Annotated in this window: 50 protein-coding genes and 1 tRNA gene (1 of these 51 running past the window's edge); 38 read left to right on the top strand and 13 right to left on the bottom strand. The window is 42.0% G+C overall.

Annotation, left to right across the window (positions count from 1 at the left end):
- On the top strand, nucleotides 1–118 hold the 3' portion of the coding sequence (locus ACQRBH_RS04335) for an ABC-2 transporter permease (RefSeq protein ID WP_427760994.1). Its footprint begins 539 nt before the window's first position; only the last 118 of its 657 coding nucleotides appear in the window; the start codon falls outside the window, past its left edge; its stop codon occupies nucleotides 116–118.
- 54 nt (nucleotides 119–172) lie between these two features.
- On the opposite strand, the gene ACQRBH_RS04330 is transcribed toward ACQRBH_RS04335, so the two are convergent.
- The 4 genes from ACQRBH_RS04330 to ACQRBH_RS04315 form a co-directional block, all read right to left on the bottom strand.
- On the bottom strand, nucleotides 173–910 hold the full coding sequence (locus ACQRBH_RS04330; RefSeq protein WP_427760993.1) for an energy-coupling factor ABC transporter ATP-binding protein: 738 nt from the start codon (nucleotides 908–910) through the stop codon (nucleotides 173–175).
- Nucleotides 911–973: 63 nt separating this feature from the next.
- Nucleotides 974–1,783, bottom strand: coding sequence for a cobalt ECF transporter T component CbiQ (cbiQ, locus tag ACQRBH_RS04325; protein ID WP_427760992.1), 810 nt, complete (start codon nucleotides 1,781–1,783; stop codon nucleotides 974–976).
- Nucleotides 1,780–2,778 carry an energy-coupling factor ABC transporter permease gene (locus ACQRBH_RS04320; protein ID WP_427760991.1) on the bottom strand — a complete coding sequence of 333 codons (999 nt, stop codon included), beginning with the start codon at nucleotides 2,776–2,778 and terminating at the stop codon, nucleotides 1,780–1,782. Before ACQRBH_RS04320 ends, cbiQ begins: the two co-directional genes overlap by 4 nt.
- A 101-nt stretch (nucleotides 2,779–2,879) precedes the next feature.
- Complete coding sequence (locus ACQRBH_RS04315) at nucleotides 2,880–3,479, bottom strand: TetR/AcrR family transcriptional regulator (RefSeq protein ID WP_427744551.1); 600 nt, start codon at nucleotides 3,477–3,479, stop codon at nucleotides 2,880–2,882.
- A gap of 171 nt (nucleotides 3,480–3,650) precedes the next feature.
- On the opposite strand from ACQRBH_RS04315, the gene ACQRBH_RS04310 reads away from it, so the two are divergent.
- From ACQRBH_RS04310 to ACQRBH_RS04280, 7 genes are all read left to right on the top strand, one after another.
- Entirely contained in the window at nucleotides 3,651–5,723 is a 2,073-nt protein-coding gene (locus ACQRBH_RS04310) for an efflux RND transporter permease subunit (RefSeq protein WP_427744552.1), read from the top strand.
- 22 nt (nucleotides 5,724–5,745) lie between these two features.
- Nucleotides 5,746–7,815 carry a hypothetical protein gene (locus tag ACQRBH_RS04305; RefSeq protein WP_427760990.1) on the top strand — a complete coding sequence of 690 codons (2,070 nt, stop codon included), beginning with the start codon at nucleotides 5,746–5,748 and terminating at the stop codon, nucleotides 7,813–7,815.
- 159 nt (nucleotides 7,816–7,974) lie between these two features.
- Nucleotides 7,975–8,733, top strand: coding sequence for a class I SAM-dependent DNA methyltransferase (locus tag ACQRBH_RS04300; RefSeq protein WP_427760989.1), 759 nt, complete (start codon nucleotides 7,975–7,977; stop codon nucleotides 8,731–8,733).
- A gap of 30 nt (nucleotides 8,734–8,763) precedes the next feature.
- The gene (gene hslO / locus ACQRBH_RS04295) at nucleotides 8,764–9,639 is read left to right on the top strand and encodes an Hsp33 family molecular chaperone HslO (RefSeq protein ID WP_235232064.1); all 876 of its coding nucleotides are present in this window, start codon (nucleotides 8,764–8,766) and stop codon (nucleotides 9,637–9,639) included.
- An 18-nt stretch (nucleotides 9,640–9,657) separates the two neighbouring features.
- The gene (locus tag ACQRBH_RS04290; protein WP_427760988.1) at nucleotides 9,658–11,580 is read left to right on the top strand and encodes an NAD(+) synthase; all 1,923 of its coding nucleotides are present in this window, start codon (nucleotides 9,658–9,660) and stop codon (nucleotides 11,578–11,580) included.
- Between the two features lie 42 nt (nucleotides 11,581–11,622).
- Entirely contained in the window at nucleotides 11,623–12,042 is a 420-nt protein-coding gene (locus tag ACQRBH_RS04285) for a C-GCAxxG-C-C family protein (protein ID WP_235232066.1), read from the top strand.
- 1 nt (nucleotide 12,043) lies between these two features.
- On the top strand, nucleotides 12,044–12,511 hold the full coding sequence (locus tag ACQRBH_RS04280) for an HAD family hydrolase (protein WP_427760987.1): 468 nt from the start codon (nucleotides 12,044–12,046) through the stop codon (nucleotides 12,509–12,511).
- Between the two features lie 43 nt (nucleotides 12,512–12,554).
- Here ACQRBH_RS04280 and ACQRBH_RS04275 read toward each other — a convergent pair whose 3' ends face one another.
- Complete coding sequence (locus ACQRBH_RS04275; protein ID WP_235232068.1) at nucleotides 12,555–13,256, bottom strand: S1 RNA-binding domain-containing protein; 702 nt, start codon at nucleotides 13,254–13,256, stop codon at nucleotides 12,555–12,557.
- A 191-nt stretch (nucleotides 13,257–13,447) separates the two neighbouring features.
- Between ACQRBH_RS04275 and ACQRBH_RS04270 the strand changes: the two genes are divergently transcribed.
- A complete protein-coding gene (locus tag ACQRBH_RS04270) occupies nucleotides 13,448–15,094 on the top strand; it encodes a putative manganese-dependent inorganic diphosphatase (protein ID WP_427760986.1) in 1,647 nt (548 codons plus the stop codon).
- 37 nt (nucleotides 15,095–15,131) lie between these two features.
- A complete protein-coding gene (locus tag ACQRBH_RS04265) occupies nucleotides 15,132–15,716 on the top strand; it encodes a flavin reductase family protein (protein ID WP_427760985.1) in 585 nt (194 codons plus the stop codon).
- A gap of 46 nt (nucleotides 15,717–15,762) precedes the next feature.
- Here the strand turns inward: ACQRBH_RS04265 and ACQRBH_RS04260 are convergent, their stop codons facing one another.
- Complete coding sequence (locus ACQRBH_RS04260) at nucleotides 15,763–17,145, bottom strand: MATE family efflux transporter (protein ID WP_427760983.1); 1,383 nt, start codon at nucleotides 17,143–17,145, stop codon at nucleotides 15,763–15,765.
- 136 nt (nucleotides 17,146–17,281) lie between these two features.
- On the opposite strand from ACQRBH_RS04260, the gene ACQRBH_RS04255 reads away from it, so the two are divergent.
- The 4 genes from ACQRBH_RS04255 to ACQRBH_RS04240 are packed head-to-tail and all read left to right on the top strand — an operon-like array spanning nucleotide 17,282 to nucleotide 20,517.
- Complete coding sequence (locus tag ACQRBH_RS04255) at nucleotides 17,282–18,001, top strand: polysaccharide deacetylase family protein (RefSeq protein ID WP_427760982.1); 720 nt, start codon at nucleotides 17,282–17,284, stop codon at nucleotides 17,999–18,001.
- A 59-nt stretch (nucleotides 18,002–18,060) separates the two neighbouring features.
- Nucleotides 18,061–18,786 (top strand): tRNA threonylcarbamoyladenosine dehydratase, encoded by a 726-nt coding sequence (locus ACQRBH_RS04250; protein WP_427760981.1) that lies wholly within the window; start codon nucleotides 18,061–18,063, stop codon nucleotides 18,784–18,786.
- Nucleotides 18,787–20,103, top strand: a complete 1,317-nt coding sequence (locus ACQRBH_RS04245) for a replication-associated recombination protein A (protein ID WP_427760979.1) — start codon at nucleotides 18,787–18,789, stop codon at nucleotides 20,101–20,103.
- A 6-nt stretch (nucleotides 20,104–20,109) separates the two neighbouring features.
- Nucleotides 20,110–20,517, top strand: a complete 408-nt coding sequence (locus ACQRBH_RS04240; RefSeq protein WP_427760978.1) for a metal-sensing transcriptional repressor — start codon at nucleotides 20,110–20,112, stop codon at nucleotides 20,515–20,517.
- A gap of 139 nt (nucleotides 20,518–20,656) precedes the next feature.
- Here the strand turns inward: ACQRBH_RS04240 and ACQRBH_RS04235 are convergent, their stop codons facing one another.
- The gene (locus ACQRBH_RS04235) at nucleotides 20,657–21,331 is read right to left on the bottom strand and encodes an ATP-binding protein (RefSeq protein ID WP_427760977.1); all 675 of its coding nucleotides are present in this window, start codon (nucleotides 21,329–21,331) and stop codon (nucleotides 20,657–20,659) included.
- Nucleotides 21,332–21,415: 84 nt separating this feature from the next.
- Between ACQRBH_RS04235 and ACQRBH_RS04230 the strand changes: the two genes are divergently transcribed.
- The 6 genes from ACQRBH_RS04230 (at nucleotide 21,416) to dnaJ (ending at nucleotide 28,065) form a co-directional block, all read left to right on the top strand.
- Nucleotides 21,416–22,075, top strand: a complete 660-nt coding sequence (locus tag ACQRBH_RS04230; protein ID WP_427760976.1) for a Crp/Fnr family transcriptional regulator — start codon at nucleotides 21,416–21,418, stop codon at nucleotides 22,073–22,075.
- Nucleotides 22,076–22,180: 105 nt separating this feature from the next.
- Entirely contained in the window at nucleotides 22,181–22,474 is a 294-nt protein-coding gene (locus ACQRBH_RS04225) for a hypothetical protein (protein WP_235232077.1), read from the top strand.
- A 569-nt stretch (nucleotides 22,475–23,043) separates the two neighbouring features.
- Nucleotides 23,044–24,087 (top strand): heat-inducible transcriptional repressor HrcA, encoded by a 1,044-nt coding sequence (gene hrcA / locus ACQRBH_RS04220; RefSeq protein WP_235232079.1) that lies wholly within the window; start codon nucleotides 23,044–23,046, stop codon nucleotides 24,085–24,087.
- 17 nt (nucleotides 24,088–24,104) lie between these two features.
- Entirely contained in the window at nucleotides 24,105–24,806 is a 702-nt protein-coding gene (gene grpE, locus ACQRBH_RS04215) for a nucleotide exchange factor GrpE (RefSeq protein ID WP_427760975.1), read from the top strand.
- A gap of 38 nt (nucleotides 24,807–24,844) precedes the next feature.
- On the top strand, nucleotides 24,845–26,740 hold the full coding sequence (dnaK, locus tag ACQRBH_RS04210) for a molecular chaperone DnaK (RefSeq protein ID WP_427760973.1): 1,896 nt from the start codon (nucleotides 24,845–24,847) through the stop codon (nucleotides 26,738–26,740).
- A 137-nt stretch (nucleotides 26,741–26,877) separates the two neighbouring features.
- Nucleotides 26,878–28,065, top strand: a complete 1,188-nt coding sequence (dnaJ, locus tag ACQRBH_RS04205; RefSeq protein ID WP_427744586.1) for a molecular chaperone DnaJ — start codon at nucleotides 26,878–26,880, stop codon at nucleotides 28,063–28,065.
- Nucleotides 28,066–28,086: 21 nt separating this feature from the next.
- Here the strand turns inward: dnaJ and ACQRBH_RS04200 are convergent, their stop codons facing one another.
- From ACQRBH_RS04200 to ACQRBH_RS04190, 3 genes are read right to left on the bottom strand one after another with little or no spacing between them, the layout of a single operon-like run.
- On the bottom strand, nucleotides 28,087–29,241 hold the full coding sequence (locus tag ACQRBH_RS04200) for an ABC transporter permease (RefSeq protein ID WP_427744588.1): 1,155 nt from the start codon (nucleotides 29,239–29,241) through the stop codon (nucleotides 28,087–28,089).
- Nucleotides 29,228–30,370, bottom strand: a complete 1,143-nt coding sequence (locus tag ACQRBH_RS04195; RefSeq protein WP_427744590.1) for an ABC transporter permease — start codon at nucleotides 30,368–30,370, stop codon at nucleotides 29,228–29,230. The genes ACQRBH_RS04200 and ACQRBH_RS04195 overlap by 14 nt, the downstream gene beginning before the upstream one ends.
- 10 nt (nucleotides 30,371–30,380) lie before the next feature.
- On the bottom strand, nucleotides 30,381–31,310 hold the full coding sequence (locus tag ACQRBH_RS04190) for an ABC transporter ATP-binding protein (RefSeq protein ID WP_235232084.1): 930 nt from the start codon (nucleotides 31,308–31,310) through the stop codon (nucleotides 30,381–30,383).
- Between the two features lie 124 nt (nucleotides 31,311–31,434).
- On the opposite strand from ACQRBH_RS04190, the gene ACQRBH_RS04185 reads away from it, so the two are divergent.
- The 6 genes from ACQRBH_RS04185 to ACQRBH_RS04160 all read left to right on the top strand — a co-directional run bounded on the left by ACQRBH_RS04185 (nucleotide 31,435) and on the right by ACQRBH_RS04160 (nucleotide 37,928).
- A complete protein-coding gene (locus tag ACQRBH_RS04185) occupies nucleotides 31,435–32,529 on the top strand; it encodes a sensor histidine kinase (RefSeq protein WP_347376047.1) in 1,095 nt (364 codons plus the stop codon).
- Nucleotides 32,526–33,149 carry a response regulator gene (locus ACQRBH_RS04180; RefSeq protein ID WP_427760972.1) on the top strand — a complete coding sequence of 208 codons (624 nt, stop codon included), beginning with the start codon at nucleotides 32,526–32,528 and terminating at the stop codon, nucleotides 33,147–33,149. The genes ACQRBH_RS04185 and ACQRBH_RS04180 overlap by 4 nt, the downstream gene beginning before the upstream one ends.
- 16 nt (nucleotides 33,150–33,165) lie before the next feature.
- Complete coding sequence (gene glgX / locus ACQRBH_RS04175; RefSeq protein WP_427760971.1) at nucleotides 33,166–35,298, top strand: glycogen debranching protein GlgX; 2,133 nt, start codon at nucleotides 33,166–33,168, stop codon at nucleotides 35,296–35,298.
- Nucleotides 35,299–35,394: 96 nt separating this feature from the next.
- Nucleotides 35,395–36,204: a MetQ/NlpA family ABC transporter substrate-binding protein gene (locus ACQRBH_RS04170; RefSeq protein WP_427760970.1), complete on the top strand. Its 810-nt coding sequence runs from the start codon at nucleotides 35,395–35,397 to the stop codon at nucleotides 36,202–36,204.
- 72 nt (nucleotides 36,205–36,276) lie between these two features.
- Complete coding sequence (locus ACQRBH_RS04165; protein WP_427760969.1) at nucleotides 36,277–37,272, top strand: methionine ABC transporter ATP-binding protein; 996 nt, start codon at nucleotides 36,277–36,279, stop codon at nucleotides 37,270–37,272.
- The gene (locus ACQRBH_RS04160) at nucleotides 37,257–37,928 is read left to right on the top strand and encodes a methionine ABC transporter permease (protein ID WP_427760968.1); all 672 of its coding nucleotides are present in this window, start codon (nucleotides 37,257–37,259) and stop codon (nucleotides 37,926–37,928) included. Before ACQRBH_RS04165 ends, ACQRBH_RS04160 begins: the two co-directional genes overlap by 16 nt.
- A 90-nt stretch (nucleotides 37,929–38,018) precedes the next feature.
- On the opposite strand, the gene ACQRBH_RS04155 is transcribed toward ACQRBH_RS04160, so the two are convergent.
- Nucleotides 38,019–39,059, bottom strand: coding sequence for a uroporphyrinogen decarboxylase family protein (locus tag ACQRBH_RS04155; RefSeq protein WP_427760967.1), 1,041 nt, complete (start codon nucleotides 39,057–39,059; stop codon nucleotides 38,019–38,021).
- On the opposite strand from ACQRBH_RS04155, the gene ACQRBH_RS04150 reads away from it, so the two are divergent.
- From ACQRBH_RS04150 to ACQRBH_RS04135, 4 genes are read left to right on the top strand one after another with little or no spacing between them, the layout of a single operon-like run.
- Nucleotides 39,051–40,445 carry an MATE family efflux transporter gene (locus ACQRBH_RS04150; RefSeq protein WP_427760966.1) on the top strand — a complete coding sequence of 465 codons (1,395 nt, stop codon included), beginning with the start codon at nucleotides 39,051–39,053 and terminating at the stop codon, nucleotides 40,443–40,445. The two genes, ACQRBH_RS04155 and ACQRBH_RS04150, sit on opposite strands and share 9 nt — an antisense overlap.
- Entirely contained in the window at nucleotides 40,445–41,398 is a 954-nt protein-coding gene (locus ACQRBH_RS04145; RefSeq protein WP_427760965.1) for an ornithine cyclodeaminase family protein, read from the top strand. Before ACQRBH_RS04150 ends, ACQRBH_RS04145 begins: the two co-directional genes overlap by 1 nt.
- Before the next feature lie 2 nt (nucleotides 41,399–41,400).
- Nucleotides 41,401–41,775, top strand: coding sequence for a RidA family protein (locus ACQRBH_RS04140; RefSeq protein ID WP_427744287.1), 375 nt, complete (start codon nucleotides 41,401–41,403; stop codon nucleotides 41,773–41,775).
- A gap of 56 nt (nucleotides 41,776–41,831) precedes the next feature.
- The gene (locus ACQRBH_RS04135; protein ID WP_427761031.1) at nucleotides 41,832–42,665 is read left to right on the top strand and encodes a P-loop NTPase; all 834 of its coding nucleotides are present in this window, start codon (nucleotides 41,832–41,834) and stop codon (nucleotides 42,663–42,665) included.
- A 287-nt stretch (nucleotides 42,666–42,952) separates the two neighbouring features.
- On the opposite strand, the gene glgB is transcribed toward ACQRBH_RS04135, so the two are convergent.
- On the bottom strand, nucleotides 42,953–44,743 hold the full coding sequence (glgB, locus tag ACQRBH_RS04130; RefSeq protein WP_427744285.1) for a 1,4-alpha-glucan branching protein GlgB: 1,791 nt from the start codon (nucleotides 44,741–44,743) through the stop codon (nucleotides 42,953–42,955).
- Between the two features lie 176 nt (nucleotides 44,744–44,919).
- Here glgB and ACQRBH_RS04125 point away from each other — a divergent pair, with 176 nt between their 5' ends.
- The 4 genes from ACQRBH_RS04125 (at nucleotide 44,920) to ACQRBH_RS04110 (ending at nucleotide 50,064) form a co-directional block, all read left to right on the top strand.
- A complete protein-coding gene (locus ACQRBH_RS04125; protein WP_427760964.1) occupies nucleotides 44,920–45,462 on the top strand; it encodes a TetR/AcrR family transcriptional regulator in 543 nt (180 codons plus the stop codon).
- Between the two features lie 108 nt (nucleotides 45,463–45,570).
- Nucleotides 45,571–46,914, top strand: a complete 1,344-nt coding sequence (locus ACQRBH_RS04120) for a putative DNA modification/repair radical SAM protein (RefSeq protein WP_427760963.1) — start codon at nucleotides 45,571–45,573, stop codon at nucleotides 46,912–46,914.
- A complete protein-coding gene (locus tag ACQRBH_RS04115) occupies nucleotides 46,889–47,653 on the top strand; it encodes a TIGR03915 family putative DNA repair protein (protein ID WP_347376065.1) in 765 nt (254 codons plus the stop codon). The genes ACQRBH_RS04120 and ACQRBH_RS04115 overlap by 26 nt, the downstream gene beginning before the upstream one ends.
- Before the next feature lie 47 nt (nucleotides 47,654–47,700).
- On the top strand, nucleotides 47,701–50,064 hold the full coding sequence (locus ACQRBH_RS04110) for an ATP-dependent DNA helicase (RefSeq protein WP_347376059.1): 2,364 nt from the start codon (nucleotides 47,701–47,703) through the stop codon (nucleotides 50,062–50,064).
- Nucleotides 50,065–50,098: 34 nt separating this feature from the next.
- Here the strand turns inward: ACQRBH_RS04110 and ACQRBH_RS04105 are convergent, their stop codons facing one another.
- A complete protein-coding gene (locus tag ACQRBH_RS04105; RefSeq protein ID WP_427744280.1) occupies nucleotides 50,099–50,971 on the bottom strand; it encodes a LysR family transcriptional regulator in 873 nt (290 codons plus the stop codon).
- Between the two features lie 96 nt (nucleotides 50,972–51,067).
- On the opposite strand from ACQRBH_RS04105, the gene ACQRBH_RS04100 reads away from it, so the two are divergent.
- The 4 genes from ACQRBH_RS04100 (at nucleotide 51,068) to ACQRBH_RS04085 (ending at nucleotide 57,573) form a co-directional block, all read left to right on the top strand.
- Entirely contained in the window at nucleotides 51,068–51,778 is a 711-nt protein-coding gene (locus ACQRBH_RS04100) for a TIGR01906 family membrane protein (RefSeq protein ID WP_427760962.1), read from the top strand.
- Nucleotides 51,779–51,876: 98 nt separating this feature from the next.
- Nucleotides 51,877–55,644, top strand: a complete 3,768-nt coding sequence (locus ACQRBH_RS04095; protein WP_427744277.1) for a phosphoribosylformylglycinamidine synthase — start codon at nucleotides 51,877–51,879, stop codon at nucleotides 55,642–55,644.
- Nucleotides 55,645–55,934: 290 nt separating this feature from the next.
- Nucleotides 55,935–57,269, top strand: a complete 1,335-nt coding sequence (gene gdhA, locus ACQRBH_RS04090; RefSeq protein WP_427744276.1) for an NADP-specific glutamate dehydrogenase — start codon at nucleotides 55,935–55,937, stop codon at nucleotides 57,267–57,269.
- Nucleotides 57,270–57,500: 231 nt separating this feature from the next.
- A tRNA-Val gene (locus ACQRBH_RS04085) sits at nucleotides 57,501–57,573 on the top strand.
- The last annotated feature ends 98 nt before the right edge of the window (nucleotides 57,574–57,671 follow it).

Genomic DNA, 57,671 nt, shown 5'->3' with positions numbered 1-57,671 from the left:
TTCCATCTTTGAGGCGAAATTGTCGACAACAATTATTGCAATTATATTAATCTGTATAGCATCAACGATCATTTCATATCTGATTTCATTGAAAATTATTAAGAAAAAAGAATTTTAAGTCAAAAAGGTACAGGGCATTTTGCAAATGGGGACGTAGTATTTTTACAAAATACTACGTCCCCATTTGCAACGGCAGCTCTAATCCGTTTGCTTCTAACAATTCTTTATTCGACAGGATTTCTTTCGTTGGTCCATCGCAGATGATTCTTCCATTTGCCATTAATATGGTTCGCTCGCAGGTGTCCCAGATCATGTCGAGATCGTGGGATGCGATGATCTTCAGGTGTTCGAAGGAGTTTAGGATATGGATCAGGTTCCTGCGGTTTCTGGGATCCAGTGCGATGGAGGGTTCATCCATCAGGATGATGTCAGGAGTCATGGAGAGGATGGTGGCAATGGATGCCAGTTTTTTCTCGCCGCCGGACAGTTTGTAGATATGCTTATCTTTCAGGTGGCTGATTCCGGTCATCTCGAGGGCTTTTGCAACTCTTCTGTGGACTTCTTCTTCCGGGAGACCATAGTTCCTCGGGGCAAATGCGATATCTTCGTAGATGGTTGACATGAAGAGCTGGCTATCGGAATCTTGAAATACATATCCGATTTTTTCTCGGATCTGAGGAAGAGTTTCTTTTTGTACTGGGATTTCTTCGATGCGGATGCTTCCGTCAAAGTCTAAGTACAGCCCGACAAGTATTTTTAATAGGGTGGATTTGCCGACTCCATTTGCCCCGACCAGGCCGATGGCATCGCTTTCTGAGGCGTGAAATGAGATGTCTTTCAAAATCCGATTTTCTTCTCCAGGCTCATAATTAAAAGATACATTTTTAACGTCAATATGTATGTGACACATAGAATGCAATCCTCCTTGATAGTTATCAAACATGTAATCAAAATATGTACTCAGAATCCATAATTAAAATAGATGACCTATCGCCTGTCCGATTATGACAAGCATTGGAAATCTTCGAAAGAGTAGAATGATGCTCAGCCACAGGAAAAAGGATACAAAGTCCTGAGGTTTCCAGCACACTTTTTCATTTATATAATGAAAGTCTCCGGTATATCCCCTGAGAGTCATACTTTCATATACGTTACTGGCACGATCCATGCTCCGAAGTAACAATTGACCGGTAAGAGAGCCCCAGACTTTAAAGTGAACCCCTTTTTGCTTTGGCGCTCTTAAGGAGTATGCCTGTGTGATGCGGTTCACTTCTTCTAATAAAAGGGAAATGTAGCGGTATGTGAGCAGAATTTGCGTGACCAGAATCTGTGGAATATGAATCAAGCGAAATGCGTAACATAGCTGTTCGATAGAAGTCGTTGCAATCAACAGGTAGGATGCCAGGACACTGAAGACTCCTTTCATCATGAGTGTAATCATAGATAATACTCCGGCATTGATACGAAATGTGCCGATGTACACAGGTATTTTGTCAAAAAATGGATTCAGGATTCCAATCAGGCATATGAGAGGCAGAACGACCCGGAGGCGCTTCAGGCTGTCCTTGAAAGACAAATCAGCCAGTAGAAATGTAGCCAGAGGATAGACGAACATTCCGGCGAGTCCAATGACGTCATATTTTGAAAATGAAACCACGGTTGTAATGTAAAGAACAGTCAGAACAAATTTAACCAGTGGGTGAAGATGGTTCACCCACTGGTCTCTTGATGAAAGTATGTCCATATGATGAATCTCATAGATTGCGTTACCAATTTTGCTCATGATACTCGTTTCTTCCTGAAAAATTTAAATATATAACATGCTCCGACACAGACAACTATAACGACTATGCCGCCTACGATTCCTGCAAATGTTGTTCCAAAAGAAGAATCAGAATCTTTGAAAGCATAATCTGGAAGCAATGCGGTGGCTTCCTGTATGGAACCGGCTTTTTCATAGATATCGCCTTCAGATTCTATTTCCGTAGAACCGGTAATCTTTTCGATGGACCACTCCAGACCATCTGGGTAAGAGGATGCTGACAGAGATAATCCACCGCCGATTACGATTGCAAGAACGGCAAGAATAGTTACCGTCTTTTTAAATGAAAAACGACCTTTGGAGACTGCAGATTCCGCTCCATGATACAGCATCTCAGGACGTGCATCGTGTACAAATACCAGAATGGATGCAGTAATAAGTCCTTCCACAAAACCGATAGCAAGGTGAATCGGCTGCATGGTTGCTGCAAATGTAGTAAATGGAAGCTCCGTTATGCCAGAAACGAGAGTTTCCAGTGTCACACTGAATGCTCCAAGCTGTAGGGTAAGAACACAACCTAAGATGGAGGCAGCAATAATCTTACCTTTTGTAAATCCTTTTTTTATGATTGGCTTCCAGATAAGAAGGGCACCAATGAAACATCCGTAAAATGCCATGTTCCAGACATTACATCCGAGTGCCAGAAGACCGCCGTCTGCAAATAACAGACACTGGATGAGCAACACTCCAATCATGGTGAGGAATCCAGCGTATGGTCCAAGCAACGCTGATAGTAGCATACCTCCGCATAGGTGTCCACTGGAACCAGTGCCCGGAATGGTGAAATTAATCATCTGGGTCGCAAATACGAATGCACCCATTACGCCCATAACGGGAATCTTCTTTGGATCGCTTTCTAATTGTACCTTTTTTACTGAATAAGCTGCTGCTGCTGCGGAACAGGCGTACATAGTTCCTGCCACTGCCGATGAGACCAAAGCATCAGCCATATGCATAGAGAACCGCTCCCTTCACTCTCGAAATAACCTTTGGTGTTAACACTATATTATGTTACCAGGATGAAGGAAAACAAGCCCCCATGGGGGTGAAAAACAGATTATTTGATGCGATGACTTTCGATGATCAGTCTGACGGTACGATATAAGAATGGCTTATATTGCTCGATGGAAAGAGGCTCTTCGTATATGACAGAATTATAGGCAGTAGAACCAGCAAGCTCGATGATCGTAAACAGCATGACATCTATATCTTCATAGGAGTATGCATCCTGCTCGACCATTTTGAGAAAGGCTTCATATAATTCTGTGTCTGAGTCTTCACCGGTCAGCAGTGCAGATTTCAGTGCGCCCATGACAAGATTCTTAGAAATGAAGTTTAAAAGAGATTTGTTATCTTTTAAGGCATCAATGACATGATTAATGATAAAAATCAACTGTTCTTCCAGTCCTTGAACATTGGATGCAGCTAGTGCGAGGTTGGCGGCATGGAATAATTCATGTGTCTTGTGGGCAATGAGTTTATTCTTGATGTCGTATTTGTCTTTAAAATACAGATAGAATGTACCCTTTGCAACGCCTGCTTTTTCTACGATGTCAGAGATAGCAGTAGTATTGAAGCCTTTTGTAGTAAATAATTCATATGCAGTATTAAAAAGTGCATCTTTTTTCTTACGTTTATTTTCGTCAACTTTTCCCATAATCTTTCTCCTTGTTCTTTATTATAAACAGAGTTTTTGGCTGTTGGCAAGAGGTTTATACAAAAAAATGACCAAAAGTCAAAAAATATATTGACTAACAGTCATTTTTGATGTATAGTGCATATCGTAATAAATGACTAATAGTCAAAAAATGAAAAGGAGCAAATGAGTATGGTTAACTTTGGAAAAAAAGTAGTGAAGTACAGAGTGCCGATACTGATCATAAGTATCTTATTGTTGATTCCATCTGTACTGGGGTATGTCAATACCAGGGTCAATTATGATGTTCTTACTTATCTGCCGGATGATATTGAGACTATGCAGGGTCAGGAAATCATGACGGACGATTTCGGGATAGGAGCATTTTCCATGTTTATTGTAGATGGCATGGAAGACAAAGATGTAGCAGCATTGAAAGCAAAGATTGAAAAAGTAGACCATGTGGCAAATGTCCTGTGGTACGATTCCATTGCGGATATATCTATACCAGAGAGCATGCTGCCGGATAATATTTATGAGGTATTTAATTCAGATACAGGAACGATGATGGCAATCTTTTTTGATGAAGGGACATCTTCGGATGGAACAATGGAGGCCATAGAAGAGATTCGATCCATCGCCGGAAAGCAGTGCTTTTTAAGCGGAATGTCTGCAATTGTAACTGATACGAAGAATCTCGCTGAGAAGGAAACGCCGCTTTATGTATTAATCGCAGTGGCTCTTGCATTACTTGTTCTCGGAATTACAATGGATTCCTTCTTTGTGCCGGTACTGTTTCTGTTGAGTATCGGAATGGCAATCTTATATAACCTTGGAAGTAACTATTTCTTAGGGGAAATCTCTTATATTACGAAAGCACTGGCCGCAGTGCTGCAATTAGGAGTAACGATGGACTATTCCATTTTCCTGATGCATAGTTATGAAGAACAGCAGATTCGTTATAACGGTGATAAAGAACGTGCGATGGCACATGCGATTTCGCAGACATTTTCTTCTGTAATCGGAAGTTCTGTCACTACAATCGCAGGATTCATTGCGCTTTGCTTCATGACATTCACACTTGGCCTGGATATCGGTATTGTTATGGTAAAAGGCGTTGTCTTTGGAGTAATTGCCTGTGTTACGGTTCTTCCTTCTCTGATTCTTTGTTGTGACAAATTGATCGAGAAGACGAAGCATAAACCGTTATTGCCGGATATTGGAAAGATATCGGAACGGGTTACCAGACATTATCTTGTATATGTTGCAATTTTCCTGGTGCTTTTATTTCCGGCAATTTACGGAAATAGCCATACGAGCGTTTACTATAACCTGGATGCATCTCTTCCGAAAGATCTGCCAAGTGTTATTGCAAATGAGAAATTAAAAGAAGACTACGATATGAATACGACTCATATGATTCTGGTCGACGGTTCTGTTCCATCTTCAGATGTGAATAAGATGATGAAGGAAATCGATAAGGTAGATGGAGTGAAGTGGGCACTTGGTCTGGATAAACTGGTCGGTCCCGGGATTCCTTCTGATATGCTGCCGGATTCTGTAACCAATATGCTGAAGAATGACAAGTATCAATTATTGTTGGTGAATTCACAGTATAAAGTAGCTTCAGATGAGATTAACGGACAGATTACGGAGATTAATCAAATCTTGGATAAGTATGATAAAGGCGCAATGTTGATCGGTGAAGGACCGCTGACCAATGATCTGATTGAAATTACGGATAAAGATTTTAAGACGGTCAGTGCAGTATCGATTGGAATTATATTCATCATCATATTATTGCTTTTCAAATCCATTTCGCTGCCGATGATACTGGTTGGAGTCATTGAGTTTGCAATCTTTGTAAATATGGGAATTCCGTTCTATACCGGAACGACGCTGCCGTTCGTAGCCTCTATCGTTATCGGAACGATTCAGCTGGGTTCGACGGTGGACTATGCAATCTTGATGACAACAAGGTATAAACGAGAACGAAATCATGGAGCAGGAAAATATGATGCAATTACGACCGCACATCGAGCTTCGGCTCGTTCCATCATGGTAAGCGCATTCAGTTTCTTTGCAGCAACGATAGGGGTAGGATTTTATTCCAATATTGATATGATCAGTTCTCTGTGTGTTCTGATGGCAAGGGGAGCATTGATCAGTATGATCGTGGTTGTATTTGTTCTGCCATCTATGTTTATGGTATTTGATAAGGTAATTGTTAAGACAAGTAAAGACTTTTTGCCGAAAAAGGCGTAGATCTGGTTAGGAGGTAATCTTCATGAAGAATAAGAAAGCAAAAAAAGTAATGGCAGGCTCTATGGCGGTGGTTATAGCAGCAGGACTTGCAGGAACTTGTGGATATTATAATCATGCATCTGAGGTTCAGGCCGAAGAAGATACAGAAGTATTGCAGGAAACGGCAGAACAAGTTCTGGGAGACAGTGATACGGGTAATGATGGAGAATTTTATAAAGAAGAATCCGTTTATGTGAAGGCTGACGCTTCTGGTCATCCAATGAAGACGACAGTTACGGAATGGCTGAAGAATCCAGAAAAAGGAACATTTGAAGATTCGACAGAAATCAATGACATCAAAAATATTAAAGGAGAAGAGAGCTTCAATGAAGGAACGGATGGCTCTTTGCAATGGCAATCTGAGGGAAATGACATTTATTATCAGGGAACGATAGACAAAGAACTACCGGTGGATGTAAAAGTATCCTATAAGTTGGATGGAGAAAGCATTTCCCCAGAGGAACTGGAAGGAAAAGACGGGAAGTTAGAAATTCATTTTGAATATGAGAATAAATCCAAAGAAACGGTAGATGTAGGTGAAGAAAATGTGGAAATGTATACACCGTTTACCATGGTCACAGCGATGATGCTTCCAACGGATGGTTATAAAAATGTGACGATTGATAATGGTAAGATTATTTCAGACGCTGATAAAGATATTATTGTCGGGGTGGCATTCCCGGGACTGGAAGAGAATATGAATCTTCAGAATCTAGATGTAGATATCCCAGATAGTGTAACGATTACGGCCGATGTAGAAGATGCATCAGTGGAACCGACCATTACACTTGCCTCTGCAGAACTTTTGAATGAAATAGATTTGGATAACATCGACAGTTTTGATGATCTGGAAGGCTCCATCGAGCAGTTAGAGGATGCAACCAATCAGTTGGTAGAAGGTTCGAAATCTGCAGCCGATGGGGCGAAAGAACTGGCCGATGGATCTAAGACCTTATCTGACGGTGTGAATATGCTGAATGATAAGAGTGGTGAATTGACAAGTGGAATGAATACTCTGGCAGATGGAGTGAATGCGTATGTAGGCGGAGTAAGCCAGCTCGCAAGTGGAAGTACTTCTGTGGCAAATGGAGCAGCAGCTTTAAAATCTGGTGCACAGACAGCACAGGCAGGCATTTCTTCTGTAAAAGTCGGAGCAGACCAGTTGGTAGCCGGATACACTGGAGTCGGAACAGAAACAGGAGTAGGTGTTGTTACAGCCGCACAGTCAATCAGTGATGGGATTACGCAACTTAATCAAGGGTTGTCTTCGAATGAATCTTTATCCGTAAGCCTGACAGAAGAGCAGAAAGGCCAGATTCAAGTATTGGCCAATGGAATGGCAGCTAGCGCGGCAAATGCAATGCTACAGGCAAATCCAGATGCGTTTGAGGGAAGTGATGATATAAAGAGTCAATATATTGCAAGTCTAAGCGAATGTTATTATCAAGAACTTCTAAAGCATTTTACCAATACTGCGAATGAAGCAGCAAATCAAGCAGTTGCAGGTACAAAAGCACAAATTCAAAATAGTATTGCTCCATTAGTTACAGGAGCGCCAGCACTAGCAACCGGAGTAAATCAATTGTATGCCGGAACTGTAGATTTACAGAATGGTTTAAGCCAGCTCAATGATGGAAGTGCATCATTAGTGCAAGGAACTTCAGACCTGTATGAAGGAGCAGTTGCATTACAACAAGGAGCAGCAAAACTCAATGAAAGAAGCAGCCTGTTATCTACAGGAACACAGTCTCTAAAAGCTGGCGGTTCCCAACTGACGTCCGGCGTTGGCCAGCTTGCAGACGGCGCCGGGCAGGTCGCAGATGGCGCAAGTGCACTGGCAGACGGAAATCAGCAGCTTTCAGATGGTATGGCAGAATATAAAGAATCCGCCATCGATAAATTAATAGAACTATTCAACGGAGATATCCAGAATGTAACATCACGAATTGATGCTATGAAGACATTAAGTCGAAATTACAAATCCTTCGCAGGAATCAAAGATGGTGTCAATGGAAGTACAAAATTCATCATTGAGACAGAAGGAATAGATTAACAAAATAACGCGTTTGGGTACACCGCAAATGACGAATGGGTACACCACATTTTTTAATTGGGGACGTAGACTTTTTTCAAAAGTCTACGTCCCCAATTGTTAAAATGAAGCTCTCATGCTATAATAAGTCCAGTCATATTACGGAAAGGATGGAATATCATGGAGGCTTATACAAGTTTTGCGGCGGTTTATGATACGTTCATGGATAATGTCCCATATGAGGAGTGGGCTGATTATTTGTGGAGATTATTGCAGGAATATGGTATTGCAGATGGACTGGTATTGGAGCTGGGTTGTGGAACAGGCAGTATGACGGAACTTCTGGCATCGAAGGGGTATGATATGATTGGCGTGGATAATTCGGAGGATATGCTGGAGCTTGCGATGGAGAAACGAATAGAGAGTGGACATGATATTCTGTACTTGTTGCAGAATATGCAGGAGTTTGAATTGTATGGTACGGTGAGAGCTGTGGTCAGTGTCTGTGATTCGGTGAATTATGTGACGGATGAGGAGGAGTTGACGGAGGTCTTCCGTCTGGTGAATAACTATCTGGATCCTCAAGGTGTATTTATCTTTGATTTTAATACAGAATATAAGTATCAGGAGATTCTCGGAGAGCAGGTGATTGCGGAAGAACGAGAAGAATGTAGCTTTATTTGGGATAATTATTATGATGAAGAGCAGAAAATCAATGAATATGAACTGACGTTGTTTGTACAGAGTCAGGAAGATCCTGAGTTGTATCGCAAGTACCAGGAGGTTCATTATCAGAGAGCATATACTTTGGAGAGAATAAGGAATTTGATTGAAAAAGCAGGACTTCGTTATGTGACAGCGTATGATGCATACACGAAGGATGCTCCATTGTATACAAGTGAGCGTATCTGTGTGGTAGCACAGGAATGTGGAAAATAAGAAGATTGAAATAAGAAAGGCAGATAGAAAATGAAAGATTATATTGTAAGAGCAACTGCGGCAGACAATCAGATCCGGGCGTTTGCTGCGACAACAACACAGGTGGTGGAGATTGCAAGACAACACCATAATACCAGTCCGGTAGCAACAGCAGCGTTGGGACGTCTCCTGACAGCAGGAGCTATGATGGGAAGCATGATGAAAAATGATACGGATATGTTGACCTTACAGATTCGTGGGGATGGACCGATTCAGGGAATTACAGTTACAGCAGATAGTCATGCCAATGTGAAAGGGTATGTAGGAAATCCGGATGTAGTATTGCCACCTAAAAATGGTAAACTGGATGTTGGCGGAGCTGTTGGAATTGGATTATTGCAAGTTATTAAGGATATGGGACTCAAAGAACCATATTCTGGACAGACGATTCTGGTGTCCAGCGAGATTGCAGAAGACTTGACTTATTATTTCGCTAATTCTGAACAGGTTCCGTCTTCAGTAGGTTTAGGAGTCTTGATGGAGAAGAATAATACCGTTCGTTGTGCCGGTGGATTTATTATTCAGCTTATGCCATTTGCAGAAGAAAAGACGATCAGTCAGTTGGAAGAGAACTTAAAGAATGTGACGTCGGTGACAGCACTTCTGGATCAGGGATATACACCGGAGCAATTGTTGGAAACGTTGCTTGGCAATCTTGGATTGGAGATTACAGATACAGTGCCAACTCAATTCTACTGTAATTGTTCGAAAGAAAGAGTGGAACAGGCTGTGGTCAGTATCGGGCGCAAAGAGATTCAGGAGATGATTGATGACGGAGAGGACATTGAAGTGAAGTGTCATTTCTGCAATACAGCGTATCGATATACGGTAGATGAATTAAAGAATATTATAAAACGAAGTAAATAAAGAGGTGGGGAGAAGAAGATGAGACATGGATTTGTAAAAGTGGCGGCGGCAACTCCAGATATTAAGGTCGCAGATGTAGCATACAATACAGAGCATATCTGTAATCTGATAGATGAGACGGTTCGGGAAGATGCTAAGATTATCGTATTTCCAGAGTTATGTATTACCGGATATACTTGCAGCGATCTATTTATGCAGGATGTTTTGTTAGAAGATGCGCGGCAGGCACTTCATATGATTGCGCAGCATACTGTAGGCAAAGATGCTTTGATATTTGTTGGAGTGCCACTGGCAATAGACGGGGAATTATATAATGTAGCAGCAGCTTTAAATCAAGGAAAGATTCTGGGCTTGACGACTAAGACATTTCTTCCGAATTATGGAGAATTTTATGAGATGCGTCAGTTTCGGCCAGGACCGAAAAAAGCAAGAGAGATTCTGTTTGATGGGGAAATGATTCCGTTTGGTCCTCAGTTGTTGTTTACAGCATCTTCGATGGAGTCGTTAATCGTATCAGCAGAGATCTGCGAAGATGTCTGGTCGCCGATTCCTCCAAGTATTGAAGCTGCAAGAGAGGGGGCGACATTGATCGTTAACTGTTCTGCCAGTGATGAAACGATTGGAAAAGACTCTTATCGCAGAAGTCTGATTGAGGGACAGTCTGCCCGTCTGATCTGCGGATATATTTATGCAAATGCAGGAGAAGGGGAGTCTACAACGGACCTTGTATTTGGTGGACATAATATCATTGCTGAGAATGGAACGATATTGGCTTCCAGTAAACGTTTCCATAATGGGGCAATTTATACAGAGTTGGATATGAAGCGTTTGTTGAGTGAGCGAAGAAAAAATACAACGTTTCAGACGACAGGAGAACGGAAGCTGATGCGTATTCCGTTTGAATTAAAATCCACTGAGACAAAGCTGACCAGAACATTTCCTTCACGCCCGTTTGTACCAAGTGTGCAAAGTGAACGCGCAAGACGCTGTGAAGAGATATTGACAATTCAGGTAATGGGATTGAAAAAAAGGTTGTCTCATGCATGGGCGAAGAGTGCAGTAGTTGGAATCTCCGGGGGCTTGGATTCTACGCTGGCATTGCTGGTTACAGCCAAGGCATTTGATGCGTTGGGGATGGATCGGAAAGGAATCGTAGCTGTGACTATGCCATGTTTTGGAACGACAGACAGAACATATCAGAACGCATGTAAGATGTCACAGAAGTTAGGTGCAACTTTAAGGGAGATTCCAATTGGGGAAGCAGTAAAACAACATTTTAAAGATATCGGACATGATCCAGAAGATCATAGTGTCACTTATGAAAATTCTCAGGCCAGAGAACGTACGCAGGTATTGATGGATGTGGCTAACCAAACCGAAGGAATTGTTATCGGAACTGGTGATATGTCTGAACTTGCTCTTGGATGGGCGACTTACAATGGAGATCATATGTCCATGTATGGTGTTAATGCATCGGTGCCGAAGACATTGGTAAGACATCTGGTACATTATTATGCAGATACTTGTGAAGATGAAGACCTTAAGGTTGTTCTCTATGATGTGTTGGATACACCAGTAAGTCCAGAACTTCTTCCTCCAAAAGATGGTAAGATTGCGCAGAAGACGGAAGATCTGGTGGGACCATATGAATTGCATGATTTCTTCTTATATTATCTGCTTCGGTTTGGGTATGAGCCAAGTAAGATTTATCGAATTGCCAGATATGCTTTTGGAGGAGAGTATGATGATGTAACGATATACAAGTGGTTGGAAACTTTCTGTCGCAGATTCTTTACGCAACAGTTTAAGCGTTCATGTCTGCCGGATGGACCAAAAGTTGGAACGGTAGCGTTATCTCCACGAGGAGACTGGAGGATGCCAAGTGATGCCTGTGTGGCAAACTGGCTACGTGATCTGGAGCAGATGAAGCCTGAAAAATAGGGAAACTATGATTTGGATTCTGAGATAAAGGGAGAAGAAAAAATGGAAGCGAAGAAAGAAATTGCAGTACAGAATTTCAAAAAAGGCTATAATTGCTGTCAGGCAGTTGCCTGCGCATATTGCGAAGAACTGGGCGTTAAGAAAGAAGATATGTTCAGAATGACGGAAGGATTTGGTCTGGGTATGGGAGGTCTGAAAGATACTTGCGGTGCAGTGACAGGAATGTTCTTGATTATCAGCCTTGCGAACAGTGCCGGGGATATGGAAAAACCATTGGCGACCAAGATGGATACTTACGCGAAGTTCCGCGAAGCAGCAGAAAAGTTCCGTGAAAAGAATCGTTCGATTTACTGCAGAGATCTGAAAAATATGGAGGGCCCTCAGCCATTGGTATGCTGTACACAATGTGTTGAAGATGCGGCGGCATTGGTGGATGAATATTTTAGGGAGAAGCAGAAGTAGTATGAGAATTGAAATTCCAGGATATAAAGTATTAACACTGGATTATCTGGTTCTGGATTATAATGGAACGATTGCAACGGATGGAAAAATTCCAGAAGATGTAAAAGAGAAGATTAGATGTCTGGCAGAATTCTTTAAGATATACATTCTGACAGCAGACACCCATGGAACTGCCAGTCAGATGTGTGAGGATATTCCAGTTACAATTATGACATTTTCCGGGGATGATGCGATGAAAGAAAAGCTTCGTATTGTCACAGAATTGGGCGCGAAACATTGCATTGCAATTGGGAATGGGCGAAATGACTGTCAGATGTGTGCTGTTAGTGGCCTGTCCATTGCGGTGACAGACCGGGAAGGAATGTACGGAAAGCTGATTCTGGAAGCAGATATCTGTGTTACTTCTATTTTAGATGCCTTGGAATTGTTCGAATATCCCAAACGTTTGATCGCAACCTTACGGGGATAGAGAAAAAGAGGACAGAGAGAATTCTCCTGTCCTCTTTTTGGAATTATAATTTGATGTTCTTGAAGAGATCTCCCAGGCTGGTTCCAATGTTTTCAGACTTTGGAATGACAACTTTTTCTTCTGGTTCCTCCTGAACTTCTTCTAAGGCTTTCATGCTCAAACTAATCTTACCGTCTTTCACACCGATGATTTTAACGGTCACTTCATCGCCTTCATTCAATACATCTTTTGGTGATTTTACACGTTTCTGGCTAATCTGGGAAACGTGAACCAGTCCGGACAGTCCGTCTTCCAGACGAACAAATGCTCCATAGTTTTGAAGACTTTCTACTTTGCCGGTAACAACACTGCCAACTTTTACATTAGCAATCTTTTCTTCCATAGCCTTTTTCTCTTTTTCTTTCAATATCTCACGTGCAGACAGTACCAGACGGTTGTTAGCCTGGTCAACATCAATGACTTTCACTTCGATATCTTTTAACAGGTAGCTTTCCAGATCTTCAATATAAGATAAGGATAATCTTGAAGCAGGGATGAATCCACGAAGTCCTTCTACCATCGCAATAGCACCGCCATTGACGATTCCTTCGATTTTCACAGGAAGCACCGTGCCTTTTTCCATGTAAGATTCTACAAGATTCCAAGGGTTTGCATCATCAAAGTGATCTTCCAGATCTGCCATGGTCTCTGCTGCAGCATCAGCAACAGGTTCTGTTGTTGTTTCTCGTAATAATTCTTCGCTCATTGTAAAATTCCCTTTCTATATATCGAGACTCTACGTTCTCACATGATATGTTCAGTATAGCATAAAACCAGGGAGATGTTCAAAGAAAAAAACAGAAGAACCAAGAATTTATGGTTGACGAAAGTAAGAAAAAATGGCACTCTTACTATGGGAAGCAAAATAAAATGAATAAAAACTAAGGATGTGAATATATGGGAAAGAAAGCAGGAAAGGTATATGTAGTAGGACATAAGAATCCAGATACTGATTCTATCTGTTCTGCAATTGCATATGCACACCTGAAAAAACAGCTGACTGGCAATGAATATGTGGCTAGAAGAGCCGGACAGATAAATGAAGAGACGCATTATGTTCTAAAGAAGTTTAAAGTGGATCCACCGGATTTGTTGTCCAACGTGAAATTGCAGGTAAAGGATATGGATATCCATAAGATGGAAGGTGTGGAACCAAATGTATCCATTAAAGATACCTGGGCAAAGATGAAGGAACAGAATGTCAAGACACTTCCGATTCTGAAGGACGAGGAATTGGTGGGTGTGATTTCTACCGGAGATATTGCAACTTCTTATATGGAAGTCTATGATAATCGAATTTTGTCTTCAGCAAAAACACAGTATCGTAATATTGTAAAGACTTTAGATGGAACGTTAATTACCGGAAATGAACATGGATATTTTACCAAAGGGAAAGTAACGATTGCAGCATCCAATCCAGATCTGATGGAAGAATTTATTGAAAAAGATGATCTGGTTATTCTGGGAAACCGTTATGAATCTCAGAGTTGTGCGATGGACATTGACGCAAGCTGTCTGGTAGTCTGCCAGGGAGCAGAAGTATCGGAAGAATTGATTCAACGTGCAGAAGAACAGAGTATTGTGATTATTAGCACTCCGCATGATACATTTACGGCAGCACGTCTGATCAATCAAAGTATTCCGGTTAAGCATTTTATGACAAAGACACCACTGGTTACTTTCCAGATGAATGATTATGTGGAAGATATCAAGGAAGTCATGACAAAAAAGAAATTCCGTGATTTCCCAATCCTTGATCGTCATGGACGTTTTAAAGGTCTGATATCCAGACGTCGTTTTATGGATGTCAGCAAAAAGAAAGTTATTCTGGTAGATCATAACGAAAAATCTCAGGCGGTCGATGGAATTGAAGAGGCTGAGATCGTTGAGATTATAGACCATCACAGACTGGGAAGTATCGAGACGATGGGGCCTGTATTTTTCCGTAACCAGCCAGTAGGATGTACGGCAACAATCGTATGTCAGATGTATGAGGAATCTGGTGTGAAGATTACGCCAACGATTGCTGGACTATTGTGTGCAGCAATTATTTCCGATACATTGCTGTTCCGTTCACCAACCTGTACGAAAGTCGATGAAAAGGCGGCGAAGAAGCTTTCCAAGATTGCAGGCATTGATATGGAACAGATGGCTGGAGAAATGTTCAAAGCAGGAAGTAATCTTCAGGGTAAAACTGCGGATGAGATCTGTTTCCAGGATTTCAAACAGTTTACGGTAAATGATACAGTGTTTGGAGTGGGTCAGATCAATTCTATGAATAAAGAAGAATTGGCAGAAATCCGGGAAATTATAGAGCCACATCTGCCGAAGGTGTTAGAAGAACAGAATCTGCAGATGATTTATTTTATGCTGACGGATATTCTGGATGAATCTACGGAATTAATCTGCTGTGGCAACAATGCCAAAGAGTATATTATTGATGCATTTGATTTAAAAGGGGGTACAGACAAGATTATATTAAAGGGAGTGGTATCCAGAAAGAAGCAGTTGATTCCAACGTTGGTAGGTGCTTTGCAGCAATAAAACAGCACTCAAAACTAAAAACAGTGAGGGATGAGATATGGGAAGACAGATATGGAGACCTGGCAATATGTTATATCCCCTTCCGGCAGTCATGGTAAGTGCGGCAGACCGTGAAGGAAATTCTAATATCCTGACGGTTGCATGGACAGGAACCATCTGCTCAGATCCTGCGATGTTATATATATCCGTAAGGCCGGAACGCTATTCATACCACATGATCAAAGAAACCGGAGAGTTTGTAGTGAATCTGACTACGGAGAAACTGGCCTATGCTACAGACTGGTGTGGGGTGAGATCAGGAAGAGATGTGGACAAATGGAAAGAAATGAAGCTCACAAAAGGGAAGGCAGAAAAGCTGGAGTATGCTCCGATTATTCAGGAAAGCCCGGTCAATATTGAGTGTAAAGTAACGGAAGTAAAGGAACTGGGATCACATCATATGTTTCTGGCAGAAGTGAAGGCTGTCCAGGTGGATGAAAAATATATGAAGAAAAATGGAAAGTTTGAATTGAATTCTACAGGACTTCTGACATATTCACATGGAGAATACTTGAGTCTGGGAACATCTTTGGGAACATTTGGATGGAGTGTCAGGAAAAAAGAAATGAAGAAAAAGAAATAAAATGCAGGAACGGGACGATAGAGATACATATCGTCCCGTTTGGTGTTTATTCATCTAAAGGTTTGATTTTCTGAAGATAGATATGGCGAAGCAGGATTGTAGACAGAATGACGGAGACAATCTCTGCAATCGGAATCGCCCACCATATTGCAGAAAGCCCGAATAATCTTGCAAATGTATAAGCGACCGGAAGAATCACAAAAAGTTGTCTGGCCGCAGATACGATCAAACTATAGATTCCATTTCCCAGTGCCTGGAATACGGAACCTGCAATGATACAATATCCGGCAAACAGGAAGCTGAGGCTGATAATCCGAAGCGCCGGTACGCCGATTGCCAGCATATTTTCTGAGGCATCGAACAGATTCCTAAGCAGAAAATCAGGAAGTGTCTGGAAGATTATGAGTCCAATCAGCATAATGGATATGGCAATCAGAACACTGAGTTGAATTGTCCGAATGATTCTTTTCTTATTTCTGGCACCATAATTATAGGCAATGATCGGAATCATGCCGTTATTCAGACCAAAGACAGGCATGAAAATAAAACTTTGTAATTTAAAATATACGCCGAATACAGCAGCAGCTGTTGAAGAAAAAATCAAAAGGATTTTATTCATGCCGAAAGTCATGACAGAACCGATTGCCTGCATGATAATAGAAGGGATTCCGACTTCGTAGATGGTCTTAATGGTCTGTAGATGCGGACGAAATCCTTTCAGGCTTATATTAATTTCCTTATTTTTTCTGATATTAAAGTAAAAAGACATGAATACAGCTGTAATCTGTCCGATAATTGTAGCAATGGCAGCACCTGCAACTTCTAATCTTGGGAATCCAAACCAGCCGAAGATCAGAATTGGATCCAGAATGATATTGATAATAGCTCCAGTGCCCTGGGTCATCATATTGTAAATGGTCTTTCCGGTAGACTGCAATAGCCGCTCTGAAGTAATCTGAAGGAAAATGCCGGCGGAACATAACGTAATAATGGTCAGGTATTGTGTACCATAGGTAATAATCTTTGTGTTATCTGTCTGAATTGTGAAGAAAAAGTGTGAGCCAATTCCGCCAAGCATGGCAAAGATGATACAACTTACGATACCAAGAAAAAGTCCGTTTTTAGCGGCATTATTAGCCCCGGTATAATTCTTTTCGCCGAGATTTCTGGAAAGAAGGGCATTGATTCCCACACCAGTTCCAGATGCAACAGCAATCATCAGAGACTGGATTGGGAAAGCGAGAGATACAGCAGTCAGAGCCTCTTCATTTAACTGCGCTACGAACATACTGTCAATTACATTATAAAGTGCCTGCACCAGCATAGAGATCATCATGGGCAGCGACATGTTGATTAATAATTTTGGAACCGCCATGGTTCCCATCTTGTTCTCCTGTACGGGAGTATCTTTTGTCTTAGTGTCTGACATTATAGAACCTCCTTGTAGACCTGAAACGTAGTGCTTATAGCATAGCATTAACATATATAGAATGCAATGAATCACATACCAGTTTCTGATGAAACATATAAATTAAAGAAAGAATAGATAGACGGGGTAATGTTTCGTGAAGAAAATTAGGCATTATAAGATAAAAATTCTGTGTGGATTGCTTTATACATTTTGCCTGCTCCAGATTTTGGGGATTTCGGTGTACTATGAAGAGAAAAAAGAAAGTGTGACAAAGTTGGATGATGCAATTGCCTTTGTCAGTTCCTCTATGGTAGAAGAGCCGCCGAAGATAGCGATTACATTTGACGATGGCCCAAGCAGTCAATGTACGGGAAGATTGCTAGACGGATTAAAGGAGAGAAATGTAAAGGCTACATTTTTCCTGATCGGAGAGAATGCCAAAGAGAATCCTGAACTGGTGAAACGACTGGATGAAGAGGGGCATCTGATCGGGAATCATACGTATCATCATGTAGAGATTACAAAGGTTTCTGATGAAGAAGCAAAAAAGGAAATTCTGGATACAAATGAAGTAATCACATCAATTACTGGAAAATCAGTGGAATATATGCGGCCGCCGTTTGGCCTGTGGCAACGTAATCTGGAGATGGAGATCGAGGTTCTTCCGGTCATGTGGACCATAGATCCTCTGGACTGGACGACGGAAAACGTAGATGAAATAGTAAATAAAGTAGTGACGGAAGCAGAAGAAAATGATATTATTTTGTTACATGATTGTTATGATTCCAGTGTGGATGCCGCACTTCGAATCATTGATATCCTGCAGAAAAAAGGATTTGAATTTGTAACAGTGGATCAATTAATTATGAATTAAAAGATCTGTCAGACCAAAGAATAAGAATATAAAAAAACAGACGGAACAGGAAGAAGAATATGGCGGTTCATGAATTTTCCAGAACGGAATTATTAATAGGAGAAGAAGGATTACAGAGATTAAGACATGCAACGGTGATGATACTCGGCGTCGGCGGGGTCGGGTCCCATTGTATCGAGGCGCTTGCAAGAAGCGGTGTGGGAAAGCTGATCCTGGTGGACAATGATACGGTGTCTCTGACCAATATTAACCGGCAGTCCATTGCATATCACAGCACAGTCGGACGATATAAAACCCGTGTGATGAAAGAGAGGATTGTAGATATCTGTCCACAGACGGAAGTGATTACTTATGAAATGTTCGTATTGCCTGAGAATATGGAGCAGATTTTTGAACAGAGACCAGATTATATTATTGATGCGATTGATACGGTCACAGCTAAGATCGCGCTGGTTGAAAAAGCTCTGGAATTGGATATTCCGATTATCAGCAGTATGGGAACAGGAAATAAACTCCATGGGGAGCTGTTTGAGATTACGGATATCAGCAAGACCAGTGTCTGCCCATTATGCAAAGTAATGCGTAAAGAATTGCGTGCCAGAGGGATTTATCATCTGAAAGTCGTGTATTCCAGGGAGAAGTCGATAGATGTGTCACAAGGAACGACGGACGAAGAGAAAGGAAGCAGAAGGTCATTGCCGGGAAGTGTGTCATTTGTTCCTCCAATCGCAGGACTTCTGCTTGCCGGTGAAGTGATCCGAGAGCTGATGGAAGAGGTGGAATAGATGGATTTATTTGATTATGTCAGAGAAAAAAATATGGATAAGGAAGCACCGCTTGCTTCCAGAATGCGTCCCACAACTTTGGAAGAAGTAGTGGGACAACAGCATATTATCGGAAAAGGGAAGCTTTTATATCGTGCGATTAAGGCAGATAAGTTAAGTTCCATTATATTTTATGGTCCTCCGGGAACCGGCAAGACAACACTTGCAAAGGTGATTGCACATACGACCAGTGCAGAATTTACCCAGATCAATGCCACAGTAGCCGGAAAAAAAGATATGGAAGAAGTTGTACTTAAAGCAAAAGAGATGCTGGGCATGTATCAGAGAAAGACGATTCTGTTTGTAGATGAGATTCATCGTTTTAACAAAGGGCAGCAGGATTATCTGCTTCCGTTTGTGGAAGACGGAACGATTATTCTCATTGGAGCAACGACAGAGAATCCATATTTTGAGGTAAATGGAGCGCTGATTTCTAGGTCAAGTATCTTTGAGTTATATCCGCTGGAGAAAGAAGATATTAAGACATTACTGCGTCGGGCAGTCTATGATGTAGAAAAAGGAATGGGAAGCTATGGTGCGGTAATTGAGGAGGATGCTTTGGAATTCCTGGCAGATGTCTCCGGGGGAGACGCAAGAAACGCACTGAATGCAGTGGAGTTGGGAATCTTGACGACGGAGAGAAATGGCGACGGAAAGATCCATCTTACACTGGATGTGGCTTCGGAATGTATCCAGAAGCGTGTGGTACGTTATGATAAGACGGGAGATAATCATTACGATACGATTTCCGCATTTATTAAAAGTATGCGGGGATCTGATCCGGATGCGGCGGTGTATTATCTGGCCAAAATGCTGTATGCAGGAGAAGATATTAAATTTATTGCAAGAAGGATTATGATCTGCGCTTCGGAAGATGTGGGAAATGCAGATCCTATGGCACTTACTGTGGCAGTATCAGCAGCCCAGGCCGTGGAACGGGTTGGAATGCCGGAGGCCCAGATTATTCTGTCTCAGGCAGTGTTGTATGTGGCAACGGCACCGAAAAGTAATTCTGCCTGCAATGCCATCTTCAGTGCAATGGAGAATGTAAAATCCCACAAGACAACGGTTCCGCCGCATTTGCAGGATGCTCACTATAAAGGCTCTCAAAACCTTGGACATGGAATCGGATATAAATATGCACATGATTATCCGGATCATTATGTAAAGCAGCAATATCTTCCAGATGAGATTCAGGATGCAAAATTCTATGAGCCAAGCGATAATGGACATGAAAAAGAGATCAAAGACTGGATGAAGTACCTTCGAAAGGAATGAGAAATAATGATACAAGATGAATATACAGATTCCCAGAGTTTGATTTCCGGCAGGGAAGAGATAGACCATGCATATCTTCATGAGCATGGAATAGAACATTGCCATGAACATAGTCATAGCCATGAGCATATGCATGACCATGGTCATGTTCATAGTCCGGAAGAGAAAAAAGCAGTGATAAACCGTCTGTCAAAAGCCATTGGCCATCTGGAAGCAGTCAAGCGTATGGTCGAAAAGGACGCAGACTGCAGTGACGTTCTGATCCAATTGGCAGCAGTACGTTCTGCCATCAATAATACCGGAAAAGTAGTACTGAAAAACCACTTGAATCACTGTATTGTAGAAGCAGTAGAAGAAAATGATATGGAAGCCATTGAACGCCTGAATCAGGCAATCGATAAATTTATGAAGTAGTGTCGTTTTGCAGTTGGCGAAAACGGTTGATGACGATGCGGAGGAATCCTTTTTGGTTGGAAAAGTTTGGCGATTGGGAATGTCAGGCGCAGGGATAGAATCAATCTATCCCTGCGCCTGACATTCCCAATCACAAAACCTAATCAACCAGATTCCCATCAATCCCAATGGTCACGACTTGCCAGGGGATGAATTTTCCACTTGTTTTTAGTGCTTCGGTTGCTGCCCGTTCAATTCCACCGCAGCAGGGGACTTCCATGCGGACGATAGTAAGACTTTTGATGGAATTGTTTTTAATGATCGCTGTTAATTTCTCTGTATAATCGCCTTCGTCTAATTTGGGACAGCCGATTAAGGTAATGCGGTTTTTGATGAAGCGATTATGAAAATCCCCATAGGCATATGCGGTACAGTCTGCCGCAATTAACAGGTCTGCATTTTCAAAATATGGTGCATTGACCGGAACCAGTTTGATCTGAACAGGCCACTGATTAAGTTGGCTTGGTGAAGGAGTGCATCCTGCGAATTCTGTTGGCTTTTCTTCTTTTGGTTCCCTCATTTCTGCAATCATTTTCTTGATATTCAGATGCTTTTGTACTGCTTCTTCATCGTATGCTGCGGCCTCTCGTTCTTCCAAAGTGATTGCGTTGGTCGGGCATACCGGAAGACAATTGCCGAGACCATCGCAATAGTCATCACGGATCAGCTTTGCTTTCCCGTCTATCATAGCAATGGCGCCCTCATGGCAAGCGGCAGCACAGGCTCCACATCCATTACATTTTTCTTCGTCTATATGAACCATTGTTCTTAGCATATAAGTACCTCCTTGATTTGTTGTATCTAATTTACTACAATTATAAAATAAAATATGTTGTTTTTCCAACGATTGGAGGAGCTTATGAAAATAAATATTGATATTTTGAAAAAATCTCCGTTGTTTATGGGAATTGAGCAGGAAGAGATAGAGAAGATAATGCCTGTTTTAGAAAGTAAGATGAAAGTATATCAGAAAAATGAGATGATACTTGGAGAGGAGGAACCGGTAGAGAATCTTGGGGTAATTCTAGAGGGATTTGTACAGGTAATATGTGAAGATGTATTTGGTAACCGTTCGATATTGGAACAACTTGGTCAAGGAGAACTGTTTGGGGCAGCATTTTCTTGTGCAGGAATCAAAAAAAGTCCAGTCAGCGTTGTGACAGTGACGGATTGTACTGTTTTACAGGTTCCTGTGAAGAAAATATTTGAATTGTCTGCTGAGGGTTCTCTATTACAGCAGAAGTTCTTTATAAATATGGTACAAATATTTGCGAGAAAAAACGTGATGCTGGGAGAAAAGATCCGCCATATTTCAAAACGAACTACTAGAGATAAATTATTATCTTATCTGTCCGAACAATCAAAAAGAGCAGGAAGCAGGCATTTTACCATTCCATTTAACCGACAGGAATTGGCAGATTATCTCTGTGTGGAGCGGAGTGCGATGTCAACGGAACTGGGGAAACTAAAAAAAGAAGGTATTCTTGATATGTGCAGAAGTGAGTTTTGGCTAAAGTAGAAAAAACATTGAGTTTTTATTATTTAAAATGTATAATCAGTTATAGAACGAATTGGGGAATGCTTCGCTGGAAGATTCCTAATTTACATTTTAGGAGGGAATATCATGAAAGTTTACGATTCAGTAAAAAAGGAAGAATTAGAAGTGGATGGAACAAAAGGATTGATCCAGATCATGAAGGATGGACGTCAGGTAGATTTATATCTGAAAGAAAAGAAATCTGACGCAGATGGTTATATGAGCTGGGATGTAGAACACTGGTCCAGTATTGATCCAAAGAGATTTATTCGTTGCTACTCATTAGAAGGAAGAGTATTGGGTGAATCTACCGGACATAATATCTATGACCTTGAAAATGAGTTTAAGCCGGAAGAAGCAGAAAAAATCGAGCTTAGTTAGGAATTTAGATGCGTTAGTTGGTAATTGAGGAGTGTACGGCAAAAGGGAGCTGGAGCGGCTGGCCTGTATCCGGTATCCTTCGCTTGGAATCCATAACAGAACAAAGAGCTGCAATTTCGTGACCGGACTGATTCACCGAGAAATTTGGATAATTTCTCGATTCAGCAGTCCTTTCGAATTTGGCTGGATGCCAAATTCTCACACGGAATTGCAGCTCTTTGTTCTGTAACGGATCCTAGCGCTTGGCTAGACGGATACAGGCCAGATGCTCCAGCTCCCTTGCGCCTGACATTCTCAATTACTGAACGATCTCATCCGAGAGGTATTCCCAGTGCGTAACACAATGGGGAACGATGTTTTTATATTATTCATCGTTATTTCGATAGATTTTTGATAATACTTTTCCACTTTTCATCATGCGCAGGAATCCTCCCTCATCTAAATTCATTTTATAAAAAATATGTAAACTATGTTGACAAATGAAAACCATAGTGATACATTAATAGTCGAAGATGTTAGCACTCCTTAAATTCGAGTGCTAACAGGGAAATCCGAAAGGAGGAGTACAGATGATAGCGGATCATGGACTTAGTGATCGTAAATTAAAAATTCTGCATGCAATCATTCAGAATTATCTTGAGACCGGCGAGCCTGTTGGTTCCAGAACGATTTCAAAATATACGGATTTGAATCTGAGTTCTGCAACGATTCGTAATGAGATGGCTGATCTGGAAGAGCTTGGTTACATTATACAGCCACATACGTCTGCTGGACGAATTCCTTCGGATAAGGGCTATAGACTTTATGTTGATATGTTGATGGAAGAGAAGGAACAGGAACTGAATGAGATGCAGGAGCAGATGCTGGATAAGGCAGACAAGATGGAACAGCTTCTGAAGCAGGCAGCGAAAGTTCTTGCCAGTAATACGAATTACGCAACAATGGTCTCTACACCAATGAACAGCGCGAATAAAATTAAGTTCATTCAGTTGTCTATGGTAGACGAGGAACAGATCATTGCGGTGATCGTACTTGGCGGTAATGTGATTAAGAACAAGATTATTAATATAGATGAACCACTCAGTAATGAAAATTTATTGAAGTTGAATATGCTTCTTAACACAACGTTAAATGGTATGTCTATTGAAGAGATTAATCTTGGATTGATTGCAAGGCTGAAAGAGCAGGCTGGAATACACAGTGCAGTGATTGGAAATGTTCTGGATGCAGTAGCGGATGCCATTCAGATCGATGAAGATATGCAGATCTATACAAGTGGTGCTACGAACATATTTAAGTACCCGGAATTGAGTGATAATCAGAGTGCTCAGGAAATTATCAGTGCTTTTGAAGAAAAGCAGCAATTGACGGAACTAGTGACACAGACGCTGGCAAAAGAAGATAATACAGGGATTCAGGTATATATTGGTGATGAGACACCGGTACAGACTATGAAGGATTGTAGTGTTGTCACCGCAACTTATGAATTGGGAGATGGCATGAAGGGAACCATAGGTATTATCGGACCAAAAAGAATGGATTATGAACATGTATTGAAATCTATGAAACGGCTTCAGAATGAGCTGGATCGGATGTTTCATAAAAAAGAATAAGAAAGGTGGAATAACCCTTGGAAAATAATCAGGAGAAGAGCCAGGAAGAGATGGTAAAAGAAGCAGTTGAGGAGGCAAAGAAAGCTGTTGCAGAGCAGACAGAAGCCGACGAAAAAGCTGCAGAAGAAACTGGCGACGAAAGAGATAATGAAGTAGAATCAGAAGCGGACGCTGCTACAAAAGAAGATGCTGAATCAGATGAAATTGCTGACGAAGCAGAAGCCAAGAACAGTGATGAATCCAAATCTGAAAAAAAGATATTTGGCAAGAAGAATAAAAAAGATAAAAAGGACGAGAAGATCGAAGAACTGACAGACAGACTTACTCGTCAGATGGCTGAGTTTGATAACTTCCGCAAGCGTACAGAAAAGGAAAAATCCCAGATGTATGAAATAGGAGCGAAAGATATCATAGATAAGATTCTTCCGGTAGTTGACAATTTCGAGCGTGGGCTTGATGGTGTCAAGGAAGAAGAAAAGAACGATCCCTTCATCCAAGGAATGGAGATGGTGTATAAACAGTTATTGACTACACTGGAAGGAGTAGGGGTCAAGCCTATCGAAGCGGTAGGCAAAGAGTTCAATCCTGATTTCCATAATGCAGTGATGCATGTGGAGGATGAAAACTTTGGTGAGAATATTGTAGCCGAAGAATTCCAAAAAGGATATATGTACCGTGACTCTGTAGTGAGACACAGTATGGTAAAAGTAGCAAACTAAATTGAACTTCATTTTAAAATAATTAGGAGGTCTTTATAATGGGCAAAATTATAGGTATTGACTTAGGAACAACAAACAGTTGTGTAGCTGTTATGGAAGGTGGCCAGCCAACGGTCATCGCAAATACAGAAGGTGCAAGAACAACACCATCTGTTGTAGCATTTTCAAAAACAGGAGAGCGTCTGGTAGGTGAACCTGCAAAACGTCAGGCAGTAACAAATGCTGAGAGAACAATCTCTTCTATTAAGAGAGAAATGGGCAGCGATTACAGAGTTACAATTGATGACAAGAAATATTCTCCACAAGAGATTTCTGCTATGATTCTTCAGAAATTGAAAGCAGACGCAGAAGGATATCTTGGAGAAAAGGTAACAGAAGCTGTTATCACAGTTCCTGCTTATTTTAACGATGCTCAGCGCCAGGCAACAAAAGATGCTGGTAAGATTGCAGGTCTTGATGTAAAACGTATCATCAACGAGCCTACAGCTGCAGCTCTGGCATATGGTCTTGATAATGAAAAAGAACAGAAGATCATGGTATATGACTTAGGTGGTGGTACATTTGATGTATCAATCATCGAAATTGGTGATGGTGTCATCGAAGTATTGTCTACAGCTGGTAATAACAGACTTGGTGGTGATGATTTCGACCAGAAGATCACAGATTATATGATTGCTGAATTCAAGAAACAGGAAGGTGTTGATTTATCTACAGATAAGATGGCACTTCAGAGATTAAAAGAAGCTGCTGAGAAGGCTAAAAAAGAATTGTCTTCTGCAACAACAACGAATATTAACCTTCCATTCATCACAGCAACAGCAGAAGGTCCAAAGCACTTTGATATGAATCTGACAAGAGCAAAATTTGATGAATTGACACATGATCTCGTACTGAAGACATCTGAGCCTGTACAGAGAGCACTTTCAGATGCAGGAATCACAGCATCTGAGTTAGGTCAGGTATTATTGGTTGGTGGTTCTACACGTATCCCGGCTGTACAGGAAGAAGTAAAACGTCTTACAGGTAAAGAGCCAAGCAAATCTCTGAACCCAGATGAATGTGTAGCACTTGGTGCTTCTGTTCAGGGTGGTAAACTTGCCGGAGATGCAGGAGCTGGAGACATCCTTCTTCTTGATGTAACTCCATTGTCACTGTCTATTGAGACTATGGGTGGTGTTGCTACAAGACTGATCGAGAGAAATACAACAATTCCTACCAAGAAGAGCCAGATCTTTTCTACTGCAGCAGACAATCAGACAGCCGTTGATATCAATGTCGTACAGGGTGAAAGACAGTTTGCAAGAGATAACAAGTCTCTCGGACAGTTCAGACTGGATGGAATCGCACCGGCTCCACGTGGAGTACCGCAGATTGAAGTTACATTCGATATTGATGCAAATGGTATCGTAAATGTATCTGCGAAAGATCTTGGAACAGGAAAAGAACAGCATATTACCATTACTGCTGGCTCTAATATGTCCGATGAAGATATTGAAAAAGCTGTAAAAGAAGCAGCAGCATTCGAAGCTCAGGATAAGAAACGTAAAGAAGGAATTGATGCTAAGAACGATGCAGATGCATTACTTTTCCAGACTGAGAAGGCACTTGGTGAAGTTGGGGATAAGATTGATGCAGCAGACAAAGCAGCAGTAGAAGCTGACTGCAAGGCATTAAAAGAAGTCCTTGATAAAGTAAATATGGATGATATTTCAGATGCACAGGTCGCAGAGATGAAAGCTGCAAAAGATAAACTGATGGAAAGTGCACAGAAAGTATTTACAAAGATGTATGAGCAGGCTGGAGCTGCGGCAGGTGCAGGCCCGAATCCGGGCGCAGGCGCAGGTCCAAATCCAGGCCCGAACCCAGGAGCAGGTCCGGCACCGGACGGTTTCCAGGGAGACGATGTTGTAGATGGAGATTATAAAGAAGTCTAATACACTTGGCGAGGTTCTTGTAAGCTTGGTGTGAAGGCTGTTCCGCGGAACTCAGTAATACCAGACAGAGCTGAGCTTCGCGGAACTTCCTTATGTCTTGAAATAAATCTTAAGATTAGAGAAGAAAGGGATAGACGATGGCAGAATCAAAGAGAGATTACTATGAAGTGCTTGGCGTCAGCAGAGATGCGGACGAAGCGACTTTAAAAAAAGCATACAGACAGGTTGCCAAGAAATATCATCCTGATATGAATCCCGGTGATGCAGAGGCTGAAAAGAAGTTTAAAGAAGCTTCGGAAGCTTATGCAATTCTGAGTGATCCGGAAAAGCGTCGTCAGTATGACCAGTTCGGCCATGCGGCTTTTGAAGGCGGTGCCGGCGGAGCTGGTGGTTTTGGTGGATTTGATTTTAATGGAGCAGATTTCAGCGATATTTTCGGTGATATATTTGGCGATTTATTCGGGGGCGGCGGACGCAGAGGCCGTGCCAGCCAGGGCCCAATGAAGGGTATGAATATCCGTAAGAGCGTAAGGATTACGTTTGAAGAGGCAGTGTTCGGATGTGAGAAAGAATTAGAAGTTGTATTGAAAGATCCATGTCCAAAATGTGGCGGTACCGGTGCAAAAGCGGGCACTTCGCCAGAGACTTGTCCAAAATGTGGCGGAAAGGGTCAGGTTGTATATACGCAGCAATCCTTCTTTGGAACTGTTCAGAATGTGCAGACTTGTCCGGATTGTGGTGGAACAGGAAAAATCATTCGTGAAAAATGTCCGGATTGTGGCGGAACAGGATATATTTCCAGCAAGAAAAAGATATCTGTTACTATTCCGGCAGGTATTGATAATGGTCAGAGTGTTCGCATTCGTGATAAGGGTGAGCCTGGAACAAATGGCGGACCAAGAGGAGATCTGTTGGTAGAAGTGGTTGTATCCAGACATCCAATCTTCCAACGCCAGGATATGCATATCTTTTCAACTGTTCCAATTTCATTTGCACAGGCAGCGCTTGGAGCAGATATCCGAATTAAGACAGTGGATGGAGAAGTCATCTATAACGTGAAGCCAGGAACTAAAACGGATACCAAAGTACGCCTGAGAGGAAAGGGTGTTCCATCCGTACGGAATTCACAGGTTCGTGGAGATCATTATGTAACGCTGGTCATCCAGACACCAGAACACTTAACTGCTGAAGCCAAAGAAGCACTCCGCAAGTTCGATGAGCTGTCAGGAAATTCACTTCATGCAGCAGAGGATCATTCGGAACATAAAGGAACCAAAAAGAAAAAAGGATTTATGGATAAAGTTAAGGAAGCCTTTGATGAATAAGTCATCAAGGGCTTCCTTTTTCTATATTTGCCGTCTGTGGCGTCCAATTACCAGTGCGGCAACGAGAAAGGCTGCCGCAAAGAGAAGCTGGATACCATAACCGGTCAGAAGTGAATGGAACTGACTTTGACTCAGATGCCCATTGGAAGCGAGGAGACTATTGTTGATTTCATACCAGTATGCTGGAAGGAAATGTGCCACTGTTTTGATGCCTTTGTTTAAGATATCTATACTTACGAAGACACCACAGAGAAAGGACATGCCCAATGTCAATACATTGACAACGGCGCTTACGGTCTCTTCCCGGTGTACCAGTGTTCCTACAAGAAACGCCAGTGTCAATGAGACAAGAGTCATGATCAGGCTGTTGATCAGGTAGTAGGGCAGATGTGCGTCCTGAAGAAAATTTTTGCCGTATACCAGAATCGGGAGGAAGGCGCAGATAGCCCATACGACAAAACCAATTACCATAAATCCTAGAACGAGCTGAAGATTCTGGCTGTTGCTGGAGACAGCAGAACAGAGCATTCGTTTTCGGATATCGGGTTTATTAAAAGCAATCATGATAAAGCTTAATGCATAACAGAGGATGCTCATCAATATATATGGCATATACTGGAACATAAAAGCATGACCAGGCATCTGTCCGCCAAGTCCATTTTTATCTATCATAGAGACGTCTGATTCAATAGAAGTATTGTTCTGGACTTCGCTGATTGCCTCTGTTAATGAAAAACCACAGGATGTCAGAATGCGCACATCATTTAAAAATGTATTGATCTGTTGGTCTACATAATATCCGCTGTTACTTCCGGGAACCTTTGTGACAGAAAGTTTTTCGTCACCGTTTAGACAGAGTTCTTCAAAATCATCCGGTATGGTAACCACATAATAGATTTCGCGGTAAAAAAGTCTTTCCTGCAGGATACTTTTATCATCTGGTAATTCCTTAATATTATGATAATGAGACAGGTACTCGGTAAGTCCTTGGGCAAGTGCTTTGCCGTCATGGTCAATGACAGCTATGTCCAGTCTTTCTGCTTCAAAAGTAGTCTGAGTGTCTCCACCGGTTATTTTCTGAATGGTCAGGCAGATGGTCAGAAAGATGGCAAGATACATGATGAGTGTGCCGATATTTTGTTTTGCAACGGTTAGAAATCCTTTAAATACTGTCATAACGTTCCCTCCTGACACTGAAAAATGCAACCGCCAAAAGCAGAATACTCATAACGGCAAGTATGAGAATACAGCGAGTAAAACGCTGCATATCGTTGTAGATTCCCATGCAATAGAAGGCATCACTCAATACAGCGGCCGGATTGATGCGGTTTATGATTGGACAGTGAAGCTCAATGATATTCTTCATATTTCCAAACATCAGACCTGCCAGGAATCCCGGGAATAAAGTAATGGCGACTGTGAGCCCGTATTTCAGGTCTATGGATAGCCGGCTGACACATCCCAGTGTAATTCCAATACATACACCAATGATACTTCCCATCAGGTTCACCAAAAGAAGTGCTGGCAGATTATCCCCCAGGCTGATTCCCAGAACCTTTGTGATATAGAGATTCAGAATCAGCATATTGATAAAGTGGATGGCAACCAGTACAAACATATCAATGCATATTAATGTCAGGCGATGGGTGGGTGTGATACTCCGGCGCATACCGAGCGGACTTAAGTTTGCCTGGGAGTCAAAGCTTGACCGGATTCCCAGAAATGCGCCTGACAGGCATGCATAGGCGATTAAAGCAAAGAAATACTGGACAGATGGGTTCATAGATTTACCGCCTAATGAGGTCTCCTTTGTCATCTCTTTGTAGTCACTCATTACTTCTAGTGCGTGTTCTAGATGTTCTGGATGTGAGGAGGTGATTTTCTGAAGCATGGCAGCGCTCTGGTTATAATTATCCAGAAGTGCAGTCAGGATACTTTCATTGAGTCCGCTCTTGCTGACCGTCAGTGCAGGTGTTTCGCGTACGTAGAAGATCCCTGTGATATCCCCTTCATTCAATGCATGGAGAGCAGCTGATTCTGATGAAATGTCCTGGATATTCAGTGTTTCCGGATCCAGTTGCTCTAAAAAGGAAAGGAACACAGAAGCATTCTCGGATGAGGAATCTTCTTCAATCACTGTGACTTTCACAGGTTCCCACTCGGCTTCTCCTGTAGATGCAAGACCGGAAGATGCAAAAGCAAAATAGAAAAAGGTTCCAAGAATAATCGGGAAAGCCAGTGCCCAGAACATAGAACTTATATCTCTTAGATTCTGTTTGAATCGATATTTGATCAAATGCAGCATAAAGTACCTCCTAATCTCTGAGTTCTTTGCCGGTGATTTCGAGGAAGACGTCATTCAGCGTCGGTAGTTCGGAAAAAACACGCCCAAAAGAAATGTCTCGTTCTTGCAGGTAATTTAATATACGTACAAGATTGTGCTTGGCGCCGCTTAAACGGATTTTCAGTACCTGGTTATCATAAATCACATCAAATACATGTGGAAGTGTACGGATATCCGTCAGAAGTTCTTCGTCCAATGCAATCGCTTCTATGGTAATCGTCTCTCCTGTCTTAATCATTTTCTTTAATTCTTCGGTTGTTCCGGTTGCCAGAACCCGTCCGTGGTCGATAATTGCTATCCGTGAGCAGATTTGTTCCACTTCTTCCATGTAATGAGAAGTATAAATGATGGTGGAGCCCTGACGATTCAGAGAGAGGATTCCTTCCAGAATCTTGTTACGGCTCTGTGGATCTACGGCGACAGTTGGCTCATCCATGATGATAAGCCGAGGTTTGTGGACGATTCCGCAGGCGATATTCAGCCTTCTTAAAAGACCGCCGGATAGTTTTTTGGGGCGCATTTTCTGGAAATCTTCCAGTCCTGCGAATTCGATGGCTTCTTCTACCAGTTCTTTCCTTTTGGATTTATCTTTGACATAAAGCCCGCAAAAATAATCGATATTTTCACGGACAGTCATCTGGTCAAAGACTGCTACATTTTGCATGACGACACCGATATTTTTCTTGATGTCATAGCTGTTCGGCTGCATCTCTTTTCCGAAAATCGTGATAGTTCCCTTGTCGTATTTCAGTAGGGCAAGCATGCAGTTGATTGCGGTTGTCTTACCGGAGCCATTCGGTCCTAACAGTCCGAAGATCTCGCCCTCTTCAATGTCCAGATTTAAGTGATCTAATGCCACCAGATTCCCGTAACGTTTTACAAGATTTTCAATATGAATCATGGCAATGCCTCCATTTCTCAATGTTTTTCGGATACTTGTAGTATAAGAAAAACTTGTTTATAATGATAGTGTCAAGTGTCAGAAATGACATGTGACAAATGTCATATTATGAATGGAGAAAAGGATGAGACGAATTGTTGATCAGACCTTGTTAATCATATATTGCTTTGTGATACTTCTTCTGGTTCCGGTCAATACGGCATATATCAGCGCGTTTCTTATATCAGTTATCTTCGCCTGTGCCAATGAGTATCTATTTTCAAAGAAATGGAACGGAGTTTTGACGATATTGTATATAGCTGCTTCCTTCTTCTGGCCAGAGTTTCTGTTTTTTACTCCAGTCATCTTGTATGGTGTGTTGAGGGTATCTAATTTTTTTCTTGGCATAATATTGGTCATCTTGGCATTGTATACATATTTCCCTGGTCAGATCAAGATTCTGTGTGTGCTGGGGATTGGCTATGGAATGGCGGGGATTTTGCAGGAATATGCAAAAAATTATGAAGCATTGGAAGAAAAGCTAAAGATGACGCAGGATAACAGTGCAGAGCTGAATATTCTCCTGAAAGAGAAGAATCAGAATCTCCTGAAGCGACAGGATTATGAGATCTATACGGCTACATTGCGGGAACGCAATCGGATTGCAAGAGAGATTCACGATCATGTTGGTCATATGTTGTCTCGGGCAATTTTGATGGTAGGGGCAATGAAAGCAATTTCAAAAGAAGAGAATATGAAAGAACCGTTAGACCATCTGGAAGACACGTTAAATGTTGCTATGACAAATGTACGTGAAAGTGTCCATGATCTTCATGATGACGCAGTGAATCTAAAAGAAGTATTAGATAATCTGATTAAAGAATATACATTTTGTCCAGTGCAATTGATCTATGATATGGGATATTATGTACCAAGAGAAGTAAAATACAGCTTTATTGCGATTGTGAAGGAAGCATTGAACAATGTAATGAAACACAGCGATGCTACAAAAGTTCAGATCGTAGTACGGGAACACCCTGGGTTATATCAGTTGATTGTGGAAGATAACGGAACTGATTGTTTGAAAAAGGAAGTTGTGGAAAGATCGGAGATTCACAGGGGAATCGGACTTCGTAATATGGAAGAACGAACGAAAGCATTACAGGGAACGATGCAGATATCGGTGAAGCAGGGATTTCGCATATATATTACCATTCCCAAGAAGGAGGAGACGGCGTGAAGATCATAATTATAGATGATGATGTGTTGGTGGCTGGAGCATTGAAAACTATCTTAGAGATGGATAGCGAGATACAGGTGTGCAGCACCGGACAGGATGGAAAGGATGCAATAGTGTTATATCGGACATTCCGGCCAGATGTACTTTTGATGGATATCCGTATGCAGAATGTAAGCGGACTGGAGGCATCCAGACAGATATTAGAAGAAGATCCTCAGGCAAGGATTCTTCTGCTCACTACATTTTCTGATGATGAATATATTGTGAAAGCCTTGACTTATGGCGTGAAGGGGTATCTTTTGAAGCAGGATTATCAGAATATTCTGCCGGCTATCAAAGCGGTGTATGCCGGGCAGACTGTATTTGGAACAGAGATTGTCTCCAGAATTCCAGAGCTTCTGCAAGAGAAAAAGACCTATGACTGGAAAGCGCATGATATCAGTGAAAAAGAACTTCAGGTCATTGCATTGGTGGCAGAAGGACTGAGCAATCGGGAAATCGCAGGGGAACTGTTCTTAAGTGAAGGAACTGTGCGAAATTATATCAGTAGCATTCTGGATAAAATGGGATTAAGAGACCGGACACAGCTTGCGGTCTATTATCTGAATACGCAAAGATAAAAGAAAGGAACAAGATATGGAAAAAGAAAAATATCTCTCCGGTGAATTAACAGCGATACTTCCTGTCAATGGACAGATCTTGAATATGGAACCACTGGAGCAGGTCAATGGATATCAGATATGTCCGGGATTTTATATGTTTGACGGCGCAACACCGATTCCTGAGGGTGTGAATTTTACGATACATTCCCAGGGAGCGACGGCCTGTGAGTTATTGTTATATCACCGGAAAGCAGAGAAACCCTATGCTGTCATACCATTTCCAGAGAATTATCGGATCGGCAATGTATATTCCATGATCGTCTTTGGATTAAATGTGGAAGAATTCGAGTATGCGTATCGTCTGGATGGTCCTTACGATCCGAAGAAAGGATTGCTCTTTGACAAGGAACATGTTCTTCTGGACCCTTATGCCAAAGCTGTTACCGGGCAGAGTACCTGGGGAAAGCGGGTCAGTCCGGCCGGATACCGCGCCAGAGTAGTGCGTAATAATTTCTACTGGGGAGCTGAGGTATGCCCCAAGATACCAATGGAAGAACTGGTTATCTATGAGTTGCATGTGCGTGGTTTTACGAAGATGGCAAAGGATGTGAATGCCCCGGGAACCTTTGCCGGAATTCAGGAGAAGATTCCTTATCTGAAGGAACTGGGCGTTAATGCCATTGAACTGATGCCGATTTTTGAATTTGATGAATTGAGTGAATGTCGCACAGTGGACGGCAAAGAACTGTTAAATTACTGGGGATATAATACGGTCAGCTTTTTTGCGCCCAATACCAGTTATGCTTCTGCTGTGGAATACAACCGGGAAGGTACAGAGTTAAAACAATTAGTAAAGACCTTGCACGAGAATGGAATAGAGGTCATTCTGGATGTAGTGTTCAATCATACGGCAGAAGGAGATAAGGATGGGCAGTTTATTTCGTTTAAAGGCTTTGACAATAATATCTATTATCTTCTGACTCCAGAGGGGGAATATTATAATTTCAGCGGTTGTGGAAATACCATGAACTGTAATCATCCCATTGTGCAGAACCTGATCATTGACTGCCTTCGTTATTGGGTGACAGATTATCGGATTGACGGGTTCCGGTTTGACCTGGCTTCTATTCTTGGGAGAAATGAGGATGGTTCTCCGATGGAAGTACCGCCGCTTTTAAGAGCTCTTGCACAGGATCCATTGTTAGGAGATACGAAACTGATCGCAGAAGCCTGGGATGCAGGTGGATTGTATCAGGTAGGGAATTTTCCTGCATTTAACCGCTGGTCAGAATGGAATGGAAGATATCGGGACGATATGCGGGAATTCTTAAAAGGCGGTCTGTGGAGTGCCCAAGGAGCAGCGGAACGATTGATTGGTTCCCCGGATCTTTATGATCCGGCTGTTCGCGGAAAGAACGCTTCTGTTAACTTTATGACCTGTCATGATGGATTCACTTTGTATGATCTCTATTCTTATAATGTGAAGCATAATGAAGCCAATGGCTGGAATAATACGGATGGAAGTAACGATAATCGCAGCTGGAACTGTGGTGTGGAAGGTCCGACTGATGATCCAGAAGTCTTGCAACTTCGAAAGCGCATGATCTGGAATGCGTGTGCTACATTGATGGTCAGCAGAGGCGTTCCCATGTTTCTCGCTGGGGATGAATTTGGAAACACACAGTTTGGCAATAACAATGCTTACTGTCAGGACAATGAAGTCTCCTGGCTGGATTGGGAATTGCAGGAAAAGAATCAGGATATCTGGAAGTTCTTTCAATACATGATTCATTTTCGTAAGAACCACCCAAGTATTCTGGGAATATGTAAACCTGCCAGATGCGGTCTGCCGGAGGTGAGCCTTCACGGAGAACATCCATGGAAAGATCACTATAATGACCAGACGAAAGTGATTGCTGCAATGTATGCTGGATATGATTCGGTAAAAGGACAGGATGATATCGTATATGTCATTATCAACGCATTCTGGGAACCGGTGGAGGTTACGCTTCCAACACTGCCGGGAGGAATGGAGTGGAAGATGGCAGTAGATACAGGGAATGAGAAGAAGGGATTTTATGAAGAGCCGGTTGTGATTGGGCAATCAGAGATAGCGATGAGAGAAAGAACTGTGATGGTAGTGACGGCATATAGATATAACCTATAATTAAGTATACATATAAGAATCACCGATTTGTGTGAATATAAATAGCAGGTATATAATATTACTATGTTATTTTATATAAGCATGAGGAGGATACTTATGAAAAAGAAAATGTTAAGTGTATTATTGTGTGTTGCAATGATCGCTGGCCTGGCAGCAGGATGCTCAGGGAAAAAAGAAGAAGAAAAGACTGAGGAAGAAAAGACAAAGCTTGTGATTGGTACATCTTCCGTATCTGTTGATCTGGCACAATCTGGAGTGGAAGCCCTGGAAGAGATGGGATATGAAGTAGAGGTAAAGGTATTTGACGATTATTTTCTCCCAAATGAAGCGTTAGCAGAAGGTTCTCTGGATGCAAATTTATATCAGCATGAACCATTTATGGATACATATAATGAGGAAAAAGGAACTGACATCATCATGATGGAACCAAAGTTATGGAACTTCTGGGCAGGACTTTATTCTGCGAAAGCTGATAAAGTGGAAGATCTTCCAGATGGAGGTATCATCGGTGTTGCAGAGGATGCTTCCAATTTAAGTGAAGATTTGAAACGTCTGGAATCTCTGGGATTAATTAAACTTACAGATGAAGAAAAGGATCTGTATGATATTGCAGATATTGTTGAAAATCCACATAATTATGAATTTGTACGTGGAGACCACAGTAAGTATCTGAACCAGGATGATTATACAGCTATTATTGGAACATCTAATACAATGGCATCTGCCGGTGTTGATCCTACAGAGCATCTTTTGGAAAAATTTGTAGATGATTCTCTGGCACTTGGTATGTGTATTATGGCAGAGAATAAGGATACACAATGGGCAAAAGATATAATGGAAGCTTATACATCAGACAAAGCAAAGGAAGCTGTAGATCCTTCAACAGGTTTTGAAGCGTTATTTTAATAACTAAACGAATAAGTAGGGATGCCTGGTAAAACAGACATCCCTTATTTATACAGTGATAAAGGAGACATTATGATTGAAATACGGGAGTTACAAAAGTCATTTGGTGACTTGCAAGTATTAAAAAATATTAATCTTACAATTGAAGACGGAGAAATCTATGGACTTGTTGGAAAAAGTGGGGCAGGAAAATCTACATTGCTTCGGTGTATTAATGGATTGGAACATTATTCTTCAGGCAGTCTTAAAGTTGATGGAGTTGAAGTGAAAGATTTGGATAGAAAGGGTCTTAGAGATTTCCGCAAAGGAGTATCTATGATATTTCAGCATTTCCCAATGCTTTCCCGTAAAACAGTATATGAAAATATCGCATTTCCAATGCGTTGCTGGGGATATGATAAAGCAACAATAGATAAAAGGGTCAGAGAACTTGCAGAATTGGTGGGTATTTCAGAAAAACTGAATCAACGGCCTCGCCAGCTTTCAGGTGGACAACAACAGAGAGTGGCAATCGCGAGAGCATTAACTATGGAGCCGAAAATTCTTCTTAGTGATGAAGCTACTTCTGCGCTGGATCCAGTGACGACACGTTCTATATTAAAGCTTTTAAGGGATATCAATGAAAAGCTTGGTATTACCATTATTATTGTTACGCATCAGATGTCAGTGATCAAAGATGTATGTCAGAAAGTATCTCTTCTTGATCAGGGATGCCTGGTTGTCTCTGGAAAAGTAGATGAATTGTTTATGAATCAGCCGGATGAATTAAAGACCTTTTTAGGAGAAGAGAAATTTGAGGTTGACTGTGAGGGAATTAATGTGCAGATTATGTTATCGGAAGAGGATGATTCCCGGAATATTGTAAGCAGGATGTCAAGAGAACTTGGAATTGACTTTACCATTATTAATGGAGAAATGGAGAGGTACAGGGATAAATATCTGGGGTCCATTTTAATTAATTTTCCGAAAGAGCAGAAAGAAAAGGTTGAGACATATCTGAAAGAAAGTCATGTGATCTGGCGTTATTATCATACAGATAAGGAGGGAGAAATATGTCAAGATTCTTAACGGAATATCAATTGAATTTTTGGGAAAGAGTGCTGTCCCCGGCGTTTTTGGATACGATTGAGATGGTTGCTATTACGACATTGTTTGGTACGATATTTGGTTTTTTGATAGCCGTTATATTGTTGGTCAGCAATAAGGATGGTATCCGTCCGAATAAATATATATATGGAGTGGTTAGCTTCCTGGTAAATGTGATTCGTTCTTTTCCGTTTTTGATTTTGATGATTCTTTTGCTTCCGTTTACAAAACTTGTTGCAGGAACCTCCATTGGAGTAAGAGCTGCGGTGGTTCCGTTGATTGTCTCTGCGGCAGCTTTTATCGCGAAGCTGATAGAGAATGCAATGCAGGAAGTTGACCGAGGACTGATAGAAGCTATGAAGTCGTTCGGAATATCGGAAGCCCAAGTTGTATTTCGCGTAATGTTAACAGAAGCTCTTCCGTCAATTATATCTGGAATTATTCTTGCAATGGTATCTATTCTTGGATGTACTGCTATGGCAGGAGCGATGGGAGCAGGAGGAATCGGATCGGTTGCGATTACATATGGCTATCAGAAGTTCAATTATCCAGTTATGGGATTAACGGTTGCGATTTTGATTATTTTTGTAGAGATTATAGAAGCAATTGGAAAATGGGTTTATCGGAAAATGAAGTGATTCTAAGGGGCAGTTCGTATGAGCTGCCCCTTATTAAGTGATATGTGTTGTATCGATTGCTGGTGCAGATTTTTTTGGATACAAGCGAAGTTATTCCCAGTTTGATGGCTGAACTGGATATTTTGCACATTGTCTTGCTGCGCGCATATAAGCATCGATATTTTCAAGAGGTGCCTTGACTGGGATATCACATCCGGGAGCGATAGTGAATCCACGTGGATTGTCCCAACATTTGGCGAAACATTCTTTGACTGCCTGCTCGATGGAAGCCGGTGTCCCTTCCAGGATTTCCACAGGAGAGACATTTCCCATAATGGATAATTTATCGCCTATTGTTTCTTTGGCATAGCCAATATCTACAGCACTATCGATACTGATTCCGCGAATACCCATCTCGGTAAAACATTCCAGAAGCTTGGAAGTGTCACCGCAGATATGGAAGCCGGCGCCACGGCATCCCCATTCTTTCCACTGTTCCATGACTTTTTTATAATACGGTGTAACAAATTCCTGAAATTGCTTTGGGGATACCAGTGAAGCGGTAGGCTCAGCCAGACCGATACCAATCTGATTTTCTACAAATTTTCTGCCTACTTCAATGGTCGCATCAGCTGCAAAGTCCAGAAGTTTGTGAAGTCCTTCGGGATCTTTTCTCATTGCTTTTAATACGGTAGTAGTCCCGGCAAGGTTGGCAGCGGTGGTGAATGGTCCCATAAATCCTACGCCAGTGAAGATCTCATCATTCAATTCATCCTGAATGATGCGGACGGCATCAAAAGCTATCTGAGCATTCTTATCATTTTCAAAGCGCAGGTTTTCAAGATCAAGCTGGTCTACATCGGAAATGTCTTTTAATATAGCATTTTTAATCATTGGAATACCTGTCGGATCATAGGTGGATTCTGCACCGAAAGCTACCGGAATACCGTCAAGCCGATAGTTAACGCTAAGGCCATCCTGTCCAAAACGCCTGTAACTTTCCATCAGCCAATGGGCGCGGGATTTGGCTTCTGTAAAGGCTTCATCATATAGATAGAATATTTTTAAAATTCCTATATTTCTTTTGTGTCTTATGTTACAATCTTTACTGGATGTATCAAATGAGAAGAGGATAGAGAGGTTATGACACAACAGGATTCGGCAAATCTGAATATTAACTGGCGAGTTTTTTATCGAAATGTATTTGCACTGGTAGTACCGATGGCACTTCAGAATCTGATTAATGTTGGTGTTACGGCGATTGATGTTGTTATGCTTGGAAAGGTCGGAGAGACGGCTCTTTCAGGTTCTTCGCTGGCAGGACAGATTCAGTTTATTATGATGCTTCTGTTTTTCGGGATTACTTCGGGAGCTACCGTGCTGACTGCGCAGTATTGGGGAAAGAAAGATACCAGAACCATTGAGAAGATATTGGGAATGGGGCTGTCTGTTTCTCTTGTGGTAGCTGCTGTATTTACCATTGCGGCGCTTCTGATTCCAGAGACACTTATGCGGATATATAGTTCAGATGTTGAAGTGATTACAGAAGGTGCAAGATATCTTCGTATTGTTGGGCTTTCTTATCTATGTATTGCTGTGACTCAGGTGTACTTGAATATTATGCGAAGCATTGAGAGAGTGTTGATTGCTACTTTTGTGTATTTTATGTCGCTGGTTGTAAATGTGGTGGTAAATGCATTGCTGATTTTTGGTCTGTGTGGTTTCCCAAAGCTTGGGATTGTAGGTGCAGCCATTGGTACTTTGTGCGCAAGAATCACAGAGACCGTGATTGTTCTTGTCTATGCCAGAACAAGGAACCGTGATGTCCGTATCCGTCTGTATGATATGTTTCACATTGATAGAGTATTGCTGAGAGATTACATGGTATATGCTATGCCGGTTGTGTTAAATGAACTGATGTGGGGTCTGGGAAGCTCTGCCAATACAGCCGTCATTGGACATATGGGCAGTGCTGCGGTGGCGGCTAATTCCGTGGCACAGGTAGCAAGGCAGCTGGCTACGGTTGTTGTGTTTGGAATCTCGAATGCCACGGCAATCTACCTTGGCAAGACGATTGGAGAGAGACAGATCTTACATGCAAGGGCATATGCAAAACGGTTCGTTGGATTAAGCCTTCTGTTAGGGACGATCGGCGGAGGAATTATTCTTCTGGCAGCACCTGTTGCGGGAGCGAATCTTGAACTGACAGAGCAGGCAAAGCAGTATATGAACTTTATGTTTTTTGTCATGTCCTATTTTACGATCGCTCAGTCAGTCAATACGACGATGGTCGTTGGAGTCTTCCGTTCCGGCGGAGATACTCGTTTCGGGCTTATTATGGATGTATCAACTATGTGGGGATGTTCCATCCTGATTGGTGCGGTGGCCGCCTTTGTATTACATGCAAGTGTGCCGGTTGTATATGTGATACTGATGAGTGATGAGTTGATTAAGATTCCAATCTGTGTATACAGATACCGAACTTATAAGTGGTTAAACAATGTAACAAGAGAAAAAGAAGAGTTGGGAGGAGATTAATGATGATTGTTTTAGGAAAAGAAGAGATTGAGAAAATGGTTGACCTGAATCAGATGATGGATCAGATTGAAGAGGCATACCGCATATTTGGTACAGGAGAATATTATATGCCTCCGCGTCCGACTGTTGAACATGATAATAAGACTTTGATGTACATGCCATGTTATACCCATGAGATTATCGGAACGAAGATCTTAAGCATTTTTCCAGAAAATGCAAAGCTTGGCCTTCCGTCTATTGATGGTGTCGTGCTGCTAAATGACCAGAAGACAGGTGCTCCGGTTGCATTGATGGATGGGCAGTGTGTGACTGCATATCGGACAGGAGCAGTAGGCGGGGTGGCAATCCGCCATCTTTCCAGAAAAGACTGTCATACGGTGGGAATCGTGGGAGCAGGAGTGCAGGGATTTCATCTGGCACTATATGCATGCGCTGCAAGAGATATTCATACCGTATATGTATACAATCACAGTAATCGGGATCTGAGCGAATACCTTGCCAGAATGAAAAAAGCTATTGATAAGCCGGAGGTTGAGGTAGTACAATGTAAGACGATAGAAGAACTGGTGACGAACAGTGAGATTATCTGTACAGCAACGCCTTCCAAGAAGCCGGTGCTTCCGGATGACAGCAAAATGTTAAAGGGAAAATGCATCGTTGCCATTGGTTCTTACACGCCTCAGATGCGTGAGATACCGAACGCAATCTGGGAGCTTGTAGATCATGTATACATTGAACTCCCGTATGCATGTGAGGAAAGCGGGGACTTGAGTCAGCCTCTGGCAGACGGAATCCTGAAAGAGGAGCAGACCATTCTCATGGATCAGTTCCTGGCATCAGGAGCAGATGAAGAGGAGATCACCAAAAAGACGACTTACTTTAAATCAGTAGGTATGGGACTTTTTGATGTGTGCATTGCACAGAAATTATTAGAACAGGCAAAGGAGAGGTAATTATGAAAGCAGTAGCAACAGAAAAAGCACCAAAAGCATTGGGACCATATTCACAGGGATATGTACATGGAGGAATCTTTTATTCTGCAGGACAGATTCCAATCAATCCAGAGACAGATACCATTGAGGCCGTGACAATTGAAGAACAGACAGAACAGGTATGTAAGAACCTGGGGGCTGTTCTGGAAGCTGCAGGAACTTCTTATGATAAAGTTCTTAAGACAACTTGCTTTCTTGCAGATATGGCAGATTTTGCAGCATTTAATGAAGTATATGCAAAGTATTTTACATCCAAACCGGCAAGAAGCTGCGTGGCAGTTAAGACATTGCCAAAGAATGTAAAATGTGAAGTAGAACTGATTGCAGTTGTTGAATAATACACTTTGTGCACAGTGATTTTCAGATGCACTTAGTAACCAGGAGGTAATGAATGATGGCAGAAGAACAACAGAATGGCTGCTCACCATCTGACTGCGCCGGATGTGCGCATGCAGGTTCCTGTAGCAGCAAACCACAGGATTTTAGAGAACCGGCGAATCCATTTTCACAGGTGAAAAAAGTGATTGCGGTTGTCAGTGGCAAGGGCGGAGTAGGTAAATCCATGGTAACCGCATCTTTGGCAAGAATGATGCGTGAGCAGGGATTCTCCGTTGGAATATTAGACGCAGATATCACAGGACCATCCATTCCAAAGATGTATGGAGTACATGAGAATGCTAAGGGCAGTGATGCCGGTATGTTCCCATGTGAGGCAAAAGATGGTACGAAGATTATGTCCGTTAATCTGCTTCTGGAAAATGAGTCTGATCCGGTCATCTGGAGAGGACCGGTTATTGCAGGAGTGGTAACACAGTTCTGGACGGATGTGATGTGGGGAGAATTGGATTATCTTTTCGTTGATATGCCACCGGGAACCGGCGATGTACCGTTGACGGTATTCCAGTCTCTTCCGGTAGATGGAGTTGTGATCGTCACATCTCCGCAGGATCTGGTACAGATGATCGTAAAGAAAGCTTACAATATGGCAAAACAGATGAACATTCCGGTACTGGGAATCGTTGAAAACTACAGTTATCTGGTATGCCCAGACTGCGGCAAGAAGATCAATGTATTCGGCGAGAGTCATATTGATGCAATTGCAGAAGAACTGGGAATCCCGGTATTAGGAAAGATGCCAATCGATGCAGTACTTGCGGAAGCAGTGGAGAATGAAAAATTCTACGAGATCAGCAATGAATATCTTGCGGCAGCAGTGAATAAGATATAAGTTGGCTGAGTAAGTTTTGCGGTTGGAAATGTACGGCGTGGGATTGCACTGGGCATTTGGGTGTCCGATGTCCTTCGCTAAGAATCTATAGCAGAAAAAGGAACAGAAATTCTGCTATAGATTCTAATGCTTGACCAAGACGGACGCCAGTGGTGGGATAGAGACTTCTTGGGTATGGATGTGAAAAAATTGCTGGCAGATTACCAGGTGTTTTTGTATAGTGTGGCAATGTGTTATATTGCCGATTCAGTTCCACAGACATCATCTCTGGAATCCGGTCCCAACCACTAGATCCCAACCTGCAGATAAATCGCAGAATAAGGCTCCAGATCCAAGATCGCTTTTCCATTTTGCACTGGAATATTCATGGCCTTATATTTTTTCGTTCCGGCATATTGTTCCATATCACTGGCAATCAGAATGGTCAGCTTTTTGGCATCTTTCACTTCGAATTCGTATTTTTCCTGCTGCGTGTCGGAAAAGTTAAAAAGGGCCAAGATTCGTTCCTGGTCGGATCTTCGTTCGAAGGCATAAATACAACGCTCTTCCTGGTGGCAGTCGATCCATTGGAATCCATCCGGAGTATAATCTTTCTGGGAAAGAGCCGGATGTGTCTGATAGATTAGGTTCAGATCTTTCATAAAGTGGTGGAATGCATCGTGGATAGGATATTTCAGGATGTTCCAGTCTTGTTCACGTTTTTCATCCCATTCTCGCAGCTGTCCCAGTTCATTTCCCATAAAATTCAGTTTTTTCCCTGGATGTGCATACATATACATGTAAAATGCTCTTGCCTGTGGGAATTTCATATCGTAATCTCCACTCATTTTCTGCAGAATCGTTGCTTTGCCGTGCACAACCTCATCGTGGGAGAGCGGAAGAAGGAAGGTGTCGTTATAATAATACATCATGGAAAAGGTCAGTTTGTGGTAATCACGGCTTCGATATTCTGGTGCGGTTCGGAAGTAATCCAGGGTATCGTTCATCCATCCCATATCCCATTTGTAATCAAATCCAAGGCCACCTTCGCTGACTGGTTTTGTGACATTAGGAAATGAGGTAGAATCTTCAGCAGACAGAATGGCAGTGGGGTGCATCGTTTTTAATCCGCGGTTCATTTCACGGATGAATTCTACGGCATTATGATTCACACCCCTTGCAGGTTCGCCCTGCCAGTAGATGATTCTGCTGATGGCATCCATACGGATTCCGTCCATGTGATACTCTGTAAGCCAGTAATTGGCGGCGGATTGCAGGAAGGAGCGTACTTCTCCGCGTGAATGCATGAAGTTGCAGCTTCCCCATTCACTGACTCCTACGTCCTGATGAGGGTATTCGTATAAAGCAGTTCCGTCATAATTGGCCAGAGCATATCCATCTACAGCAAAATGAACCGGAACGAAATCTAAGATGACACCGATGTCATTCTGGTGACAAGTATCGACAAATTTCATCAGATCTTCTACAGTACCATAACGAGAAGTGGGACTGAAAAATCCTGTGTTCTGGTATCCCCAGGACTCATCACAGGGATGTTCGCTCAATGGCATGATTTCTACATAATTGTAGCCATATTCTTTCAGGTAAGGGATGAGAATATCAGCCATTTCCGTATAGGTATACCAGTCATCAGCTTTATCGGATGGCTTTTTAAAAGATCCGAAATGAATTTCATAGATATTTAAAGGCTGCTCTTTGCAATCTGTCCGGTTCCGCATCCATGCATCATCCTGAAAAGCATAAGAAGACAGATCACGGATATATGAAGCAGAATTCGGGCGAAGTTCCATACCATAGCCGTAAGGATCACAGTGGTCTACATAGGATTGATCTTGCCTGTAAATCCGGTATTTATACATCATTCCAGGATGTGCATTCTGTACATAACATTCCCAGAAGTTTCCGTCGTGGACCCGGTTCATTTCCCATTCCTGCCAGCCATTGAATTCTCCAATCAGGGTAATGCGCGAAGCGCCGGGGGCAAATGTACGAAACGTAACCCCCTGTTCTTCTACGTGTGCGCCGAGATAGCGATATGCGTCAAATATTTTCCCAGTATAAAAGCCAAAAAAATCCATAATGTTTCCTCCAATTCTATAAAATAATAGACAGTAGTTGCTTTTTTCGTCTATAATGATTATACAAATCTGATATCGGGCTATCCACCAACAATGTAGACAGATGGATGGATAAGCAACGGATTGCAAAATTTGTCGGGAAATATCAAGAATAGAATGTTTGGAGGAAGCAATATATGGATCTGCGGATTGAAAAGACAGAAAGAGGAATCAAGAATGCATTTATAGAACTGCGTTCCAGAAAACCATTGGAAAAGATTACAGTCAGAGAATTGTGTGAACTGGCTTGCATTAATAAATCGACGTTTTATTCTCATTATAAAGATATTTATGATCTGTCAGACAGTATGGAAGCGGAAGTAGTCATGTCGATTACGAACAGCATCTCCCATCCTGAGTATATTATGGAGAATCCGGCAGAATTTACCAAGGAGCTGTTTATGGCATATCTGTCACAGAATTCTCTGACTATGATTCTGTTTTCAGGAAAACAGAGGAACCATTTTGCAGATAGGATTGAGACGAGTATTAAGGAAATGATATTTGAAAAATACCCGGAATACAGGGATGATGCAGTGAAAAATATTATCTTAAGTTGCTGTATTCAGGGTGGTTATCATGCATATCAGCGGAATCGGGAGGGGGATATCCATACCCTGATTTCGGTTATCAGTGATATAACGGAGATGCTGCAGCCAATGTACAGTAACCAATACTAGAATGATCTTCCTTCTTGGAACTTATTGACAAAAAGAACATACATTTGTATAATTGAAAATACAAACGTATGTTCTTTTTGCGTTCTGTGAAAAGGGAAGGGTGGTTTTGTGAGGATTCAGGAATCTATGACGGTCTATGATAAATTGAATATCTTAACGGATGCGGCGAAATATGATGTTGCCTGTACTTCCAGCGGAACTTCGCGCAACAATGATGGAAGAGGAATAGGAAGCTGTGAACAGTCGGGAATCTGTCACAGCTTTTCGGCAGATGGAAGATGTATTTCTCTTTTAAAGATTTTATTTACCAACGAGTGTATCTATGATTGCAAGTATTGTGTGAATCGAAGAAGCAATGATGTGGTGCGGACGGCTTTTACACCGGAAGAAGTCTGTACTCTTACGATGGAATTCTACCGAAGAAATTATATTGAAGGACTGTTCTTAAGTTCTGGGATATTGAAGAGTCCGGATTATACAATGGAATTGCTTTATGCTACATTGTATAAACTGCGAAGGGAATGTCATTTTCAGGGATATATCCACGTGAAAGCAATTCCCGGAGCGAATCCAGAACTGATCCAGAGAGTTGGATTTCTGGCAGACAGAATGAGTGTGAATCTGGAACTTCCTACGGCAGAGAGCCTGAAGATTCTGGCACCGCATAAGACAAGAAAAAATATTCTGACACCGATGCGTCTGGTACAGAATCGCATGGATGAGAATAAGCAGGAGATTCAGTTGTATCGGAATGCGCCGCGTTTTGTCCCGGCAGGGCAGAGTACGCAGATGATCATAGGAGCAACTCCGGAGACTGATTATCAGATTATGCAGGTGGCAGAGTCGCTATATCAGAAGTTTGGATTAAAAAGAGTATTTTATTCGGCATTCGTGCATGTGAATGAGGATGCTGCCTTGCCGGCAAGGACGGATGACGGACCGCCTCTTTTAAGAGAACATCGTCTTTATCAGGCAGACTGGCTGCTTCGTTACTATCATTTTCAGGCAGAGGAACTTTTGTCGGAAGAGAATCCGAATTTTAATGTGTTATTTGATCCGAAGTGTAACTGGGCATTGCAGCATCTGGATCAGTTTCCGGTAGAGATTAACCGGGTAGAATATAAGATGCTGCTTCGGGTGCCGGGAATTGGATATAAGTCTGCATCCCGGATTATGAAAGCGAGAAAGTTTGGTACGCTGGATTTCCCAGATCTGAAGAAGATGGGGGTTGTATTGAAGCGAGCGTTGTATTTTATCACATGCAGTGGGAAGATGCTGTATCCGACGAAGATGGATGTGGATTATATTACCAGAAATCTTCTGGATGCAGGAGAAAAGCTGCCAAAGGAGATAACGAATATGGGATATCAGCAATTGTCCCTTTTTGATGATGTGAGATTCAGGGAGTATGTATATGGAAGCAATGATAAAAACAATCTATGTGTGCAGTGATACGGTCACTGGGATTTTTTCGGGGATATATGATGCGTGGAAGAGCAGGAAAGGGGAAGATGAATGTGGGATTGCATTAAGAGGATTCCTGGAACCTCGTTTATTCTGTGATTATGTTGAGGTGGAGGAGACGGAGCATAAAGCGATTGCGGTGGAAGCACTGATCAGGAAGCATTTGGGACAGAATGCTTATTGGGATATCTATCATGCTGTGCTGTCAGCGGATAAAGAAAAGGCAGATGCAGTACTTGGAACGATGTTGGCGGCACGGAAGCTGCCTGACAGTACAAGAATTATGGAATATCTCAGCCACCCCAAGGTAGAGAAGGTATTTGAACTTAGTAGAAACGTGGGCGGAGAAGCACATTCACTCAAAGGCTTCCTGAGATTTCAGGAACTTGCAAATGGCGTGTTATATGCAGGGATTACACCAAAATCACAGGTTCTTACCTGCCTTGCACCCCATTTCGCGGATCGCCTTCCTCTGGAGAACTGGATGATACATGATAAGACACATCATATGTTTGTAGTTCATGAATCGGGGAAAAAATGGATCCTTTTATGGGATGAACAATGTAAGATAGAAGAGAATCTTACGTTTTCTGAGAGAGAAAAAGAATTTGAAAAGCTGTGGAAGGGATTTTGCAAGACAATTTCTATTCCATCCAGGGAGAATCCGAAGTGCCAGAGGCAGCATTTGCCGCTCCGCTTCCGGCCGGATATGGTAGAGTTCCGGTAATATCTATGCTATAATAAGAAAAGTTAGTATAGAGAGAAGAAGAGATTATGAATTTAGAACAGCCGGTCATCCGGATATCCGTGCGTAGTCTTGTGGAGTTTATTATGCGCAGCGGGGATATCGACAATAGAATAGCAGGAGCAGATAAGGACAGTATGCTTTTGGGCGGTAAGATTCACCGGAAGATTCAGCGCCGTATGGGGTCGGATTATCATGCAGAGATTGGATTGAAGTTCGAAGTGCCTTGTAAAGGATTCCTTCTTATGATTGAGGGGCGTGCAGACGGAATCATAGAGACGCCGGAAGGAATTGTGATCGATGAGATCAAAGGAGTGCTGAAAGATCTGAACTTGTTGAAAGAACCTGTCGGAGTCCATCTGGCACAGGCAAGATGTTATGCATATATTTATGCCAGTCAGAAGAAGTTAGAAGAGATTGGCATACAGATGACATATTGTAATATGGAGACGGAAGAGATTAAGCGTTTTCAGAGTGTATATTCGTTCCAGGAATTAGATACATGGTTCTGGGAATTGATCGGGAAGTATGAGAAATGGGCAAGGTATCAGATTCAGTGGAAGGGAAAAAGGAATCAATCTATTAAAGAAATTGAATTTCCATTTGCATATCGTGAGGGACAGAAGGATTTGGTCGTATCGGTGTACCGGACTATTCTTCGCAAGAAGAAGCTGTTTATCCAGGCTCCTACGGGAGTGGGCAAGACGATGGCGACTGTATTCCCGGCTGTAAAGGCGATTGGGGAAGGATTGGGCGAAAAACTGTTTTATCTGACTGCGAAGACGATTACTCGAACGGTGGCATGGCAGGCGTTTGACACACTGAAAGAACAGGCGCTTCGCATGAAAGTGATTGTTCTGACAGCGAAGGAAAAGATCTGTTTTTGTGAAGAGACAAACTGTAATCCTGATGCATGTCCATATGCGAAGGGACATTATGACAGAGTAAATGATGCGGTATATGAGTTGATTACGACTTCCGATGAGATGAGCAGGGAGATTCTGGAAGAACAGGCAAGAAAGTGGCAGGTATGTCCGCATGAGATGAGTCTGGACATAGCAGAGTGGGTAGATGCAGTCATCTGCGATTATAATTATGTGTTTGATCCGAACGCATATCTGAGACGATTCTTCGGTGAAGGGAACAAAGGAGAATATCTTTTCCTCATTGATGAAGCGCATAATCTGGTTGAACGCGGTCGTGAGATGTACAGTGCCCAGATTTATAAAGAAGACATTTTAAAGATAAAAAAACTGGTAAAGGACAGAGATGAAAAACTTGCCCGGAAGCTGAATGACTGCAATAAGCAGCTTTTGGCATTAAAGCGAGAATGTGACGGTTTGCAGGTGTTAGACAGTGTCTCCCATATCTATTTAAAATTAATGGCATTAATGACGGAGATGGAGAGATATTTGGAAGACTGTAAAGAAGAAGAGATTCGACAAGAAGTTTTGAATCTTTATTTTTCTGTACGTACATTTCTCAATATCCATGACCGGTTGGATGAGAATTATCTGATCTATTCAGAATTAGAAGACAGTGGCAGATTTAAGCTTCGGCTGTTCTGCGTCAATCCTGCCAATTGTTTACAGGAGTTTTTGGATAAGGGAAATAGTACCATCTTCTTCTCTGCAACGTTACTTCCGATTCATTATTACAAAAAGCTGTTAAGTACTTCGAAAGAAGATTACGCGATATATGCAGAATCTCCATTTGATCCTGCAAGAAGACAGTTGATTCTTGGTACCGATGTCAGTACAAAATATACCAGACGAGGCGAGGACATGTATCGGCGTTATGCCAGATATCTGATACAGGTTGCAAGAACAAGAATCGGTAATTATATTGCGTTCTTCCCTTCCTATCGATTTATGGAAGAAGTTTATGAAGTGTTTGTTGATCTGTTAAAAGAAGATCAGGAAATCGAATATGTGATGCAGTCTCAGTATATGTCGGAAGAGGCGAGAGAGATCTTTTTGGAAAATTTTGAAGAAGACAGAAAGCACAGCCTGATGGGATTCTGTGTAATGGGTGGTATTTTCTCGGAGGGAATTGATCTGGCAGAAGATAAATTAATCGGCGCGATCATTATTGGTACCGGACTGCCTCAGGTGTGCCGGGAAAGAGAATTGTTGAAGAATTATTTTGATGCACATGGATTGCGAGGCTTTGATTATGCTTATCTTTATCCTGGGATGAATAAGGTGCTTCAGTCAGCAGGAAGAGTCATTCGTACAGATGAAGACAGAGGGGTGATCCTGTTACTGGATGAGCGCTTCCGTGATGGAAGATATCAGGAAACATTTCCAAGAGAATGGAAGGAGTATGCGCTCTGTAATGTGGAAAATGTAGAGGATTACCTGGAGACATTCTGGAAAAAATGGGGAGAATAGCTTTCTGAAATATGGAACTAGACAGAGCAGATCATTAGAAATAATTCAGAAATTCTAACACCGCATTTGATACTGGCATATGTTCATCATATGCGATTGCCAGTTCACGTGCAGGGAGTTCCTCCTGAGTCCTAACAATAAACAGTTCTGTAGATTTATGAGGAATGCAGTAATCCGGTATGAATGCAATTCCCAGGCCAATGCTTGCAAGATCGATGAGAAGATCGTTACTGCTCAGTTCGATTTCAGGAACCAGATCCAGCTGATGTTGCTGAAAAAGTGCATGCAAAAATTCGCTGGTCGTACTTTTCTTATCCAGCATAAGAATCGGATATTCTAATAATTGTTTTAAAGATAGTTTTTTTCCTTTTAATTCTGAAAAAGCATTGTTTGCAATGAATACGTCGTGAAAAGTCCGGATTTTCTTTACGTTAGAGACATTTCTAAGATAGGTATTGGGATAGTTGACGACAATGAGGTCAACCTGGCCGCTTTCCAGTAACTCTACACAGCGAACGGAAGTTGCGTTTGTAACCTTGATATGAGTGCCTGGAAATTCCTTATGGAATCTTTCCAGATAAGGAACCAGAAAATAACGGCAGATTGTGTCACTTGCCCCAATGCGAATCTGTCCTCCGCCTGCATTGGATTCCAGAAGCGAAGCTTCACCGTGTTTGATCAGATTGATGGCAGGCTCCACATGTCTTAAGAGGATTTCGCCTTCCGGTGTTAGACGTACTTGTTTTGTACTGCGGATGAACAGAATCTGATTTAACTTTTTTTCCAGAGATTTGACAGACTGACTGACGGCTGACTGAGATATATATAATTTCTTGGAAGCTTCGGAGAAGCTGAGGGTCGTTGCTACATAATAAAATACTTTATATAATTCATAATTGATATCCATTTATAAGTCCTCCTGATAAAGCTAAGCCAATTATAAGTCAAAAAGAAGTGAATTACAATGAGGATTATGTTAGAATGGGGATGGAAGGAGCGAGATATGAATAGAAAACAGAATAAGATTATGAGTGTAACGGCTGTTGTTGCAATGTTTCTTCTCATTATTGCAATGCTGCTGACCAGTTTTCAACTGGTGATATATGGGGATCCGGAATATCGTTTTTATGAGAAGGAATATGAAAAATATACGGTTACGGAAGCTTTGAATATGAAGATTGTAGATGTCATGAAAGTGACAGACCACATGATGGCTTATCTGATTGGAAAAGAGGATGAATTGTCAATTGTGACGGAGGTAGATGGCCAGACGCAGGACTTTTTCAATGAACAGGACAGGCTGCATATGGCAGATGTAAGGAATTTGTTCTTAGGCGGGTTAAAACTAAGAACCGTATGCCTGATTGTTTTTCTCGTACTGCTTGTGCTGCTCATAGCACGGAAGGCAGACTGGAAGCATCTACTTCCCAAAGCTTATTTTATTGCGGTCGGTGTGTTCCTGGCGCTGATTGCATTTCTGGCAGTGGCATTTTCTATTGATTTTACAAAGTGCTTTACGATATTTCATCAAATATTTTTTACCAATGATCTGTGGCTCTTTGATGAAGATACTGACTATATGATTCGGATGCTCCCGGAAGGGTTCTTTTCTGATATGGTGATTCGAATCGGTATGTCATTTGTGGGAATGTTACTACTTCTTTTAATCATGTTCCTGATCTGGAACAGAAAAGTGAAAAAGAATGATAAGTAATACTTATAGAATGATTAAGATGTATTAATTTTATTAATAAGAAAAACTATGATACAATGTAACCAGATAATCTAGAATTCATGTGTGGAGGATGATTTATGAGTAATGTAAAACGTGTTTACGTGGAAAAGAAACCAGGATTTGCAGTACAGGCAGACGATTTAAGACATGAGATTAAGAGCTATCTCGGGATTAAAGATGTGGAAAGTGTGCGTGTACTGATTCGTTATGATGTGGAGAATATTTCCGATGAAACTTTCGAAAAAGCTTGCAATGGAATCTTTTCTGAGCCACCGGTAGATACACTGTATCACGAGGAATTTCCTGTTGCGGACGGATGCAGAATCTTTTCTGTAGAATTCCTGCCTGGGCAGTTTGACCAGCGTGCAGATTCTGCGATTCAGTGTGTACAATTTATAAAAGAGGATGAGCAGCCTGTTATTAAGACGGCGATCACCTATGTGATTGAAGGAAGAGATGGAGTAATCTCTGACGAAGAGTTTGAGGCAATCAAAGCTCACTGCATCAATCCGGTAGACTCCCGGGAGACTGGCATGGAGAAGCCGGATACTCTTGTGACGAAGTTTGATGAACCTGCAGATGTCATTATATTTGACGGGTTTAAAGATATGGCAGAGGATCAGTTGAAAGAATTGTATTCTTCTCTGGGTCTTGCTATGACATTTAAGGATTTCCTTCACATTCAGAAATATTTTAAAGGAGAGGAAGACAGAGATCCTTCCATGACAGAGATCCGTGTGCTGGATACTTACTGGTCTGACCACTGCCGTCATACAACATTCTCAACAGAACTGACAGATGTTACTTTCGGAGAAGGTGATTATAAAGAGCCGATCGAGGATACATATAAGCAGTATCTGGCAGATCACAGCGAGATTTTCAAAGGCAGAGAGGATAAATTCGTATGCCTGATGGATCTTGCCTTGATGGCGATGCGTAAATTAAAGAAAGAAGGAAAGCTTGCAGATCAGGAGGAGTCTGATGAGATCAATGCCTGCAGTATTGTTGTACCGATCAAAGTAGATGGCGTGGAAGAAGAATGGCTTGTGAACTTTAAAAATGAGACTCATAACCATCCGACTGAGATTGAACCATTCGGTGGTGCGGCTACCTGCCTTGGCGGTGCGATCCGTGATCCATTGTCAGGACGTACTTATGTATATCAGGCGATGCGTGTGACAGGTGCGGCAGACCCGACGGTATCTGTGAAAGATACGATGAAAGGAAAGCTTCCGCAGAAGAAACTGGTTCGTGAGGCAGCTCATGGTTACAGTTCTTACGGTAATCAGATCGGTCTGGCAACAGGAGCTGTAAAAGAAATCTATCATCCAAATTATGTGGCAAAACGTATGGAAATCGGAGCGGTATTAGGTGCGGCACCAAGACGTGCGGTTATCCGCGAGACTTCTGATCCTGGAGATATCATTATCCTTCTTGGCGGACGTACCGGACGTGATGGCTGCGGCGGAGCAACCGGATCTTCCAAAGTACATACCGAAGAATCTATTGAAACTTGCGGTGCTGAGGTTCAGAAGGGGAATCCTCCGACAGAGCGTAAGATTCAGCGCCTTTTCAGAAGAGAAGAAGTAAGTAAATTAATTAAGAAATGTAATGACTTTGGCGCTGGCGGAGTTTCTGTGGCAATCGGAGAACTGGCGGACGGTTTAAAAGTTGATCTTGATAAAGTCCCGAAGAAATATGCAGGTCTGGATGGAACGGAAATTGCAATCTCTGAATCCCAGGAGCGTATGGCAGTCGTCGTTGATCCAAAAGATGTAGATGAATTCATGGGCTATGCAAAAGAAGAAAATCTGGAAGCAGTCTGTGTTGCAGTTGTAACAGAGGAGCCAAGACTGGTGCTTTCCTGGAGAGGAAAAGAGATTGTCAATCTGTCCCGTGCATTCTTGGATACGAACGGAGCACATCAGGAAACTACGGTTGCAGTGGATATTCCGAACAGAAAAGACAGCATTCTTGTAAGAGAAGAAGTTGGAGATGTCAAAGAAAAATGGATGGCAACCCTGAAAGATCTGAATGTATGTTCTCAGAAAGGTCTTGTAGAGATGTTTGATGGTTCCATCGGTGCTGCGTCCGTATTTATGCCACATGGTGGAAAATACCAGATGACAGAGACACAGGCGATGGTAGCAAAACTTCCGGTATTGACGGGAGACTGCGACACAGTCACGATGATGAGTTATGGATTTGATCCGTATCTGTCCACCTGGAGTCCATATCATGGAGCAATCTATGCTGTGACCGAGTCTGTTGCGAAGATTGTTGCAGCAGGTGGTGACCATAGCAAGATTCGCTTTACTTTCCAGGAATATTTCCGCCGTATGACGGAAGATCCACATAGATGGAGCCAGCCGTTTGCAGCACTTCTGGGGGCTTACGATGCACAGCTTGGATTCGGCCTTCCATCCATCGGAGGAAAAGACAGTATGTCTGGAACTTTCGAGGATATCGATGTTCCGCCGACACTGGTTTCCTTTGCAGTAGATGTTGCTACAGAAAAGGATATTATTACTCCTGAATTGAAGAAGGCAGGTAATAAGTTGGTGTGGCTTCGTATTGAGACAGATGAATATGATGTCCCGGTATATGAGAAAGTCATGGATCAGTATGCGAAGTTTACAGAGGATATTCACAGCGGAAAGATTGTATCTGCATATGCACTTGACAGACATGGTATTGTAGCAGCTGTCAGCAAGATGGCATTTGGTAACAGAATGGGTGTTACTCTGGAACACAATGTAGATGAAAGAGATCTGTTTGCTCCTGCATTTGGTGATATCATTGCGGAAGTTCCTGCAGATAAAGTGGGAGAATTGAGCATCACTTATATGGTAATCGGTGAAGTGACAGAAGAACCTGTTCTTGCATACAAGGATGTAAAGATTACCATTGCCGATGCAGAAGAAGCATGGAAAGGAACACTGGAAAAAGTATTCCCGACTAATTCTGGTGCAGAAGGACAGGATGAAAAGGTTGAAACTGGAGTGTATGAGACCTCAGATATCTATATCTGTAACCACAAGATTGCGCAGCCGACGGTATTTATTCCGGTATTCCCTGGAACAAACTGTGAATATGACAGTGCAAAAGCATTTGAAAGAGCCGGAGCAAAGACGAATATTAAAGTATTCAAGAATATGAATGCTTCAGATATCATTGATTCTGTCAATGTGTTTGAAAAAGCAATCAATGATGCCCAGATTATCATGTTCCCAGGCGGATTCAGTGCTGGCGATGAACCGGATGGTTCTGCAAAATTCTTTGCAACTGCATTCCAGAATGCGAAGATGAAAGAAGCGGTAGAAAAACTTTTGAATGAGCGTGACGGACTGGTACTCGGTGTATGCAACGGATTCCAGGCACTTGTCAAACTGGGACTGGTTCCAAATGGAGCGATTACCGGACAGGATGCAGATGCCCCGACTTTGACATACAATACGATCGGACGTCATATTTCCAAGATGGTATACACAAAAGTAGTTACCAATAAGTCTCCATGGCTTCAGAAAGCAACGCTCGGCGGTGTATATACCAACCCGGCTTCTCATGGTGAAGGACGTTTTGTAGCCAATAAAGAATGGCTGGATAAACTCTTCGCTAATGGGCAGGTCGCAACGCAGTACTGTGATCCGGAAGGTAATATTACTATGGATGAAGAATGGAATGTTAACGGATCTTATTGTGCAATTGAAGGTATCACCAGCCCGGATGGACGTGTGCTTGGTAAAATGGCACATTCTGAGAGACGTGCACGCTCCGTCGCTATGAATATTTACGGAGAACAGGATCTGAAGATCTTTGAATCTGGTGTAGAATATTTTAAATAAGCTACAAAGAAAATGAAACTTAGAGAGCACTCTGTTTCAAGAAAAAACGAATTATAGCGTAAAAACTGCATAAAATTAAGGCGTTTTTGAAAGAATAAAAGGAGATAATTGCATAAATTGCATAAAATTGAAAAAAAACCTTGTGTTCTATACGTGAATCCTTTACAATGTTAATTGACAAAAGCGTCACAAACGGGTAGGCCTTGTCTGCCCGTTTTTTTATATAAGGCATAACATGGGAGTGCATTATATAAAAATGCTTTGAAGGAATTTTTTAGGAGGTAAAAGGTATGTCATATGTAGATGAAGTCCTGGAAAAAGTAGTGGCAAAAAACCCTGCTGAACCAGAATTCCACCAGGCAGTCAAAGAAGTATTGGAATCATTGAGAGTAGTAGTAGAGGCAAATGAAGAAAAATTCAGAAGAGATGCCCTGCTTGAAAGACTGGTAGAACCAGAGAGACAGATTAAGTTCCGTGTTCCATGGGTAGATGACAAGGGACAGGTTCAGGTCAACACAGGTTATCGTGTACAGTTCAACAGCGCAATCGGACCTTACAAGGGAGGATTACGTCTTCATCCATCTGTTAATCTTGGAATTATCAAATTCCTTGGTTTTGAACAGATCTTCAAGAATTCACTGACAGGCCTTCCTATCGGCGGAGGTAAAGGTGGTTCTGATTTTGATCCAAAGGGTAAATCAGACAGAGAAGTAATGGCATTCTGCCAGAGCTTTATGACAGAACTTTGCAAATACATCGGTGCTGATACAGACGTTCCGGCAGGTGATATCGGAACAGGTGCAAGAGAGATCGGCTACATGTTCGGACAATATAAGAGAATCCGGGGAACTTATGAAGGTGTGCTTACAGGTAAAGGATTAAGCTATGGCGGTTCTCTTGCAAGAACAGAGGCTACAGGTTATGGTCTTCTGTATCTGACAGAGGAACTTCTTAAGATTAATGGAAAAGACATCAAAGGCATGACAGTTGCTGTATCCGGTTCCGGAAATGTTGCAATCTACGCAACACAGAAAGCACAGCAGTTAGGTGCTAAGGTCGTAACAGTCAGCGATTCTAACGGATGGGTATATGATCCAGAAGGAATTGATGTAGACGCATTGAAGGAAATCAAGGAAGTAAATCGCGCAAGATTAACAGAATACAAGAAATATCGTCCAAATTCAGAATATCATGAAGGACGCGGCGTATGGTCTGTAAAAGTAGACCTTGCTCTTCCATGTGCAACACAGAACGAACTTCACTTAGAAGATGCAAAACAGTTAGTAGCAAACGGATGTGTAGCAGTATGCGAAGGTGCGAATATGCCTACCACTTTGGAAGCAACACAGTATCTGCAGGAAAACGGAGTCATCTTCGCACCTGGAAAGGCTGCTAACGCTGGTGGTGTTGCAACATCCGCACTCGAGATGTCCCAGAACAGCGAACGCTTAAGCTGGTCATTCGACGAAGTAGATGCAAAACTGAAATCCATCATGGTAAATATCTGCCATAACATTGACGATGCTGCAAAACGTTACGGCATGGACGGCAACTACGTTGCCGGAGCAAACATTGCCGGATTCGAAAAAGTAGTAGATGCTATGACAGCTCAGGGAATTGTGTAAATTGTATATGGGGACGGGGGTTTTTTCAATTTCCTCCGTCCCAAATTAAAATATCCCTGTCCCTTTTTGAAAGGAGAATTTTATTTACGAGCATGAAATGGCGTATTTTCGGGGATTATAAAAAATATTTTCGGAATTTGCAAAAAAATTAAAAAAACTGTTGACAATTGGTGAGAATTAATGGTATACTGACGAAGTCGGTTCGAGAGATAAGAACTTGCAAACCAATATGGGATCATAGCTCAGCTGGGAGAGCATCTGCCTTACAAGCAGAGGGTCATAGGTTCGAGCCCTATTGGTCCCATTCAACTCAAGAAGAGTTGTGTTAATTTAATATGGCGGGATAGCTCAGTTGGCTAGAGCACACGGTTCATACCCGTGGTGTCGCTGGTTCAAATCCAG

The organism is Bariatricus sp. SGI.161 (assembly GCF_050313695.1).
Lineage (GTDB): Bacteria > Bacillota > Clostridia > Lachnospirales > Lachnospiraceae > JAFBIX01.
This window is presented reverse-complemented; position numbering and strand designations above follow the sequence as displayed.

What these genes read in the sequence shown, in the direction of transcription:
- ACQRBH_RS04290 (WP_427760988.1), top strand. Translation starts at nt 9,658, where the DNA reads ATGAGACATGGATTTGTAAAAGTGGCGGCGGCAACTCCAGATATTAAG.
- ACQRBH_RS04305 (WP_427760990.1), top strand. Translation starts at nt 5,746, where the DNA reads ATGAAGAATAAGAAAGCAAAAAAAGTAATGGCAGGCTCTATGGCGGTG.
- ACQRBH_RS04245 (WP_427760979.1), top strand. Translation starts at nt 18,787, where the DNA reads ATGGATTTATTTGATTATGTCAGAGAAAAAAATATGGATAAGGAAGCA.
- ACQRBH_RS04140 (WP_427744287.1), top strand. Translation starts at nt 41,401, where the DNA reads ATGAAAGCAGTAGCAACAGAAAAAGCACCAAAAGCATTGGGACCATAT.
- ACQRBH_RS04265 (WP_427760985.1), top strand. Translation starts at nt 15,132, where the DNA reads ATGGGAAGACAGATATGGAGACCTGGCAATATGTTATATCCCCTTCCG.
- glgB (WP_427744285.1), bottom strand. Translation starts at nt 44,743, where the DNA reads ATGGATTTTTTTGGCTTTTATACTGGGAAAATATTTGACGCATATCGC.
- ACQRBH_RS04150 (WP_427760966.1), top strand. Translation starts at nt 39,051, where the DNA reads ATGACACAACAGGATTCGGCAAATCTGAATATTAACTGGCGAGTTTTT.
- ACQRBH_RS04110 (WP_347376059.1), top strand. Translation starts at nt 47,701, where the DNA reads ATGAATTTAGAACAGCCGGTCATCCGGATATCCGTGCGTAGTCTTGTG.
- ACQRBH_RS04315 (WP_427744551.1), bottom strand. Translation starts at nt 3,479, where the DNA reads ATGGGAAAAGTTGACGAAAATAAACGTAAGAAAAAAGATGCACTTTTT.
- ACQRBH_RS04280 (WP_427760987.1), top strand. Translation starts at nt 12,044, where the DNA reads ATGAGAATTGAAATTCCAGGATATAAAGTATTAACACTGGATTATCTG.
- hrcA (WP_235232079.1), top strand. Translation starts at nt 23,044, where the DNA reads ATGATAGCGGATCATGGACTTAGTGATCGTAAATTAAAAATTCTGCAT.
- dnaK (WP_427760973.1), top strand. Translation starts at nt 24,845, where the DNA reads ATGGGCAAAATTATAGGTATTGACTTAGGAACAACAAACAGTTGTGTA.
- ACQRBH_RS04270 (WP_427760986.1), top strand. Translation starts at nt 13,448, where the DNA reads ATGGGAAAGAAAGCAGGAAAGGTATATGTAGTAGGACATAAGAATCCA.
- ACQRBH_RS04100 (WP_427760962.1), top strand. Translation starts at nt 51,068, where the DNA reads ATGAATAGAAAACAGAATAAGATTATGAGTGTAACGGCTGTTGTTGCA.
- hslO (WP_235232064.1), top strand. Translation starts at nt 8,764, where the DNA reads ATGAAAGATTATATTGTAAGAGCAACTGCGGCAGACAATCAGATCCGG.
- ACQRBH_RS04190 (WP_235232084.1), bottom strand. Translation starts at nt 31,310, where the DNA reads ATGATTCATATTGAAAATCTTGTAAAACGTTACGGGAATCTGGTGGCA.
- ACQRBH_RS04235 (WP_427760977.1), bottom strand. Translation starts at nt 21,331, where the DNA reads ATGCTAAGAACAATGGTTCATATAGACGAAGAAAAATGTAATGGATGT.
- ACQRBH_RS04300 (WP_427760989.1), top strand. Translation starts at nt 7,975, where the DNA reads ATGGAGGCTTATACAAGTTTTGCGGCGGTTTATGATACGTTCATGGAT.
- ACQRBH_RS04105 (WP_427744280.1), bottom strand. Translation starts at nt 50,971, where the DNA reads ATGGATATCAATTATGAATTATATAAAGTATTTTATTATGTAGCAACG.
- ACQRBH_RS04170 (WP_427760970.1), top strand. Translation starts at nt 35,395, where the DNA reads ATGAAAAAGAAAATGTTAAGTGTATTATTGTGTGTTGCAATGATCGCT.
- dnaJ (WP_427744586.1), top strand. Translation starts at nt 26,878, where the DNA reads ATGGCAGAATCAAAGAGAGATTACTATGAAGTGCTTGGCGTCAGCAGA.
- ACQRBH_RS04200 (WP_427744588.1), bottom strand. Translation starts at nt 29,241, where the DNA reads ATGACAGTATTTAAAGGATTTCTAACCGTTGCAAAACAAAATATCGGC.
- ACQRBH_RS04225 (WP_235232077.1), top strand. Translation starts at nt 22,181, where the DNA reads ATGAAAGTTTACGATTCAGTAAAAAAGGAAGAATTAGAAGTGGATGGA.
- ACQRBH_RS04320 (WP_427760991.1), bottom strand. Translation starts at nt 2,778, where the DNA reads ATGCATATGGCTGATGCTTTGGTCTCATCGGCAGTGGCAGGAACTATG.
- ACQRBH_RS04185 (WP_347376047.1), top strand. Translation starts at nt 31,435, where the DNA reads ATGAGACGAATTGTTGATCAGACCTTGTTAATCATATATTGCTTTGTG.
- ACQRBH_RS04165 (WP_427760969.1), top strand. Translation starts at nt 36,277, where the DNA reads ATGATTGAAATACGGGAGTTACAAAAGTCATTTGGTGACTTGCAAGTA.
- ACQRBH_RS04260 (WP_427760983.1), bottom strand. Translation starts at nt 17,145, where the DNA reads ATGTCAGACACTAAGACAAAAGATACTCCCGTACAGGAGAACAAGATG.
- ACQRBH_RS04275 (WP_235232068.1), bottom strand. Translation starts at nt 13,256, where the DNA reads ATGAGCGAAGAATTATTACGAGAAACAACAACAGAACCTGTTGCTGAT.
- ACQRBH_RS04330 (WP_427760993.1), bottom strand. Translation starts at nt 910, where the DNA reads ATGTGTCACATACATATTGACGTTAAAAATGTATCTTTTAATTATGAG.
- ACQRBH_RS04135 (WP_427761031.1), top strand. Translation starts at nt 41,832, where the DNA reads ATGGCAGAAGAACAACAGAATGGCTGCTCACCATCTGACTGCGCCGGA.
- ACQRBH_RS04095 (WP_427744277.1), top strand. Translation starts at nt 51,877, where the DNA reads ATGAGTAATGTAAAACGTGTTTACGTGGAAAAGAAACCAGGATTTGCA.
- ACQRBH_RS04230 (WP_427760976.1), top strand. Translation starts at nt 21,416, where the DNA reads ATGAAAATAAATATTGATATTTTGAAAAAATCTCCGTTGTTTATGGGA.
- ACQRBH_RS04145 (WP_427760965.1), top strand. Translation starts at nt 40,445, where the DNA reads ATGATGATTGTTTTAGGAAAAGAAGAGATTGAGAAAATGGTTGACCTG.
- ACQRBH_RS04160 (WP_427760968.1), top strand. Translation starts at nt 37,257, where the DNA reads ATGTCAAGATTCTTAACGGAATATCAATTGAATTTTTGGGAAAGAGTG.
- ACQRBH_RS04285 (WP_235232066.1), top strand. Translation starts at nt 11,623, where the DNA reads ATGGAAGCGAAGAAAGAAATTGCAGTACAGAATTTCAAAAAAGGCTAT.
- ACQRBH_RS04240 (WP_427760978.1), top strand. Translation starts at nt 20,110, where the DNA reads ATGATACAAGATGAATATACAGATTCCCAGAGTTTGATTTCCGGCAGG.
- ACQRBH_RS04125 (WP_427760964.1), top strand. Translation starts at nt 44,920, where the DNA reads ATGGATCTGCGGATTGAAAAGACAGAAAGAGGAATCAAGAATGCATTT.
- cbiQ (WP_427760992.1), bottom strand. Translation starts at nt 1,783, where the DNA reads ATGAGCAAAATTGGTAACGCAATCTATGAGATTCATCATATGGACATA.
- ACQRBH_RS04195 (WP_427744590.1), bottom strand. Translation starts at nt 30,370, where the DNA reads ATGCTGCATTTGATCAAATATCGATTCAAACAGAATCTAAGAGATATA.
- gdhA (WP_427744276.1), top strand. Translation starts at nt 55,935, where the DNA reads ATGTCATATGTAGATGAAGTCCTGGAAAAAGTAGTGGCAAAAAACCCT.
- glgX (WP_427760971.1), top strand. Translation starts at nt 33,166, where the DNA reads ATGGAAAAAGAAAAATATCTCTCCGGTGAATTAACAGCGATACTTCCT.
- ACQRBH_RS04250 (WP_427760981.1), top strand. Translation starts at nt 18,061, where the DNA reads ATGGCGGTTCATGAATTTTCCAGAACGGAATTATTAATAGGAGAAGAA.
- ACQRBH_RS04310 (WP_427744552.1), top strand. Translation starts at nt 3,651, where the DNA reads ATGGTTAACTTTGGAAAAAAAGTAGTGAAGTACAGAGTGCCGATACTG.